The organism is Variovorax sp. MHTC-1 (assembly GCF_003984645.1).
Taxonomy (GTDB): Bacteria; Pseudomonadota; Gammaproteobacteria; order Burkholderiales; family Burkholderiaceae_C; genus Variovorax.
Genome location: NZ_RWKI01000002.1, coordinates 1 through 55252 on the forward strand (window position 1 = coordinate 1; position 55252 = coordinate 55252).

58 protein-coding genes (1 of these 58 cut by a window edge) are annotated in these 55252 nt (G+C 68.5%); 35 read left to right on the top strand and 23 right to left on the bottom strand.

Features of this window, described 5'->3' with window-relative positions; translation table 11 throughout:
- Positions 1 to 156: 156 nt before the first annotated feature.
- The 6 genes from EJI01_RS03305 to EJI01_RS03330 form a co-directional block, all read right to left on the bottom strand.
- Complete coding sequence (locus EJI01_RS03305; RefSeq protein ID WP_185878797.1) at positions 157 to 1362, bottom strand: OmpA family protein; 1206 nt, start codon at positions 1360 to 1362, stop codon at positions 157 to 159.
- On the bottom strand, positions 1359 to 2963 hold the full coding sequence (locus tag EJI01_RS03310) for a serine/threonine-protein kinase (protein ID WP_185878798.1): 1605 nt from the start codon (positions 2961 to 2963) through the stop codon (positions 1359 to 1361). The genes EJI01_RS03305 and EJI01_RS03310 overlap by 4 nt, the downstream gene beginning before the upstream one ends.
- Before the next feature lie 95 nt (positions 2964 to 3058).
- On the bottom strand, positions 3059 to 3526 hold the full coding sequence (locus tag EJI01_RS03315; protein ID WP_126835701.1) for a TerB family tellurite resistance protein: 468 nt from the start codon (positions 3524 to 3526) through the stop codon (positions 3059 to 3061).
- Positions 3527 to 3534: 8 nt separating this feature from the next.
- Positions 3535 to 4908 (bottom strand): sensor histidine kinase, encoded by a 1374-nt coding sequence (locus EJI01_RS03320; protein WP_126835702.1) that lies wholly within the window; start codon positions 4906 to 4908, stop codon positions 3535 to 3537.
- Positions 4905 to 5564, bottom strand: coding sequence for a response regulator transcription factor (locus EJI01_RS03325; RefSeq protein WP_126835703.1), 660 nt, complete (start codon positions 5562 to 5564; stop codon positions 4905 to 4907). The genes EJI01_RS03320 and EJI01_RS03325 overlap by 4 nt, the downstream gene beginning before the upstream one ends.
- Positions 5565 to 5798: 234 nt before the next feature.
- Positions 5799 to 6566: a pseudouridine synthase gene (locus tag EJI01_RS03330; protein WP_126835704.1), complete on the bottom strand. Its 768-nt coding sequence runs from the start codon at positions 6564 to 6566 to the stop codon at positions 5799 to 5801.
- 221 nt (positions 6567 to 6787) lie between these two features.
- Here EJI01_RS03330 and EJI01_RS03335 point away from each other — a divergent pair, with 221 nt between their 5' ends.
- From EJI01_RS03335 to EJI01_RS03350, 4 genes are all read left to right on the top strand, one after another.
- Complete coding sequence (locus EJI01_RS03335; RefSeq protein ID WP_126835705.1) at positions 6788 to 7000, top strand: hypothetical protein; 213 nt, start codon at positions 6788 to 6790, stop codon at positions 6998 to 7000.
- Positions 7001 to 7150: 150 nt separating this feature from the next.
- Positions 7151 to 8113, top strand: coding sequence for a Bug family tripartite tricarboxylate transporter substrate binding protein (locus tag EJI01_RS03340; protein ID WP_126835706.1), 963 nt, complete (start codon positions 7151 to 7153; stop codon positions 8111 to 8113).
- Between the two features lie 2 nt (positions 8114 to 8115).
- Positions 8116 to 8964, top strand: coding sequence for an AraC family transcriptional regulator (locus EJI01_RS03345; protein WP_126835707.1), 849 nt, complete (start codon positions 8116 to 8118; stop codon positions 8962 to 8964).
- A gap of 64 nt (positions 8965 to 9028) precedes the next feature.
- Positions 9029 to 9751, top strand: coding sequence for a B3/4 domain-containing protein (locus EJI01_RS03350; protein WP_126835708.1), 723 nt, complete (start codon positions 9029 to 9031; stop codon positions 9749 to 9751).
- Positions 9752 to 9767: 16 nt separating this feature from the next.
- Here the strand turns inward: EJI01_RS03350 and EJI01_RS03355 are convergent, their stop codons facing one another.
- Entirely contained in the window at positions 9768 to 10532 is a 765-nt protein-coding gene (locus tag EJI01_RS03355; RefSeq protein ID WP_126835709.1) for an SDR family NAD(P)-dependent oxidoreductase, read from the bottom strand.
- Positions 10533 to 10632: 100 nt separating this feature from the next.
- Here EJI01_RS03355 and EJI01_RS03360 point away from each other — a divergent pair, with 100 nt between their 5' ends.
- Positions 10633 to 11277, top strand: a complete 645-nt coding sequence (locus tag EJI01_RS03360) for an SOS response-associated peptidase family protein (protein WP_126835710.1) — start codon at positions 10633 to 10635, stop codon at positions 11275 to 11277.
- Positions 11278 to 11281: 4 nt separating this feature from the next.
- On the opposite strand, the gene EJI01_RS03365 is transcribed toward EJI01_RS03360, so the two are convergent.
- On the bottom strand, positions 11282 to 12022 hold the full coding sequence (locus EJI01_RS03365) for a Crp/Fnr family transcriptional regulator (RefSeq protein WP_126835711.1): 741 nt from the start codon (positions 12020 to 12022) through the stop codon (positions 11282 to 11284).
- 85 nt (positions 12023 to 12107) lie between these two features.
- On the opposite strand from EJI01_RS03365, the gene EJI01_RS03370 reads away from it, so the two are divergent.
- The 7 genes from EJI01_RS03370 to EJI01_RS03405 all read left to right on the top strand — a co-directional run bounded on the left by EJI01_RS03370 (position 12108) and on the right by EJI01_RS03405 (position 20758).
- Positions 12108 to 14060, top strand: coding sequence for an AMP-dependent synthetase/ligase (locus EJI01_RS03370; protein ID WP_126835712.1), 1953 nt, complete (start codon positions 12108 to 12110; stop codon positions 14058 to 14060).
- Between the two features lie 58 nt (positions 14061 to 14118).
- A complete protein-coding gene (locus EJI01_RS03375; RefSeq protein ID WP_126835713.1) occupies positions 14119 to 14907 on the top strand; it encodes an ABC transporter ATP-binding protein in 789 nt (262 codons plus the stop codon).
- A 135-nt stretch (positions 14908 to 15042) separates the two neighbouring features.
- The gene (locus EJI01_RS03380; RefSeq protein ID WP_126835714.1) at positions 15043 to 15972 is read left to right on the top strand and encodes a branched-chain amino acid ABC transporter permease; all 930 of its coding nucleotides are present in this window, start codon (positions 15043 to 15045) and stop codon (positions 15970 to 15972) included.
- 1 nt (position 15973) lies between these two features.
- On the top strand, positions 15974 to 17050 hold the full coding sequence (locus tag EJI01_RS03385) for a branched-chain amino acid ABC transporter permease (protein WP_126835715.1): 1077 nt from the start codon (positions 15974 to 15976) through the stop codon (positions 17048 to 17050).
- Between the two features lie 64 nt (positions 17051 to 17114).
- Positions 17115 to 18443 (top strand): ABC transporter substrate-binding protein, encoded by a 1329-nt coding sequence (locus tag EJI01_RS03390; protein WP_126835716.1) that lies wholly within the window; start codon positions 17115 to 17117, stop codon positions 18441 to 18443.
- A 124-nt stretch (positions 18444 to 18567) separates the two neighbouring features.
- Positions 18568 to 19383, top strand: a complete 816-nt coding sequence (locus EJI01_RS03395; protein WP_126835717.1) for an ABC transporter ATP-binding protein — start codon at positions 18568 to 18570, stop codon at positions 19381 to 19383.
- Positions 19384 to 19510: 127 nt separating this feature from the next.
- Positions 19511 to 20758: a phenylacetate--CoA ligase family protein gene (locus tag EJI01_RS03405; RefSeq protein ID WP_126835718.1), complete on the top strand. Its 1248-nt coding sequence runs from the start codon at positions 19511 to 19513 to the stop codon at positions 20756 to 20758.
- A 27-nt stretch (positions 20759 to 20785) separates the two neighbouring features.
- On the opposite strand, the gene EJI01_RS03410 is transcribed toward EJI01_RS03405, so the two are convergent.
- On the bottom strand, positions 20786 to 21343 hold the full coding sequence (locus EJI01_RS03410) for a type 1 glutamine amidotransferase domain-containing protein (RefSeq protein WP_126835719.1): 558 nt from the start codon (positions 21341 to 21343) through the stop codon (positions 20786 to 20788).
- Between the two features lie 327 nt (positions 21344 to 21670).
- Here EJI01_RS03410 and EJI01_RS03415 point away from each other — a divergent pair, with 327 nt between their 5' ends.
- From EJI01_RS03415 to EJI01_RS03430, 4 genes are all read left to right on the top strand, one after another.
- On the top strand, positions 21671 to 22144 hold the full coding sequence (locus EJI01_RS03415) for a ferritin-like domain-containing protein (protein ID WP_126835720.1): 474 nt from the start codon (positions 21671 to 21673) through the stop codon (positions 22142 to 22144).
- 149 nt (positions 22145 to 22293) lie between these two features.
- Positions 22294 to 22578 carry a hypothetical protein gene (locus tag EJI01_RS03420; RefSeq protein ID WP_126835721.1) on the top strand — a complete coding sequence of 95 codons (285 nt, stop codon included), beginning with the start codon at positions 22294 to 22296 and terminating at the stop codon, positions 22576 to 22578.
- Positions 22579 to 22605: 27 nt separating this feature from the next.
- Positions 22606 to 23481 (top strand): leishmanolysin-related zinc metalloendopeptidase, encoded by an 876-nt coding sequence (locus EJI01_RS03425; protein ID WP_126835722.1) that lies wholly within the window; start codon positions 22606 to 22608, stop codon positions 23479 to 23481.
- 19 nt (positions 23482 to 23500) lie between these two features.
- The gene (locus EJI01_RS03430) at positions 23501 to 23773 is read left to right on the top strand and encodes a hypothetical protein (protein ID WP_221885630.1); all 273 of its coding nucleotides are present in this window, start codon (positions 23501 to 23503) and stop codon (positions 23771 to 23773) included.
- 15 nt (positions 23774 to 23788) lie between these two features.
- On the opposite strand, the gene EJI01_RS03435 is transcribed toward EJI01_RS03430, so the two are convergent.
- A complete protein-coding gene (locus tag EJI01_RS03435) occupies positions 23789 to 24478 on the bottom strand; it encodes an alpha/beta family hydrolase (RefSeq protein ID WP_126835724.1) in 690 nt (229 codons plus the stop codon).
- Between the two features lie 172 nt (positions 24479 to 24650).
- Between EJI01_RS03435 and EJI01_RS03440 the strand changes: the two genes are divergently transcribed.
- The 11 genes from EJI01_RS03440 to EJI01_RS03490 all read left to right on the top strand — a co-directional run bounded on the left by EJI01_RS03440 (position 24651) and on the right by EJI01_RS03490 (position 34132).
- The gene (locus EJI01_RS03440) at positions 24651 to 25307 is read left to right on the top strand and encodes a cytochrome b/b6 domain-containing protein (RefSeq protein WP_126835725.1); all 657 of its coding nucleotides are present in this window, start codon (positions 24651 to 24653) and stop codon (positions 25305 to 25307) included.
- Positions 25308 to 25334: 27 nt separating this feature from the next.
- A complete protein-coding gene (locus EJI01_RS03445) occupies positions 25335 to 26006 on the top strand; it encodes a winged helix-turn-helix domain-containing protein (RefSeq protein ID WP_126835726.1) in 672 nt (223 codons plus the stop codon).
- Complete coding sequence (locus EJI01_RS03450; RefSeq protein WP_126835727.1) at positions 26003 to 27382, top strand: ATP-binding protein; 1380 nt, start codon at positions 26003 to 26005, stop codon at positions 27380 to 27382. Before EJI01_RS03445 ends, EJI01_RS03450 begins: the two co-directional genes overlap by 4 nt.
- A 41-nt stretch (positions 27383 to 27423) precedes the next feature.
- Positions 27424 to 28128: a glycosyltransferase gene (locus EJI01_RS03455; RefSeq protein WP_126835728.1), complete on the top strand. Its 705-nt coding sequence runs from the start codon at positions 27424 to 27426 to the stop codon at positions 28126 to 28128.
- A 42-nt stretch (positions 28129 to 28170) separates the two neighbouring features.
- Entirely contained in the window at positions 28171 to 29202 is a 1032-nt protein-coding gene (locus EJI01_RS03460) for a LacI family DNA-binding transcriptional regulator (protein WP_126835729.1), read from the top strand.
- 119 nt (positions 29203 to 29321) lie between these two features.
- Positions 29322 to 30284, top strand: coding sequence for a Bug family tripartite tricarboxylate transporter substrate binding protein (locus tag EJI01_RS03465; RefSeq protein ID WP_126835730.1), 963 nt, complete (start codon positions 29322 to 29324; stop codon positions 30282 to 30284).
- 153 nt (positions 30285 to 30437) lie between these two features.
- Entirely contained in the window at positions 30438 to 31766 is a 1329-nt protein-coding gene (gene gudD / locus EJI01_RS03470) for a glucarate dehydratase (protein ID WP_126835731.1), read from the top strand.
- A gap of 23 nt (positions 31767 to 31789) precedes the next feature.
- A complete protein-coding gene (locus tag EJI01_RS03475; RefSeq protein WP_126835732.1) occupies positions 31790 to 32581 on the top strand; it encodes an HpcH/HpaI aldolase family protein in 792 nt (263 codons plus the stop codon).
- 12 nt (positions 32582 to 32593) lie between these two features.
- Positions 32594 to 33481, top strand: coding sequence for a 2-hydroxy-3-oxopropionate reductase (locus EJI01_RS03480; protein WP_126835733.1), 888 nt, complete (start codon positions 32594 to 32596; stop codon positions 33479 to 33481).
- A 91-nt stretch (positions 33482 to 33572) separates the two neighbouring features.
- The gene (locus EJI01_RS03485; protein WP_126835734.1) at positions 33573 to 33875 is read left to right on the top strand and encodes a hypothetical protein; all 303 of its coding nucleotides are present in this window, start codon (positions 33573 to 33575) and stop codon (positions 33873 to 33875) included.
- Positions 33876 to 33883: 8 nt separating this feature from the next.
- Positions 33884 to 34132, top strand: coding sequence for a hypothetical protein (locus EJI01_RS03490; protein ID WP_126835735.1), 249 nt, complete (start codon positions 33884 to 33886; stop codon positions 34130 to 34132).
- A gap of 37 nt (positions 34133 to 34169) precedes the next feature.
- Here the strand turns inward: EJI01_RS03490 and katE are convergent, their stop codons facing one another.
- Both katE and EJI01_RS28625 read right to left on the bottom strand, forming a co-directional pair.
- A complete protein-coding gene (gene katE, locus EJI01_RS03495; RefSeq protein ID WP_126835736.1) occupies positions 34170 to 36350 on the bottom strand; it encodes a catalase HPII in 2181 nt (726 codons plus the stop codon).
- A 49-nt stretch (positions 36351 to 36399) separates the two neighbouring features.
- Complete coding sequence (locus EJI01_RS28625) at positions 36400 to 36546, bottom strand: hypothetical protein (RefSeq protein ID WP_185878800.1); 147 nt, start codon at positions 36544 to 36546, stop codon at positions 36400 to 36402.
- A 307-nt stretch (positions 36547 to 36853) separates the two neighbouring features.
- On the opposite strand from EJI01_RS28625, the gene EJI01_RS03500 reads away from it, so the two are divergent.
- The gene (locus EJI01_RS03500; protein ID WP_126835737.1) at positions 36854 to 37669 is read left to right on the top strand and encodes a transglutaminase-like domain-containing protein; all 816 of its coding nucleotides are present in this window, start codon (positions 36854 to 36856) and stop codon (positions 37667 to 37669) included.
- Positions 37670 to 37673: 4 nt separating this feature from the next.
- Here EJI01_RS03500 and ligD read toward each other — a convergent pair whose 3' ends face one another.
- The 9 genes from ligD to EJI01_RS03545 all read right to left on the bottom strand — a co-directional run bounded on the left by ligD (position 37674) and on the right by EJI01_RS03545 (position 48132).
- Positions 37674 to 40235: a DNA ligase D gene (gene ligD, locus EJI01_RS03505; protein ID WP_126835738.1), complete on the bottom strand. Its 2562-nt coding sequence runs from the start codon at positions 40233 to 40235 to the stop codon at positions 37674 to 37676.
- An 8-nt stretch (positions 40236 to 40243) separates the two neighbouring features.
- Positions 40244 to 41203: a Ku protein gene (locus EJI01_RS03510; protein ID WP_126835739.1), complete on the bottom strand. Its 960-nt coding sequence runs from the start codon at positions 41201 to 41203 to the stop codon at positions 40244 to 40246.
- 88 nt (positions 41204 to 41291) lie between these two features.
- Positions 41292 to 42290, bottom strand: coding sequence for a hydroxyacid dehydrogenase (locus EJI01_RS03515; RefSeq protein ID WP_126835740.1), 999 nt, complete (start codon positions 42288 to 42290; stop codon positions 41292 to 41294).
- 93 nt (positions 42291 to 42383) lie between these two features.
- Positions 42384 to 42668 (bottom strand): hypothetical protein, encoded by a 285-nt coding sequence (locus EJI01_RS03520; protein WP_126835741.1) that lies wholly within the window; start codon positions 42666 to 42668, stop codon positions 42384 to 42386.
- Between the two features lie 32 nt (positions 42669 to 42700).
- Positions 42701 to 43381 (bottom strand): response regulator, encoded by a 681-nt coding sequence (locus EJI01_RS03525; RefSeq protein ID WP_126835742.1) that lies wholly within the window; start codon positions 43379 to 43381, stop codon positions 42701 to 42703.
- Positions 43378 to 44925 (bottom strand): ATP-binding protein, encoded by a 1548-nt coding sequence (locus tag EJI01_RS03530; RefSeq protein ID WP_126835743.1) that lies wholly within the window; start codon positions 44923 to 44925, stop codon positions 43378 to 43380. Before EJI01_RS03530 ends, EJI01_RS03525 begins: the two co-directional genes overlap by 4 nt.
- A gap of 57 nt (positions 44926 to 44982) precedes the next feature.
- Positions 44983 to 46140 carry a porin gene (locus EJI01_RS03535; protein WP_126835744.1) on the bottom strand — a complete coding sequence of 386 codons (1158 nt, stop codon included), beginning with the start codon at positions 46138 to 46140 and terminating at the stop codon, positions 44983 to 44985.
- The gene (locus EJI01_RS03540) at positions 46137 to 47063 is read right to left on the bottom strand and encodes a sensor histidine kinase (protein ID WP_126835745.1); all 927 of its coding nucleotides are present in this window, start codon (positions 47061 to 47063) and stop codon (positions 46137 to 46139) included. Before EJI01_RS03540 ends, EJI01_RS03535 begins: the two co-directional genes overlap by 4 nt.
- A 79-nt stretch (positions 47064 to 47142) precedes the next feature.
- Positions 47143 to 48132, bottom strand: a complete 990-nt coding sequence (locus EJI01_RS03545) for a succinylglutamate desuccinylase/aspartoacylase family protein (protein ID WP_185878801.1) — start codon at positions 48130 to 48132, stop codon at positions 47143 to 47145.
- Between the two features lie 93 nt (positions 48133 to 48225).
- Between EJI01_RS03545 and EJI01_RS03550 the strand changes: the two genes are divergently transcribed.
- On the top strand, positions 48226 to 48489 hold the full coding sequence (locus EJI01_RS03550; protein WP_126835747.1) for a hypothetical protein: 264 nt from the start codon (positions 48226 to 48228) through the stop codon (positions 48487 to 48489).
- Here EJI01_RS03550 and rpe read toward each other — a convergent pair.
- Complete coding sequence (rpe, locus tag EJI01_RS03555) at positions 48479 to 49174, bottom strand: ribulose-phosphate 3-epimerase (RefSeq protein WP_126835748.1); 696 nt, start codon at positions 49172 to 49174, stop codon at positions 48479 to 48481. The two genes, EJI01_RS03550 and rpe, sit on opposite strands and share 11 nt — an antisense overlap.
- 39 nt (positions 49175 to 49213) lie before the next feature.
- Between rpe and apaG the strand changes: the two genes are divergently transcribed.
- From apaG to EJI01_RS03585, 6 genes are all read left to right on the top strand, one after another.
- Complete coding sequence (apaG, locus tag EJI01_RS03560) at positions 49214 to 49609, top strand: Co2+/Mg2+ efflux protein ApaG (protein WP_126835749.1); 396 nt, start codon at positions 49214 to 49216, stop codon at positions 49607 to 49609.
- A 95-nt stretch (positions 49610 to 49704) separates the two neighbouring features.
- The gene (locus EJI01_RS03565) at positions 49705 to 50973 is read left to right on the top strand and encodes a cation:proton antiporter (RefSeq protein ID WP_126835750.1); all 1269 of its coding nucleotides are present in this window, start codon (positions 49705 to 49707) and stop codon (positions 50971 to 50973) included.
- A 74-nt stretch (positions 50974 to 51047) separates the two neighbouring features.
- Positions 51048 to 52166, top strand: coding sequence for a YbdK family carboxylate-amine ligase (locus tag EJI01_RS03570; protein ID WP_126836125.1), 1119 nt, complete (start codon positions 51048 to 51050; stop codon positions 52164 to 52166).
- A gap of 117 nt (positions 52167 to 52283) precedes the next feature.
- Complete coding sequence (gene thiL, locus EJI01_RS03575; protein WP_126835751.1) at positions 52284 to 53255, top strand: thiamine-phosphate kinase; 972 nt, start codon at positions 52284 to 52286, stop codon at positions 53253 to 53255.
- Between the two features lie 106 nt (positions 53256 to 53361).
- Positions 53362 to 54279: an aspartyl/asparaginyl beta-hydroxylase domain-containing protein gene (locus tag EJI01_RS03580; protein ID WP_126835752.1), complete on the top strand. Its 918-nt coding sequence runs from the start codon at positions 53362 to 53364 to the stop codon at positions 54277 to 54279.
- Between the two features lie 109 nt (positions 54280 to 54388).
- Entirely contained in the window at positions 54389 to 55225 is an 837-nt protein-coding gene (locus tag EJI01_RS03585; RefSeq protein ID WP_126835753.1) for an HDOD domain-containing protein, read from the top strand.
- Positions 55226 to 55235: 10 nt separating this feature from the next.
- Here EJI01_RS03585 and EJI01_RS03590 read toward each other — a convergent pair whose 3' ends face one another.
- A protein-coding gene (locus EJI01_RS03590) for a hybrid sensor histidine kinase/response regulator (RefSeq protein ID WP_126835754.1) crosses the window boundary here: on the bottom strand, positions 55236 to 55252 show its 3' end. Its footprint extends 1798 nt past the window's final position; the window shows 17 of its 1815 coding nt (coding positions 1799-1815); its start codon lies off the right edge, out of view; the stop codon is at positions 55236 to 55238.

Below are 55252 nucleotides of genomic sequence, written 5' to 3' on the forward strand. Positions count from 1 at the left end.
GTTGCCCAGCCAAGGGGCCGTCTGCGGCGTTGCCCGCGCTTGCGAGGCGCAAGCCTTGCTGCGCGCGGGCGCCTTGCATCCAGCCCCTTGGCTGGGCAACGCGATCCCCGCAAATAGCGTTAACAGGCCCTAGCCGGCGGCCCGCCCCGGCCCGTATCAACCGCAGCCCACGATCCTGAACTCGACCCGGCGGTCCAGCGCATCGACCGCGTCGTCGGTGCCGCTGCCGATGATGTTCTCGCGGAAGCCCTTGCCGCTGGGCGTGGTGCGATCGCCCAGCACGGTGGATTCGCCGACCAGCCGCTGGCGGATGTAGCGCGCGCGCTGCATCGACAACGTGTCGTTGAAAGCCACCGAGCCGGTGCGGCTGGTATGGCCGACGATGTCCATGCAGACGCTGGCATCGGCACTCGCCTTGGCGATCTCGCGCAGCCACATGGCGTAGGGGCTGCTGATCTTGGCGTCCGACCAGAACACGGTGCCGCCGGGATTGAACAGGAACTTCACCCCGAGCTGCCGGTTGGCGATGCCGTAGGCGACGATTTTGCCGAAGGCCTGCTCGGCCTCGGACGTTCGGCCCAGCTTGGCCGAACTCAGGTAGATGCCGTTGAGCACGCGCAGCTGTTCGCCGTTGCTCGTTGCGCCGGCGGCGCTGTACCGGGCCAGCGCCTCCTCGTAGCGCTGGGCGTTGTAGTGCGTGGTGGCCTCCCCGATCAGCGGCGCCACCGCGAGGCGCTCGAGGTAGTAGGGGTCTGCACGCTGACCGGGCGGCGTGGCGGTGGTGCGCACGTAGCTCTCGACCACCAGGTCCTTGGTGGGCACGGGCGTATCGCGGTCGTAGGGCAGCGGCGTGTGGTCCAGGCCGTCGTCGCGCGCCACGGCCGAGGACTGCGCGGCCACTATGCCGGTCGCCAGCTCGGTCAGGGCCAGGTCGATGCGCAGCGGGCTGCGCGACTCGCTGACCGACAGCCGCGTCATGGTGCCGGTGAGCAGGTAGCGGGCCCTGCCCAGGTTCGCGCTCTGAAAGGGCAGTATCTCGATCGCGTCGTGCTTCGAGTCCATGCGCTCGCTGACCCGATCCTGCAGCAGCCGGGTGGCCACGGTCTGCTGGGCGCTGCCGGCATCGATCATCGGGTCGAGCACCACGCCGCGCTTGGCGCCCATCCTGGCGATGAAGGCCGGCTGTTTCTGCGTCTGCATGACGAGGCCGTCGGTGGCCTGCGCGACGGCCTCCTCGAAGGGCAGTTCGCCCTTGGGCGGTGCGGCGGGGGGCGCGGCGCAGCCGGCCAGCCCCCAGGCGAGCAGCATGGCGCCGGACCCGAACACGGCCGGCAGCCAACGAGCGAGAGTCGTGGTGATCATTCGCATCCTCTTCTCAGCAGGGCGGCCTCCCCGGGCAGCAGGGGTCCGAGCGAGGCCCGTTGAAGAATCTCGGCGCAGCGGTCGTCCTGCGGCACGGCGTCGGTCCGCGCGATCTGTGCCGGAGCCGGCGCCGCGGCTTGCTCGAGCGCCGGTTCCGGTGTCGCTGCCGGCGTCTCGCGCCGCGGGCTGCGCCGGGCTTCGCGGCGCATCTCGCGACGCATCTCGCGCGGCGCCGGAGGTGCGCGCTCGATCGACACGCTCGCCTCCGGGGTCGGCGTCGGGGTCGGCGCCGGCTGGATGCCCAGCGCACGCAGTGCGGCGTGCGCCGCATCGGACGGCTCTTCCGAAGCGTCGCGCGGGACCGGCGGCCATGCAGCGATCGCGCGCGCCGGCGCCTCGGGTGCCGCTGGCAGGGGACCGGTCCGCACGGGCTTTGCCGGCGCGGAGCTCGCTTGCGGCGGGCTCGCGGGCGCGGCCGCCAGCGAGGCCTGCGGTGCCGTGGGTGCCGGAGCGCCGAAGCGGTAGTAGCCGGCAGCGGCCAGGCCGACCAGCAGCACCGTCGCCGCCAGCGCAGGGACTTTGATCCTGCTGCCGCGGCGTGTCGCCGGCGGCGGCGCCGAGCGCGCAGACCTGGTCTTCGCGTCGCCCAGCTGCGCCCGGAACTCGGCCACGCTCTGCGGCCGGTTGTGCGGGTGCAGCGCCATCGCGGCATCGATGGCGGCCAGGAAGGTCACGCTGTAGCGGCCGCGCGCGAGCTCGGACAGCGGCTGCAGCGGCGTGCCCATCAGGCGCTCGATGGAGGGGACCGGTGGCCGGCCGCTGATCGCCATGTACACCACGCCGGCGAGCGCATACAGGTCGGTCCATGCGCCCTGCTTCATCGAGGCGCCGTCGCCGCACTGCTCGATGGGCGCGAAACCGGGCTTGAACACCACGGTCGGCGACGCGCCCATTCCGTCGACCACGCGCCGCGCGGCGCCGAAATCCAGCAGCACGGGGCCGTCGTCGGCGAGCAGGATGTTGTCCGGCGCGATGTCGCGATGGAAGCAGCTCAGCGCATGCATGGTTGCGAGGGCATCGAGCAACGGGTGCAGCCAGCCGAGGATTTCGTCCTCGTCGGGCGGACGGCCCAGCTCGGCCAGCGCGCGGGCGAGCGTCGGGCCCGCGTAGTACGGCATCACCATGTAGGCCGTGCCGTTGCCCTCCCAGAAGTGCAGCACCCTGACCAGCGCCGGATGATCGAAGCGCGCCAGGATCCGCGCCTCGTGGACGAAGCTGCGCATGCCGATGCGGAAGCTGTTGCCGTGGCGCTGCGACTTGAGCACCACGCCGGGCGAGGCGCTGGCGCGCGAAGCCAGGACCGCCGGCAGGTATTCCTTGATCGCGACATGCTGCTCGCGGACATGGTCCCAGGCCAGGTAGACGATGCCGAAGCCGCCCTCGCCGATGGGTCCGACGATCTCGTAATCGAGCAGCCGCGTGCCCTCGGGCAGGGTGTGCGCGGTGTCGCGGGCAGGTGCGTCCCAGTCCGGCGCGGGCGTGTCGTGTGCGCCGAAGCCCGCCGCCGGGCCGGGCATGGTGCGCATGTCGAGTGTGATCACGGAGGACCCCCAGTCGTGAGCGCCCACTCTACTTCGCACAGAGTACGAAAGCATTCACCGGAAGCACTAGCCGAAAGGAGGCCCGGCCTGTGCCCTCAGTCTTCGCCGGCTGCTTGCTGCGCCCTCATCTTGGCGTGCACATAGGCGCCGTGCGGGATGTAGAGCAGGTCGGCGACCTTGCGCATCACGTGGTTCTCATGCGCGCCAAGGGTGCCGTCGGCATAGGCGACACGCCACATGTGCTCGATCATGCGCAGCTTCTGCTCCATCTCGAAGGATTCGTTGATCCGCGAAGTGAAGCTGAAGAAGTCCGTGGCGCGCTGCGCGGTCTGCTCGGCGAGCTCCAGCAGGCGCTCGATCTCGTCGTCGGCCAGCGCGAACTTGTCGCGCAGCGCGGCGATGACGGCGCGGCGCTCGGCCGCCCCGAGTTCGGGATCGGCGCGCATCACCTCCACCAGCAGCACGGCCGTTGCCAGCTGCAGCAGGTGCTGCCGGTGCTGCGCCGAGTCGGCGGCCTCCGGCGGCCGGATGGCATCGAAAAGGTCTTTCAGGGTCTTCAACATGGCGAGGCTCAGCCGCTCAGGTACACGCGCGCCACCAGCCCGGTGCCGCCGCGCTCCCCGTCGCTGCGGTTGGAGAGCGCGATGCGCAGGCCGTTGCGCAGCGCCGCGGTGCGCGCGATCGCGAGGCCGAGGCCGCTGCCGCCGACGGAGGTGCCGGGCACGCGGAAGAAGCGATCGAAAACGCGCGCCATGAACTCCTCCGGGATGCCCGGCCCGTTGTCGACCACGTCGACCACCGGCTGGCCCTGCACCTCGTGCAGCCGCACGTCGACCACGCCGCCTTCGGGCGCGTGGCGCAGCGCGTTGTCGATCAGGTTGTCGAACACGCTGCGCAGCTCGGCGGCCGGGGCTGTGACCAGGGGCGCCACCTCGCCGTCGAAGCCGACGTCGATGCGGCGCCGGTCGGCCACCACCATCAGCTGGCCCAGGCTTTCGCGCAGGAGCGCCGCAACGTCGACCTGCTCGGGCGCCGCGGCCGGCGCCGCGCTCTCCTGGCGCGACAGGCGCAGCAGCTGCTCGATCAGGTGCTGGGCGCGCGTGACGCCGGCCTCGAGCTGCCGGAAGCGCTCGGCCGCATCGCCGGGCGGCACGTGCGCGCGCAGGTTCTCGAGCTGCAGCCCGATGGCGGCGACCGGCGTGCGCAGCTCGTGCGCGGAATCCTGCACGAAGCGCCGCTGCGTCGCGAAGGCGTCGCGCAATCTCGCGAGCAGGCTGTTGAAGGCGGCGACCAGCGGCGCGATCTCGTCCGGCACGCGCGCGAGCGAGAGCTCCGACAGGCTGCGCTCGTCCTGCGCCGCCACCTCGCGCGCGACCGCATGCAGCGAATACGAAGTGAGCCACACCACGAGCCACAGCACCGCCAGCGAGACCGGCAGCAAGAGCACGATCGGCAAGGCCGCGAACAGGGCGCGGTGCTTGACCTCGTGGTGCAGGAAGCTGCCGCTCTGCACGATCTGGACGCGGGATTGACCGGCCCGCGTGCCCGGCGCCGCGGTGTAGACGCGCCAGACATCGTCGTGGCGCGTACCGGTGCGCACGTCGCGCAGCCCGGGTTCGGCCTGCAGCGGCACCTCGAGCTTGGGCCACGAGCTCGCGAGCAGCCGGCCGTCGGCGCTCCAGATCTGCACGATGAAGGCGCCCCACTTGAAGATGCTCTGGTCGGCCAGCGGCTGCAGGGCCGGCGTGCTGTCGTTGGCTGCATAGGAATTGGCCAGCAGCTGCATTTGGTCGTCCATGAAGGTATGGACCATACGGCCGTAGCTCACGTAAGAGGTCCAGGCCGCCGCGCCGGCCGCGATCAGGTGCAGCGACACCAGCCACAGCAGCAGCTTGCCGCGCAGCGAGCAGGGCATGTACCACGGGCGCGGGTGAGCCTTCTTCATGCCGCCGCCACCCGCCATCCGAGCCCGCGCACATTGCGGATCGCCTCGGGCCCGAGCTTGCGCCGCATGCCGTGGATCAGCACGTCGACCGCATTGCTCGTGACTTCTTCGCCCCAGCCGTAGATGCGGTTCTCCAGTTGCTCGCGCGAGAGGATCGCGCCGGGCCGTTCCAGGAGCGCGTGCAGCAGCGCGAACTCGCGCGCCGTCAGCGCTTCGCGCGTGCCGTTCTGCAGCACTTCGCGCGTGGTCAGGTCGAGCTGCAGCCCGTTGCCGCCGATCACCGAGTGCGCGGCGCCGTCGCGGCGCCGGATCACGGCGCGCATGCGCGCCAGCAGCTCGCGGAACTCGAAGGGCTTGAGCAGGTAGTCGTCGGCGCCCAGGTCCAGGCCCTGGATGCGGTCTTCGAGACCGTCGCGCGCGGTGAGCACCACGACCGGCGTGGTGTCGCCGCGCTCGCGTGCGCGGCGCAGCACCTCGGTGCCGTCCTGCTTGGGCAGGCCGAGGTCGAGCAGCACGCAGGTGTAGCCGCCGTCGGCAAAGGCGCTCTGGGCCAGCGCGCCGTCGCGCACCCAGTCGACCGACCAGCCCGCTCCCTCGAGGGCATGCATCAAGCTGCTGCCGATCATCTCGTCATCTTCTACCAGCAGCGCGCGCACGGAACCTCCTCTTTCAGGAAAACGATGAAGGCTACACGCGGATTGTTAGCGTGTCATGAGGGGGGGTTGGGGTTGGGGCTGGGTGACGGTGAAGGCGCTTAGTTCGTACGTTTCGCCTGAGTTGAGGCCGGAGCCGGGAGTTCGCCCCGGCTCCGGCCTCAGCAAAGAACAGCAACGATTCAAAGGCCCAGTGCCCTCACCCCCACCCCTCTGCGCTCTGCCGCGCACCCTCCCTCAGAAGCGTTCGTGCGGCCCCAGGTAGCGCCATTGCCCCACGGGCAGATGCCCCAGCACCACGCGGCCGATGCGGATGCGCTTCAGGCCCACGACCTTGAGCCCGACCAGCTCGCACATGCGCCGGATCTGGCGCTTCTTGCCCTCGGTCAGCACGAAGCGCAGCTGCTCCGGGTTCTGCCATTCGACCTGCGCTGGCTTGAGCGGCTGGCCGTCCAGACTCAGGCCATGGCGCAGCAGCGCGAGCTGCTCGCGCGGGAAGGCGGCCTGCGAGTTCTGCGCCACCGGCCCATAGGAAACGCGCACCAGGTATTCCTTCTCCATCTCGGAGTCCTCGCCGATCAGCTGGCGTGCCACGCGGCCGTCCTGCGTGAGCACCAGCAGGCCCACCGAATCGATGTCGAGCCGGCCGGCCGGCGCCAGGCCGCGCAGCTGCGGCGGCGAGAAGCGGTTGCGGCTCGGGTCCTCGCGCCAGTGGGTGCGCGGGTTGATCAGCACCACCGCCGGCTCGTGCTCGTCCTCGGCCTGGCCGCTGACATAGCCCATCGGCTTGTTCAAGAGGATCGTGACCTGTTGCTGCTGCTGGTTCTGCGCCTTCCTGTCGACTTCGATGCGGTCGGCCGGGGCCACCTTCACGCCCATCTCGGCCACCTGGCCGTTGACCTTGACCCAGCCCTGCGCGATCCAGTCGTCGGCTTCGCGGCGCGAGCACAGGCCGAGCTCGGCCATGCGTTTGTTGAGGCGTGAGAGGGCGGGCGCGTCGGTCATGCGGCAATTGTCACGGCAAGGGCGTCAGTCTCGGCAGGCGTGCATAAAAACGGGGAACAGAGTCGGCGAGAGGCCGTAGAGAAAGCGTAAAACGCAGGTCGTGCGTATCGCACAAAAGCACTGCTTTTGTCGGCGGCGCGCGCGCTTTTGTGAATTCGTTGCTATCCGTTCGTCCTCTGCCTGCGTACAACCCGACGCATGGATGGAAAGACGAGGACACCATGGACACGGAAGCCATTGCACTGATCGTCGACGAGCCGATCGCCGGTCATTTCTACTGGGTGCTGCAGAAGCAGGACGGCTCGGACTGCCGCCCCGTCGATGCCGCCGAAGGGCCGATGCCGACCTACGGCGCGGCCATGATGGCCGGCATCGCCGCGCTGCAGCGCCGCAGCGATGCGCGCACCAACCCCGGCGCACAGACCCTGCACTGAGCCCCGGCTTCCCGCGCCCCAGCGCGCGGGAATTCGCGATTCGATACGGCAGCCATCTCGAATCGCGTACCCTTCATTGCTCCCGATCCGGCACACTCGCCGGCCTATCGCGCAGCATTCAGGCTGCGCCTGAAACGAAGAGACAACCCCATGATCCGAAAGCTGCTGACTTCCGCGGTCCTGGCACTGGCGTTCGCCGCCGTGCAGGCCCAGCCCTATCCCGCCAAGCCGGTGCGCCTGATCGTGCCCTTCCCGCCCGGCGGCGGCACCGACATCCTGTCGCGGCTGGTAGCGACCAAGCTCACCGAAGTCAGCAAGTGGACGGTGGTGCCCGACAACCGCGCCGGCGCCGGCGGCACCATCGGCATCGCCGAAGCGGTGCGTGCCGCGCCCACCGGCTACGAAATGGTGATGGGCCAGAAGGACAACCTGGTCGTGGCGCCCTGGCTCTACAAGAACCTCAGCTACGACCCGACCAAAGACCTGACGGCCGTGGCCCACGTGGCCTACACGCCGGTCGTGATCGTCACGCGCGCCGAGTCGAAGTTCAAGACGCTGGCCGACGTGGTGACCGCGGCACGCGCCGCGCCGGACAGCATCACCTACGGCTCGCCCGGCAACGGCACCACCATCCACCTGGCCGGCGAGATCTTCAAGACCGCGGCCAACATCAAGATGCGGCACGTGCCCTACAAGGGCTCCAACCCCGCGCTGATGGACGTGCTGGCCGGCAACGTCGACCTCATGGTGTCCTCGCTGCCCTCGGCCATGGGGCAGATCAAGTCCGGCAAGCTGCGCCCGCTGGCCGTGACATCGGCGCGCCGCAGCAGCTCGCTGCCCGAGGTTCCGACCGTCGCCGAGCTGGGCTACAAGGACTTCGACGTCAGCACCTGGTACGGGCTCTTCGTGCCGGCGGGCACCCCGAAGGAGATCATCGCCGCGGTGAACGCCGAGGTGAACAAGCTGCTGGCCACGCCCGAGATGAAGGCCGCGATCATCGCCCAGGGCGCCGAGCCGCAAGGCATGACGCCCGAGCAGTTCGGCACGCTGCTCCAGACCGACTACCTGAAGTGGCGCGACATCGTGAAGGCTTCGGGCGCGACGATCGAGTAGCGATGGCCTCCTCCGCGCCCCGCCACCGGTGCCGCGTGATGGCCTCGCCCTGGCCGGGCGTTCACAGCGTCCACACCGACAGCGCGCGCAGCTTCGCCAGGCACTCGCATGCGAGCTTCGGCATCGGCGTGCTGGCGCAGGGGGCGCACAAGTCCGCCAGCGGACGCGGGCAGGTGGAGGCCTGCGCGGGCGACCTGCTCGCGAGCTATCCCGGCGAAGTGCATGACGGGCGGCCCGTGCAGGGACAGACGCCCCGGCGCTGGCACATGGTGCACCTGGAGGCCGAGGTCCTGGCCTCGATGACCGGGCCGGAGCGTCCAGCCGGCGAGGTGGAATGGACGAACCCCGTGATCCGCGATGCGCGGCTGCGCGCCGTGCTGGTCCGCCTGCTGCAGCGGCTGGACCGCTGGGACGCGGGCCGGCGCACCGATGCGGATGCGCTGGCGTGCGAGGAGTCGCTGGTGGAGGCCTGCGGCCTGATGCTCGCGCATCACGCCAACGTCGCGCCCCTCTTGGAGGTCGATCGCGAGCTCTCGCAGGTGCGCGAGCGCATCGCCGACGAGCTGCTCGCACCGCCCTCGCTGGCCGAGCTCGCATCCATGGCAGGGCTCGGCAAGTACCAGTTGCTGCGCCGCTTCGCCGCCGCCTACGGCATGCCGCCGCACGCGTGGCTGCTGCAGCAGCGCGCGGAGCGTGCGCGCCACCGCATCCGCGCGGGCGACACGCTGGCCGCGGCCGCGCTGGCCAGCGGGTTCGCCGACCAGAGCCACATGACGCGCATCTTCGCCCGGCAGTTCGGCTTCACGCCGGGGGCCTGGCAGCGCGCCGCCGCCGCGCGGCGGCTGCAATAACGTTCAAGACGCGGGCGGCCTCGCGGTCGAGACTGGGTGCCTGTTCATCTCAGGACGTGAAGCCGTGGCTCATGCTTTTTTTCATAGCGACGAGATCTGGTCCGCGCATCCCGCGCTGGCGCCCTGCGCATGGGTGGTCGGCGGCGTGACGCCCCGGCTGGATGTGAGCGCGCAAGTAAAGGCACAGCAGTCGATCGCGCGTGCGCGTCTGGCCGAGAGTCCGGAAGGCGAGTTCCCGGAGATCCAGGCCTGGCGACGCGTGTTCTCGTCGATGGGCCAGAAGCCCACCCAGGTGCGCTGCGCTGCGGAATCGCTGCTGCGCCGTTTCCGCAAGGAGGATGCCTTGCCGCCGCTGCATCCGCTGGTGGATCTGTGCAACGCGCACTCGATAGCCTTCGCCACACCGATCGCGGTCTTCGACCTCGCGCACATCGCCGGGTCGCTGGAGGTGCGCTTCGCGGACGGCAGCGAAAGCCACGAGGACTTCGCCGGCGTGCACGAGCCGCCCGCTGCCGGCGAGATCGTCTTTGCGGATGCGCATTCGCACGCGCACGCGCGGCGCTGGTGCCACCGCCAGAGCGCGCGCTCGGCCGTGCGCGGCGAAACACAGCAGGTGCTGATCGTGGCGGAAGCCATCCACGCGTCGGCCGGCGCGGACATCGCACGCCTCGAGGACGTGCTCTCGCGCGCGCTCGGCGATGTCGGCTGCGCGGTCGAGGCGTGCAGCCTGCTGAGCCGCGCCGCGCCGCGCATCGCGCTGCCGGAACGGCCGGCGACGCCCGGCTGAAGCGGGATGCAGCAGGTCAGCCGGCGTCCCGGACGTCGGCCACCGGCTGGCTGCCGAAGTCCGTACGCGCCAGGTACTCGAGCACCTTCGCCGCCGCGGTGGCCGGCGTGTCGAGCTGGCCCTCGGCCTTCAGCCGCTCGAAGCGCGCACGGTCCGGGAACATCTCGGCCTCCGCCCCGCGCAGCTGCACCTGCATGTCGGTGTCGATGACGCCGGGCGCGAGCGAGACGATCTTCGCTCCGCCGCCCAGTGCCGCTTCCTCCAGCGCCACCGCGCGCGAGAAGTGGTCCATGCCGGCCTTGGCCGCGCAGTAAGGCGCCTGGCTGGCCATCGCATTGCGGCCGAGGCCCGAGGAGATGTTGAGCACGCGTCGTTCGGCACGCCAGCCCTGGGTGTCGGCGAGGAAAGCCGAGGTCAGCAGCATCGGCGCCTCCAACCCGACGCGCAATGCGTGCGCCAACTCCGCCGGCACCGCTTGCGACAAGGGGCGCGGGCGGCCGATGGTGCCGGCGTTGTTGATCAAGGTGACGCTGTCGAAAGCGTTCGCATCCAGCGCCTGCAGCCATGCCGAAAGCCGCGCCGCGGCCGCGACCGGCTCGGCCAGGTCCTGCTGCCATTGTTCGAGCTCGGCGCCGGCCTCGCGGGCGCGCGCGGCAAGCTGCTCGTCGGCCCGGCGCGAGATGCACAGCAGGCGCTGCCCGGGCTGCAGCAGTTGTTGGGCCATTGCGCGGCCGAGGCCGCGGGATGCACCGGTGATGACGGTGAGCTGGGATGAATTCATGCGCGATCTCGTGAAATGGTTCATTGACGGCGAACTGCCGTGCGATTTCGATGCTAATGGCGAGTTGACTAAACGCGACGCCGCTTTCTAAAGTCGGCCGATGCCGATCCAATACGAGCCCACGCGCGACCAGCGCCACTACAGCGACTTCGGTGTCGCTTGTCCCGTGCAGGCGCCGCTGGTTCGGCCCGGCGAGCAAGGGCTGTTCATCCGCCGGCCGCGCGCCGACCGCGAGGGCAGCGCCGCGGCGGCCCGCTTCGAGATCGCCCCGGGTCGTTGGGGCCTGATCCCCCTCTTCGCCAAGGCGCGCGAATACCCTTTCACCTTCGAAGCGCGCGGCGAGACCGCCGCCGGCGAGCGCAATTTCTACCAGCCGTGGAAGCGCGGGCATCGCTGCGTGGTTCTGGCCGACGCGCTGTTTCGCCGCGGCGAGCACCATGAGGCCGTGGTGCGCGTCTCGCGTGCCGACGGCCAGCCGCTGGCGATGGCGGGACTATGGAACGGATGGCGCTCGCCGGAGGGCGAGTGCGTGGAGAGCTTCGCCTTGCTGACGCTGCCCGCGCTCAATCCGCGCGAGCAGCGCTGGGTGGTCTTTCTTCGCGAGGCGTGGATCGACGACTGGCTGCACTGCCCGGTCGAGGAAACGGCCGCCTACCTTCGGCCCTATGCCCAGGACAAGCTGGTGCGCCGGACCATCCTGCACGACCCGAGCATTCCCCTGCCGGAGCGGGGGCCGGCCGCCTGAGGCCTCAAACGCCGCCCTTGCCTCCCACCGCCCCCACGCGCAGGGCCGTGAGGTCGAGCACCCGAAGCCCGCCGTATTCGACACGGATCGCGCCCTGCGCTTGCAGGGTTCTCAAAGCCTCGTTGACGCGTTGGCGCGAGAGCCCGATGAGGTAGGCCAGCTCCTGCTGCGTGATGCGCAGCAGCTCGCCCACGCCCGGGAACAGCACCGGGTTGAACAGTGCCGCGAGATTGCGCGCCACGCGCGCATCGGGGTTGTTGAGCCGGTCGGCCTCGCGCGCGGCGATGAACTGGCCGAGCCGCTCGTTGAGCTGGTTCATCACGAAGCGGTTGAAGCCGATCGAGTGGTCGAGGAGCCAGTGGAAGTCGTCGATCGGCAGGCCTGCCACGACGCTTCGGCGCAGCGCCTGGATGTTGTAGCGGTAGGGCTCGCGCTTGAGCGCCGTGCCTTCGCCGAACCAGCCGCCCGGCGGCAGGCCGCTGTAGGTCATCGAGGTGCCGTCTGCGTTGTCGTTGCTCATCTTGAGCAGCCCCTCGACCACGCCGAACCAGTAGGTCGGCGCACGGCCGATGCGGCACACCAGGTCGCCGGGCTCGGCGTCGCCGACCACCACGGCCGCTTCGGCGCGGCGCCGCTCGAGCGGCGTGAGGGTGCGCAGCCACGGGATGTTGGCCAGCTCTTCGAGCGTGGCCGGTCGCACGCGATCGCGTATCGACGAAGTGCCGCTTGAACTGCCAGGGGTCATCGGGAAACTCCGGGGAGGGGTGTCCCTAGGATTGTCGTTGAAACGACAAGCTGACGACAAGCTTGGTTCTACAGTCCGCCCCATCGTGCAGACCAAAGCCAACACTTTTCCCCGCCTGCTGCTGGACCATGCAAAGCAGCGACCCGACGCGCCGGCCGTGCGTGAGAAGGACCTCGGCATCTGGCAAACCTGGAGCTGGGCGATGGTGGCCCGCGAGGTGCGCGAGATCGCCTGCGGGCTCGCCAGCCTGGGCTTCAAGGCCGGCGACAACCTCGCGATCGTCGGCGCCAACCGGCCGCATCTCTATATGGCGGTGCTCGCGGCGCAAAGCCTGCGCGGCGTGCCGGTGCCGCTCTATCAGGACGCGGTGGCCGGCGAGATGGTCTTCATGCTGGAAGACGCATCGATCGAATTCGTGATCGCCGAGGACCAGGAGCAGGTCGACAAGCTGCTCGAATGCCGCGAGCTGAAGAAGCAGGGCGCCGGCATCGGCCACATCGTCTACGACGACCCGCGCGGACTGCGCCACTACGACCAGGCCGGCCTGCTCGGCTACGACAAGCTGCGCGAGCTGGGCAGCGCCTTCGATGCCGCGCACCCGCGCTTCTTCGACGAGAGCGTGGCGAGCGTGGAGCCCGGCGACGTGGCGGTGATCCTCTACACCTCGGGCACCACCGGCCGACCGAAGGGCGTGTGCCAGACGCATGCAAGCTTCATCGCGGCGGGCCGCGGCGGCGTCGAGACCGACCGTCTCGGCCCCGGCGACAACATCATGAGCTACCTGCCGATGGCCTGGGTCGGCGACCACCTGTTCTCGGTGGCGCAATGGCTGGTCGGCGGCTTCACGCTCAATTGTCCCGAGTCGAGCGAGACCGTGATGAACGACATGCGCGAGATCGGGCCGAGCTACTACTTCGGCCCGCCGCGCACCTTCGAGGGCCTGCTCACCGCGGTATCGATCCGCATGGAAGACGCGGCCGCGTCCAAGCGCTGGCTCTATGCGAAGTTCATGGCGCTGGCGCAGCGCGTGGGCGCGGACCTGCTGAACGGCGCGCCGGTCGGCTTCGGCGACCGGCTGCTCTATGGGCTCGGCAACCTGCTGGTCTACGGGCCATTGCGCAACGTACTCGGCATGAGCCGCATCCGAGTGGCCTACACCGCGGGCGCGGCGATCGGCCCCGACCTGTTCCGCTTCTACCGCTCGATCGGCGTCAACCTCAAGCAGTTCTACGGCCAGACCGAGACCTGCGCCTACGTGTGCCTGCAGCAGGACGGCAAGGTCAAGCTGCAGACCGTGGGCAGCGCGGCGCCGGGCATCGAGCTCAAGATCGCCGACGACGGCGAGGTGCTGGTGCGCGGCGTGTCGGTGCTCAAGGAGTACTACAAGCGGCCCGACGCGACGGCCGAGGTGCTCGATGCCGACGGCTACTTCCACACCGGCGACGCCGGCGTGATCGACGCCGAAGGCCACCTGCGCATCATCGACCGCGCCAAGGACGTGGGCCGGCTCGCCGGCGGCGCGATCTTCGCGCCCAACTACATCGAGAACAAGCTCAAGTTCTTTCCGCAGATCAAGGAAGCGGTGTGCTTCGGCAACGAGCGCGACGAGGTCTGCGCCGCGATCAACATCGACTACGAGGCGGTGGGCAACTGGGCCGAGCGGCGCGGCCTGGCCTACGGCGGCTACGTCGACCTCGCGGGCAAACCCGAGGTGCTGGCGCTCATCGGCGAATGCATCGCGAAGGTCAACGCCGATCTCGCCGGCGAGGACGGCATGGGCGAGACGCAGATCGCGCGCTTCCTGGTGCTGCACAAGGAGCTGGACCCCGACGACGACGAGCTTACGCGCACGCGCAAGGTGCGGCGCGGCTTCATCGCGGACAAGTACCGCGTGCTGGTCGATGCACTCTACGGCGGCAAGACCGAGCAGTACATCGAGACGCAGGTCAAGTTCGAGGACGGGCGCACGGGCGTGGTGAACGCGACGCTGAAGATCGTGGAAGCGAAGACCTACCCGATCCTGAAGGCCGCTGCATGAGACGCCGGGCCGCTCCCAAGTCGAATAGCACCGCAGCGCGCAGCGCGGAGGCTACCGAATGAGCAACCATCGCAAGATCGGCGAGGTCATCCTCGACGTCCAGAACATCTCCTTGAGCTTCGGCGGCGTCAAGGCGCTGGCCGACATCAGCTTCGACGTGCGCGAGCACGAGGTGCGCGCGATCATCGGCCCCAATGGCGCCGGCAAGAGCTCGATGCTGAACTGCATCAACGGCGTCTACCAGCCGCAGCAGGGCTCCATCACCTTCCGCGGCCAGACCTTCCACCACATGAACCCGCGCCAGGTGGCCGAGATGGGCGTGGCGCGCACCTTCCAGAACCTGGCGCTGTTCAAGGGCATGAGCGTGCTCGACAACATCATGACCGGGCGCAACCTCAAGATGAAGAGCGGCCTGCTCGCCCAGGCGCTGCGCTGGGGCCCGGCCGAGCGCGAGGAGATCGCGCAGCGCGAGTTCGTCGAGCGCATCATCGACTTCCTCGAGATCCAGCTGCACCGCAAGACGCCGGTAGGACGCCTGCCCTACGGGCTGCAGAAGCGCGTGGACCTCGGCCGCGCGCTCGCCATGGAGCCGCAGGTCCTGCTGCTCGACGAGCCGATGGCCGGCATGAACGTGGAGGAGAAGCAGGACATGAGCCGCTTCATCCTCGACGTGAACGACGAGTTCGGCACCACCATCGTGCTGATCGAGCACGACATGGGCGTGGTGATGGACATCTCCGACCGCGTGGTGGTGCTCGACTACGGCAAGAAGATCGGCGACGGCACGCCGCACGAGGTGCGCAACAACGAAGACGTGATCCGGGCGTATCTGGGAACGGAGCATTGACGATGGACGGATGCCGCTTTCCGCATTGCTCCTTCCCCCTCTGGGGGAAGGCTGGGATGGGGGCACGCACCGGCGCGCCCACCGCTTGCGCCCACCCCAACCCTCCCCCAAACGGGGAGGGAGAAAGACACTGACATGGGCTTTTTCCTCGAAACCCTGTTCGGCGGCCTGATGGTCGGCATGCTCTATGCGCTGATCGCGCTGGGCTTCGTGCTGATCTTCAAGGCCTCGGGCGTCTTCAACTTCGCGCAAGGCGCGATGGTGCTGTTCGCAGCGCTCGCGATGGCGCGCTTCGCGGAATGGGTGCCGGTCTGGAGCGGCATCGACAACCCCTGGTTCGCCAACATCGCGGCCTTCGTGCTTGCGGGCGCGCTGATGTTCGCGCTCGCCTGGGCGGTGGAGCGACTGGTGCTGCGCCACCTGGTCAACCAGGACGGCGCCACCTTGCTGATGGCCACGCTGGGCATCGCCTATTTCCTCGACGGGCTGGGCCAGACGATCTTCGGCAGCAACATCTACAAGATCGACATCGGCATGCCCAAGGATCCGATCTTCGCCTTCGACACGGTGTTCCAGGGCGGCATCCTGCTCAACAAGGAAGACCTGATCGCGGCGGTCATCGCGGCTGCGCTGGTCGTGCTGCTGTCGCTCTTCTTCCAGAAGACCGGCACCGGCCGCGCGCTGCGCGCCGTGGCCGACGACCATCAGGCGGCGCAGTCCGTCGGCATCCCGCTCGCGCGGATCTGGGTCACCGTGTGGTGCGTGGCGGGCCTGGTGGCGCTGGTGGCCGGAATGATCTGGGGCAGCAAGCTGGGCGTGCAGTTCTCGCTGGCGACGGTGGCGCTGCGCGCGCTGCCGGTGGTCATCCTCGGCGGACTGACCTCGGTGCCGGGCGCCATCCTCGGCGGGCTGATCATCGGCGTGGGCGAAAAGCTGTCCGAGGTCTACCTCGGCCCCTTCGTGGGCGGCGGCATCGAGATCTGGTTCGCCTACGTGCTGGCGCTGGTGTTCCTCCTGTTCCGGCCGCAGGGATTGTTCGGCGAGAAGATCATCGATCGGGTCTGACATGCTTTATCGAGAAAACGGCCAGTTCAAGACCACCTACCGCGCCGACCAGCAGGTCTTCCCGATCCTGCAGGACCGCGTCTTCATGGCCCTGGTGATGGCCATCGCCTTCGTGGGCGTGCCGCTGATGGCGAGCGACTACCTGTTCCGCGCCATTCTGATTCCCTTCCTGATCTTCTCGCTGGCGGCCGTCGGCGTGAACATCCTGGTCGGCTACTGCGGCCAGATCTCGCTCGGCTCGGGCGCCTTCATGGCGGTGGGTGCCTACGGCGCCTACAACTTCTTCGTGCGCGTGCCGGGCCTGCCGCTCATCCCCGCATTGATCCTGGGCGGTCTCTGCGCCACCGCCTTCGGCATCCTGTTCGGGCTGCCCAGCCTCAGGGTGCGCGGCCTGTACCTGGCGGTGGCGACTTTGGCAGCGCAGTTCTTCGCCGACTGGATGTTCCTGCGCATCAAGTGGTTCACACTCGACACGCCCTCGGGCTCGGTCGCGGTGTCGAACCTGCAGGTGTTCGGCCTGCCGCTGGAGAGCGCGCTCAGCAAGTACCTGTTCTGCCTGGTTGTGCTGGTGGTCATCGCGATCCTGGCCAAGAACCTGGTGCGCGGCGCCATCGGCCGCGAATGGATGGCGATCCGCGACATGGACGTGGCCGCAGCGGTGATCGGCATCCGGCCGATGTACGCCAAGCTCAGCGCCTTTGCGGTCAGTTCCTTCATCATCGGCGTGGCCGGCGCGTTGTGGGCCTTCGTCTACCTCGGCGCCTGGGAGCCCTCGGCCTTCTCCGTGGACTACTCGTTCCGCCTGCTCTTCATGGTGATCATCGGCGGGCTGGGCTCGATCATCGGCAGCTTCTTCGGCGCCGCCTTCATCGTCGTGCTGCCGATCGCGCTCAACCAGCTGCTGCCGATGCTGGCCGGCATATTCGGCATCGAGATTTCGACCGCCGGCATCGCCCACGCCGAGCTGATGATCTTCGGCGGCCTCATCGTCTGGTTCCTGATCGTGGAGCCGCACGGGCTGGCCAAGCTCTGGTCCACCGCCAAGCAGAAGCTGCGGTTGTGGCCGTTCCCGCATTGACGCCATGCATGTTTTTCTGTTGACCGGGTAGTGCTTCGTTCATTCTTTCGACTAGGAGACACACATGAAAAAACTTCGCAAACTGATGATCGCCCTGGCTGCCGGCGCCGCCTGCCTGACGGCGACGAGCGCATTCGCCCAGGACAAGGAGCAGTTCATTCCGGTGCTGTCCTACCGGACCGGCGCCTATGCACCCAACGGTGCGCCATGGGCCAACGGTTTTGTGGACTATCTCAAGCTGATCAACGCGCGCGGCGGCCTCAACGGCGTGAAGCTCACGTTCGAGGAGTGCGAAACCGGCTACGACACGGCGCGCGGCGTCGAGTGCTACGAGCGCCTGAAGGGCAAGGGCGGCGGCGCTTCGTTCGTGCAGCCGCTGTCTACCGGCGCGACCTTCGCCATCACCGAGAAGGCCCCGGCCGACAAGATCCCGGTGGTGACCATCGGCTACGGCCGCAGCGAGAGCGCCGACGGAACGGTGTTCAAGTGGAACTTCCCGATCGCGGGCACCTACTGGGTGGCTGCAGACGCCATCCTGCAGGCCATCGGCAAGAAGGAAGGCGGGCTCGACAAGCTCAAGGGCAAGAAGATCGCGCTGGTCTATCACGACAGCCCCTACGGCAAGGAGCCGATCCCGCTGCTGCAGGAGCGCGCGAAGATGCACGGCTTCGAAGTGCAGCTGCTGCCGGTGACGCACCCCGGCGTGGAACAGAAGGCGACCTGGCTGCAGGTGCGCCAGAACCGGCCCGACTATGTGCTGCTGTGGGGCTGGGGTGTGATGAACTCCACCGCACTGAAGGAAGCGCAAGCCACGGGCTACCCACGAGAGAAGATGTACGGCGTGTGGTGGTCGGGCGCGGAGCCGGACGTGAAGGATGTGGCCGAGGGTGCCAAGGGCTACAACGCGGTGACCATGCAGCACGGCGCGGAGCCGCAGTCCAAGGTGGTCAAGGACATCCTAATGCACGTGCATGACAAGGGCCAGGGGACGGGACCGAAGGCGGACGTCGGCCAGGTGCTCTACATGCGCGGCGCCATGAGCGCGATGCTCGGCGTGGAAGGCATCCGCGCGGCGCAGGAGCGTTTCGGCAAGGGCAAGGTCATGACGGGCGAACAGGTGCGCTGGGGCCTGGAGAACCTGAACCTGACGCAGGCCAAGCTCGACGCACTGGGCTTCGCGGGCGTGATGCGGCCGATCAGCACCTCGTGTGTCGACCACATGGGCGCATCGTGGGCGCGCATCCACACCTGGGACGGCAAGGAGTGGAAGTTCACCTCCGACTGGCTGCAGGCCGACGAGCAGGTGATCAAGCCGCTGGTCAGGAGCACGGCCAGCAAGTACGCGGCCGACAAGAAGCTCACCCCGCGTACCCCTGCCGAATGCCAAAGCTGAGGCTTTGGCATTCCTTGGGGCGCGGCGTGCCGCCGTCCATGCGGCACCCTCCCCAACCCCTCCCGCCAGGCGGGAGGGGCGGCGGCTCTGACGAGCCGCGGCTTCGCCAGTCTTTGGAAACACCATGAATGCATCGACGAACATCGTTCTCAACGTCAACGGCATCGAGGTCATCTACAACCACGTGATCCTGGTGCTCAAGGGCGTTTCGCTCCAGGTGCCCGAGGGCGGCATCGTGGCGCTGCTCGGCGGCAACGGCGCGGGCAAGACGACCACCCTGCGCGCGGTCTCCAACCTGCTGGCCGGCGAGCGCGGAGCGGTGACCAAGGGAACGATCGAGCTGCGCGGCGAGCGCATCGAGGCGCTCTCGCCGGCCGAGCTGGTCAGGCGCGGCCTGATCCAGGTGATGGAGGGGCGCCACTGCTTCGCCCACCTGACGATCGAGGACAACCTGATGACCGGCGCCTATACGCGCGCCGACGGCAAGGCCGCCATCGCCGAGACGCTGGAGAAGGTCTACGCCTACTTCCCGCGCCTGAAGACGCGGCGCACCTCACAGGCCGCCTACACCTCGGGCGGCGAGCAGCAGATGTGCGCCATCGGCCGGGCGCTGATGGCCAACCCGACCATGGTGCTCCTCGACGAGCCCTCGATGGGGCTGGCGCCGCAGATCGTGGAGGAGGTGTTCGGCATCGTGAAGGACTTGAACGAGAAGGAGCGCGTGACCTTCCTCCTTGCCGAGCAGAACACCAACATGGCGCTGCGCTATGCCGACTACGGCTACATCCTCGAGAACGGCCGCATCGTGATGGACGGCGAGGCGCAGAGCCTGCGCGAGAACGAGGACGTCAAGGAGTTCTATCTCGGCGTCGGCGGCGCGGACCGCAAGAGCTTTCGCGACGTGAAGAGCTACAAGCGTAGAAAGCGTTGGCTGGCATGACGGCTCTCCCCCAGGCTTCGCGCACTTCGTGTCGCTTCGCCAACCCCCTCGCCGGGGGCGACACCTGCGGCCCGGCGAAGCCGGTTCCGCGGTGTCTCCCGAATGAGGCTGCACCAGGACAACGGTCATGACCGATTTTTACGACAAGCTGGAAGTGCGCGACCCCGCGGAGCGCGAGCGGGACCTGCTGGCCGCGCTGCCCAAGCAGATCGCCCAGGCCCAGACCGCGGCGCCGGCGTTCGCGAAGATCCTCGACGGCGTGAAGCCAGCCGGCATCATGAACCGCGACGCGCTGGCGAAGCTGCCCGTCACGCGCAAATCGGAGCTGCTCGGCCTGCAGCAGCAAAAGCGCGCGAGCGATCCGTTCGGCGGCTTCTCCGCGATCCGCTTCGGGCCGCGCATGACGCGCGTGTTCGCCAGCCCCGGTACCATCTACGAGCCCGAGGGCGAGGCGCGCGACTACTGGCGCACCGCGCGCGCGCTGCATGCCGCGGGCTTTCGCGGCGGCGAGCTGGTGCACAACTGCTTCAGCTACCACATGACGCCGGCCGGCGCGATCATGGAAAGCGGCGCCCACGCGCTCGGCTGCACAGTGTTCGCGGGCGGCACCGGACAGACCGAGCAGCAGGTGGAAGCCATCGCCGACCTCAAGCCCGCCGGCTATGCGGGCACGCCGAGCTTCCTCAAGATCATTCTCGAGAAGGCCGCAGAGAAGAACATCGCATTGCCCTCGCTGACCAAAGCGCTGGTCTCCGGCGAGGCCTTTCCGCCCAGCCTGCGCGACTGGATCGCCGAGCGCGGCGTGGCCGGCACGCAGTGCTACGCGACGGCCGACCTGGGCCTCGTGGCCTACGAGACCTCGGCCCGCGAAGGGCTGGTGCTCGACGAGGGCGTGATCGTGGAGATCGTGCGTCCGGGCACCGGCGACCCGGTGCCCGAGGGCGAGGTCGGCGAGATCGTCGTCACCACGCTGAACCCCGACTACCCGCTGATCCGCTTCGGCACCGGCGATCTCTCGGCCGTCCTGCCGGGGCACTGCCCCACCGGCCGCACCAACACGCGCATCAAGGGTTGGCTCGGCCGCGCCGACCAGACCGCCAAGGTGCGCGGCATGTTCGTGCACCCCGGCCAGGTCGCCGAGATCGCACGGCGCTTTCCGGAAGTGCAGCGCGCGCGGCTGGTGGTCGAAGGCGAGATGGGCGACGACCGCATGACATTCAGGCTCGAATGCGCCGCGGCCGCCGAAGGCCTGGCCGAGCGCATTGCCGAGACGATTCGCGACGTCACCAAGCTGCGCGGCGCGGTCGAGTTCGTGGCGCCGGGCAGCCTGCCGAACGACGGCAAGGTGATCGAGGACGCGCGCAGCTACCGGTAGGAATCCGAGAGGCAGGCGCGCGGCCGTTCAGGCGTGCGCCCGCGCCCCGGCGAACAGCTTGACCATCTCGCGGTCGAAGGCCGGCAGATCCTGCGGCTTGCGGCTCGTGATCAAGCTGCCATCGACCACGACCTCGCGGTCTACCCACTTGGCGCCGGCATTCGTGAGGTCGGTGCGCAAGGAGGGCCAGGACGTCAGCGTGCGGCCCTGGACCGCATCGGCCTCGATCAACGTCCAGGGTCCATGGCAGATCGCGGCCACCGGCTTGCCGGCCTTGACGAAATCACGGACGAACGCGACGGCCTCCTCGTTGATGCGCAGCGCATCGGGATTCATCACGCCGCCGGGCAGCAGCAGCGCATCGAACTCGTGCGCGGCCGCCTGCGCAAGCGGCACGTCGACCTCGAACACATCGGCCGGGTCATGGTGCTTCCAGCCGCGCACGCCGCCGTTCTTCGGCGAAACGATCTGGGTGTCGGCGCCGGCGGCATCGAGCGCCTTGCGGGGTTCCGTCATCTCGGATTGCTCGAATCCGTCGGCGACGAGGATGGCGACTTTCATTCCATTGAGTTTCGTGTGGGGCATGGGAGATCCTTCCTTGGATGGGTGCGGCTCTCCAAGCTAGCGCTGCGACGCGCCCGCCGCATCGGTACGCATCGGCTCTGCCTGTCGGACAGTTCGACGGCGCGGCACCGCGGCATGCTCCTTGCAGCGGCGAGAGATCGTTTCGACACCGCTTGCCGGACTACAGGCTGCTCGACGAACTCATGCGCGCCTGAGCGGCGGCCCGCCGCAGGGCGACGAAACCCTACACGCGCCGTCAGGCGGCACTGACGCTCCCGGTCCGGTGCGGCGCAATCATGAACGCTCCAGCAACCCTCCTCGCGGAGGCAACCAAGGAGTATTTTCATCATGGCAATGGACACCGAAATTCTGGCCGGCGACGACGTGGTCGACGTGCTGAACGATCTACTGGAGAACTCGCGCGACGGCGAATACGGCTTTCGCACCTGCGCCGAAGAGGTGAAATCGGCCAGCCTGAAGCAGCTGTTCACCGATCGCGCCGCATCGTGCGGGCAAGCGGCCAGCGAACTGGCGCAGCTGATTCTGGCGTATGGCGGCAAGCCGGCCGAAGGCGGCAGCGCCAGCGGCGCGGTGCACCGCGGCTGGGTGCATGTGAAGGGCATGGTGGGCGCCAACAGCGAGCTTTCGATGCTCGAGGAATGCGAGCGCGGCGAAGACGCAGCCGTGGCGCGCTACCGCAAGGCCCTGAAGCAGAACCTGCCGGTCGACGTGCGCGCGGTGGTCGAGCGCCAGGCCGAGGGCGCCCAGCGCAACCACGACCAGATCAAGCTGATGCGCGACGAAGCGCGCACGCGCGGTTGACGGACGTGCCGCCGGGCCGGCGCCGTACCCGCGTCAATAGCGCGAATACGCGTCGGCCTGACTACGGGCCGCCGGGTAGTACCAATGGCCACTACCGGCGGCAGGCGAGCCTGAACACAATCGCCCCCAGCGAACTCTGGGAGAAAGCGATGCAGCCTGCCGTAGAAATCACCAAGCGCGGCGAACGGAACTTCAACTCGTACGTCGGCATCGGCGACGGCACCAGGCGCTACGAGCGCGAAGGCCTGCCCTCGGTGGCCGAATGCCTGCAGGACGCGGCGGCCGCGCTGGGCGCCGAATTCAGCTACGCCACAATCACCTTCGACAACGTCATGATCGGCAGCTATCCGGTCGCGGTCATGGGCCACCGCGCCGTCGAGGTCGCCGACGAACTGCTGGTGAAGCGTTCCAACCGGCACGCCCGCTACGCCTGAGCGAGCAGGCCATCCACGAGGAGAACGATGGCAACCCCCAGGAAGAAGGCGGGCGCGATCGAGACCTACGTTGCACACGCCAGCTTGAAGGCGAATGCCAGCGCGGCGGCGATCAAGTCGGCTTACGAGATCGAGGTGCGCTTCGTCGGCGGCTTGACGGCGATTCAGAAGAATGCGTTCAAAACTGCTGCGAAGCGATGGTCGAAGGTCATCGTCGGCGACCTGCCGAGCGTGATCGTGAGCGGCGAGGTGATCGACGACCTGCTGATCATGGCGCAGGGCGTTCCGATCGACGGCCCGGGCAAGATCCTCGGCCAGGCGGGCCCGACACATCTGCGCCCGGCCTCGGCCGGCGCGAATGCCTTTCTGCCGGCGAAGGGGCTGATGTCCTTCGATACCGCGGATCTCGCCAAGATGCAGGCCGACGGCACCCTGGTCGACGTAATCACCCACGAGATGGGCCATGTGATCGGCATCGGCACGATCTGGGCGGTCAAAAACCTGCTGACCGGCGCCAACACCATCAACCCGCATTTCACCGGCACGGCCGCGAAGAAGGAATACGGCGCGCTCAAGGGCACCGGGCCGACGCCGGTGCCGGTCGAGAACACCGGCGGCCCCGGCACGGTGGACAGCCACTGGCGCGAGACGGTGTTCAAGAACGAATTGATGTCCGGCTTCATCGCCGCGACGAACAATCCGCTGAGCCGGCTCACGGTGGCGAGCCTGCAGGACCTGGGCTACGTGGTCGACCTGAGCGCCGCCGAGCCCTATTCGCTGCCCGACCTCCAGGCCATGGCCGAAGCAGGATTGATGGCCGTGCATGCCCATGAAGAGCATCCGCATGCGCTGCCGATCTTCGCGCCCAAGGTCTTGCCGGAAGGCAGCCTGATAGACCATTGAAAGGCCGACGATGCCGCGAATGCTGCGTCCGAAGGCGGCGGTGCTGCCGGATTCCGCGCTGGTGCCGGACGCCAACCTGAAGCCGCCGCCGAAGCGCTTCACGCACCAGGTGGTGGCCGAGCAACCGTTCTATTACGCCTCGGGGCACGCCGATGCGGCTCCCGACGGCCGCTTCGCGCCGGGCACCAAGCTGCTGTTGCTGGAGCACGGCGACGGGCCGCTGTGCTGGGTGCAGGACCGGCAAGGCCTCTGCGCGGCCACCCCCTTCGCCGGGCTGCGCGCCCTGCGCTGAGCGCATCCTGCAGGGCTATGGCCCTGCCACCTGCCCCGCGTGCATCCAGATCGCCATCCCGTCGAGCAGTTCTTCCATGGCCTCGTCGTCGCTGCGCCCGGAGCGCCGCGGCACGTGAAAAGAGTGGTCCGCATGGGCGATCTCCATCAGCGACCCGCGGTCACCCAGCGCCTCGACCACCGAGCGGATCCGGGCCAGCTCCGCGAGCTTGTCCTCGGTGCCTTGAATGAACAGCATGGGCACCTGCACGTCGAGCAGATGCGCGGCACGCTCGGTCGAAGGCGAGCCGGCCGGATGCAGCGGAAAACCGACAAAGACGAGCCCGGCCACGCCGGGCAGCGGCGCCAGCGCTTGCGCCTGCGAGCTCATCCGGCCGCCGAAGGACTTGCCGCCGGCAAACAGGCGAAGCGATCCGAACATGCCGGCGGCTTGGGCGACGGCAGCACGAACCGCGGCATGCGCAACGCGAGGTGAATCGGGGCGTTTGCTGCCGAGCTCCATGTACGGGAACTGGTAGCGCAAGGTCGCGATCTTCCGTGCAGCCAAGCCCTCCGATACCGCGCTCATGAACGGATGTGCCATCCCCGCACCCGCGCCGTGGGCGAACACGTAGCAGGCCGTCGGATCGGCCGGCGCGTGGACGAGCGCGGAGACGCTCACGCTGCCGTCGACGGGAATGGTGATCTTCTGCGTTCCAGGCGTCATGCAGGGGGCGGGTTGAGGAGTTGAGGCGCAAGTATGCAGCGCAGCGCCGCCGGCGCGCTCACGGGCAGCAGGCGGTGCACGCTCGAGGCCAACGGCGCACGTTAAGGATTCGATAAGGTCGGGGACGCATCATGATGGCCATGAAGCACACGAGCATGAACGCCTGCCTGCGATGACGCGGCCCCTTGCATCCCGGCCCGGCCCGCAGAACGCCACTTCCGAGTTTCAGAGGGTGCTCGTCTGGGACGCGCCAACGCGTGTCTGCCATTGGCTCATGGCCGCATGCTTCATTGGCGCCTACTTGACGGCCGCGCAAGACGGGTGGCGCACGGTTCATATGACACTTGGCTACACGATGGGCGGACTCGTGCTGTTTCGCGTCGTCTGGGGCTTCGTAGGCACGCGCCATGCACGGTTCGCGAGCTTCGTCGGTGGTCCCGCAGCCGTCATGGAGTACCTGCGAAAAATGCGCCACGAATGGGGCAGGCGACATATCGGACACAGTCCCGCAGGCGCACTGCTCCTTGTCGCGCTGTTGCTGTTGACGCTGCTCGTCGGCGCATCCGGCTGGGCGATCGCCGGCACCTCTGCGGCGGACCGGCTGGACGAGCTTCACGAAGGCGCGGCGCATGCGATGCTCGCGCTCGCCGGGTTGCACCTGGCGGGTGTTGCATTCGGCAGCTGGCGATCGGGCGAAAATCTGCTGCTCTCGATGATCAACGGAACCAAGCTGGGCTCGTCCAGCGAGGCCATTCGAAGCGCGTGGCACGGCGTGGCCTTGCTCCTGGTGGCGGCGGTTCTCGGCTTCTGGTGGTATCAATGGGATTGAACAGTCCCTGACCGCCCGTCCTTTCTCATGCGCATTCTTCTCGCGGAAGACGATACCTTGCTTGGCGACGGACTTCGCGCCGGGCTCCAGCAACTCGCCTTCCAGGTCGATTGGGTGCGCGACGGCGAAGCCGCCGAGCATGAGTTGCGGTCGAACCCTTACGCGGCCGCGGTGCTGGACCTGAGCCTGCCGGCAAAGGATGGACTGTCGGTTCTCGCAGCCATTCGCAAAGCCCAGGTGATGCTGCCCGTGCTCGTGCTGACCGCACGGGACGCAGTGCGCGATCGCGTGCGCGGCCTCGATGCGGGAGCGGATGACTATGTCGTCAAGCCGGTGGACATGCACGAGCTGGCGGCACGCCTGCGGGCGCTGGTGCGGCGCTCGCATGGCCAAGCGCAGGAACGCCTGTCAGCCCAGGATGTCGTGCTCGATCCGGCCGCGCGCTCGGTCCACAAGGCCGGAGAGCAGGTGACGCTCTCCATCAGGGAATTCGATTTGCTGCAGACGCTGATGCTCAACGCTGGCCGTGTGCTGTCGCGTGAGCAGTTGGAGCAGCAGCTCTACAGCTGGGGGCAGGAAGTGGAGAGCAACGCCATCGAGGTGCACGTCCATCGCCTGCGTCGCAAGTTGGGCAATGCGCTGATCCAGACCGTGCGGGGTGTCGGTTACGTGCTGATGCGGTCGACTTCGCCGTCATGACCCGGCCCGCCTACTCGCTGCAGGGCCGGCTGGCATGGCTGGTGCTCGGCCTTCTCGTCGCGGTATGGGGCGTGACCGCCGCCGTCGTCTGGTTCGACGCGCGCCACGAAGTGGAAGAGATTCTCGACAGCCATCTTGCGCAAGCGGCAGCCTTGATCCTTGCCCAGGATCCGTCCGGGAACGAACACCAGATCGACGCGCCCGCGCTGCACCGCTACGCCTTCAAGACCACGATCCAGGTCTTCCGCGACGAACGCCTGGTGCTGCGGTCCGCCAACGCGCCGATCAAGCCGCTCGTGGATGGCGGCCGCGGCCAGGCGAAGGGATTCAGGACGGTCCGAATCGACGGCTCGGAGTGGCGCGTTTTCGCAGTCCACGACCCGCAGGCCAGCTTGCAGGTCTATGTGGGCGAGGAAGGCAAATCCCGAGACGCGATTCTTTGGGCGGTTCTTCGAAGCACGCTGTGGCCCTTGGTCGCCGCCTTGCCGCTGCTGGTGCTGGCGGTATGGTGGGCGATGCATAAAGGGCTGGGCCCGATGCGCCGGCTCGGCCGTTCGCTTGTCGAGCGCCGGCCGGATGCATTGGACCGCGTGCGGGTCGATGATGCTCCCGCGGAGATGGTGCCGATGATCGACGCGCTCAACGCCCTGTTCCAGCGTATCGAGATGCTGCTGGAATCCGAACGGCGCTTCACGGCCGATGCTGCCCATGAACTGCGAACGCCCATCGCAGCAATCCGCGCGCATGCGCAGGTGGCGATGAGCGAGGCAGACGCCGAACTGCGCTGCCATGCGTTGCGGAGCACGCTGGACGGCTGCGACCGCGCCACGCGCCTGGTCGAACAGCTGCTGACGCTTTCGCGCCTGGAGGCCGACGCAATGCCCGAGGAAAGGGCAGTCGACCTGCACGCCGTGGCGCGCGGCGTACTGGCCGACATCGCGCCCAGGGCAATCGCCAAGCAGCAATCCCTGGAACTGGACGAAGGCCCGCCGTGCATGATCCGCGGCGACGAAACGCTGCTGGCGGTTCTGATGCGCAACCTCGTCGACAACGCCGTCCGGTACAGCCCACCGTCGGCCCGCATCCAGGTGCGCGTCGAGTGCGACTCCACGGGAGTGAGGTTCAGCGTGGAGGACGGCGGCCCCGGATTGGGAGCGGCAGACATGGAACGGCTCGGCGAGCGCTTCTTCAGGGCGCTGGGCACCTTGGAAAGCGGCAGCGGCCTGGGACTGTCGATCGCGCGCCGCGTCGCTGCGGCCCACCGGATGACGATCGACATAGCCCGTTCCCAGGCTCTCGGCGGACTCGCAGTCCACGTCCACGGCCTGCCGACGAGGCCGAACGATCCAGCTCCCGGTCAAGGGGACAAGTTTTGAGCAATGCGAAATCTGCGGGCGCAGAGCGCCACATCCTGTGCATGAAGTGGGGCACGAAGTACGGCCCCGAATACGTCAACCGGCTCCATGCCATGGTGCGCCGCCACTTGCGCGGCGATTTCCGCTTTGTCTGCCTGACGGACGACCCGCGGGGAATCCGCCCCGAGGTGCAGTGCCTGCCCATACCGCCGCTCGATCTGCCCGCGGGCATTCCGGAGCGCGGATGGACCAAGCTGGCCACGTTCTCCGCCGATCTCCACGGCCTGCGTGGCACAGCGCTCTTCCTCGACCTCGACGTGGTGATCGTTGCCGGCCTGGATGCGTTCTTCGAGCATCCCGGCGAGTTCCTGATCATCCACGACTACAAGCGCCCGTGGCGCGTGACAGGCAACTCGTCGGTCTACCGTTTCGAGCTTGGCGCCCATCCGGAAGTGCTCGAGCACTTCCGGGCGCATTTCGCCGAAGTGCGCTCTGCGTTCCGAAACGAGCAGTCGTACCTCTCGGACTTCATGCACGGCAAGGGCCGCCTCGCTTATTGGCCGCCCGGCTGGTGCCGAAGCTTCAAGTACCACAGCATCCCGGCGTGGCCGAGCAACTACTGGCGGGCGCCCTGTGTGCCGCAGGAGGCCCGCATCATGATCTTCCACGGCGAGTGCAATCCGCCGGACGCACTCGCGGGGCGACGCAATCGGCGCTTTCGCTTCATCCGTCCCGCGGGTTGGGTGGCCGAGCACTGGCGGGAGTGAGCCCTGAACTGGTAGCGCTATCTCGCCGCTAGAATCCGGCCCATGAACCCAGAGGCCCCTTCCGCACGCCGCAGCCGCCGCGGCAGCGGTGCCGTCACGCTGCACGACGTCGCCAAGCTCGCAGGCGTGGCGCCCATTACCGCCTCGCGCGCGCTCAATACGCCTGCGCAGGTGTCGGCCGAGGTGCTGAAGAAGGTCGCCGACGCGGTGGCCCGCACCGGCTACGTGCGCAACGGCCTGGCCGGCGGGCTGGCCTCGACGCGCAGCCGGCTCGTGGCCGCGGTGGTGCCGACGATCGCGGGGCCGGTGTTCCTGCAGACCGTGCAGGCTCTGACAGAGGCTTTGGCAGAGAGTGGGTACCAACTCATGCTGGGCCAGAGCGGCTATGCCGAGTCGCGCGAGGATGCGCTGCTCGAGGCCATCATCGGCCGCCGGCCGGACGGCATCGTGCTCACCGGCATCATGCATTCGGCCGAGGGACGCAAGCGCCTGCTGGCCGCGGGCATCCCGGTGGTCGAAACCTGGGACCTCACGCCCACGCCGCTGGACATGCTGGTCGGCTTCTCGCACGTCGAGGTGGGCCGTGCGGTGGTCGACTTCCTGCGCAGCAAGGGGCGCAGCCGGCTCGCGGTGGTGGCCGGCGACGACGAGCGCTCGCGGCGGCGCCATCAGGCTTTCCAGCAGGCGGCGCGCGCTGCCGGCCTGCAAGAAGTGCGGCTGATCTACGTGCCGGCGCCGACCACGCTGAAGAGCGGCCGCCGCGCGCTGTCCGATCTGCTTTCGGCCGCACCCGACATCGATGCCGTGTTCTGCAGCTCCGACCTGCTCGCGCTCGGCGTGATGACCGAGGCGCAGGCGCGCGGCATCGCAGTGCCGGCGCAGCTGGCGGTGGTCGGCTTCGGCGACCTCGAGTTCGCAGCCGACCTGAATCCGGCGCTGACGACGGTGCGCATCGATGGCACCGCCATCGGCCGGCAGGCCGCGCGCTTCATCGTGGACCGTGCCGAAGGTCGATCGGTCGATCCTCGCGTGGTCGACATCGGCTTCTCGATCGTCGACCGCGACAGCGCGTGATCCGTACAAACCCCTAGATGCGGCTGCTTGACGTCGAATTTGGTAGCGCTATCATTTGGATGCATTCGATGGTAGCGCTACCCAAGCTATCGCCCCTTTCATCTCTAGGAGACAACCCCATGAAGAAGCTACTCGGCGCCCTCGCCATCGGCCTGGCCGCCACTGCCGCCGCCCACGCCCAGGACTGGCCCCAGAAGCCCGTGACGCTGGTCGTGCCCTTTCCGCCCGGCGGATCCACCGACATGGTGGCGCGCGCCATCGGCCCCAAGCTCACCGAGAAGCTGGGCCAACCCTTCCCGGTCGACAACAAGGCCGGCGCCACCGGCACCATCGGCGCGACGCTGGTCACGCGCGCGGCGCCCGATGGCTACACCTTCCTCGTCACCTCGCTCGGTCCGCTGGTGATCGCGCCGCACCTCATCAAGGGCATGCAGTACGACGCGCTGAAGGATTTCGACCTGATCACGGTGGCCGTGCAGGCGCCCAACGTGCTGGTGGTGCCGGCTGCCTCGCCGCACAAGACGGTGGCCGACGTGATCGCGCACGAGAAGAAGAACCCCGGCAAGATGAGCTTCGCCTCCTCGGGCAACGGCTCCAGCGACCACCTCACGGCCGAGCTGTTCTGGCAGCAGACCGGCACCACCGGCCTGCATGTGCCCTACAAGGGCGGCGCGCCGGCCATGACCGACCTGCTCGGCGGCCAGGTCGATGCCTCGTTCCAGAACGTCAACGCGGTGGTGCCGCACATCAAGTCCGGCAAGCTCAGGGCGCTCGCGGTCACCGGCGACAAGCGTGCGCCGGTGCTGCCCGAGGTGCCGACGATGAGCGAAGCCGGCGTGAAGAACGTCGAGGTCTATTCCTGGCAAGCCGTCGTCGCGCCCAAGGGCCTGCCGCCGGCGGTGCGTACCAAGGCCGCCGAATCGGTGGTGGCCGCGCTCAACGACCCGGCCGTCAAGCAGCAGTTCACTTCCATCGGCCTCGAGGTGGTCGGCAACACGCCGGCGCAGTTCGCGACTTTCCAGCAGCAGGAATATGCACGCTGGAAGAAGGTCATCGAAACCGGCAAGATCAGCATAGATTGACTCTCCCCCCAGGCTTGCTCACTTCGTGTAGCCGCCAACCCCCTCGCCGGGGGCGACACCAGCGGCCCGGCGAAGCCGGTTCCGCGGTGTCCCCCGAACGGGGCTGGCTTCGCCGCCCGCGACTGCGATAGCAACCGACAGATCAACACACATATGAATCAGACACCCCTGATCACCGAACTGCGAGTGATCCCCGTCGCTGGCCGCGACAGCATGCTCCTGAACCTGAGCGGCGCGCACGGCCCCTTCTTCACGCGCAATCTGCTGATCCTGACCGACAACGCCGGCCGCACCGGCGTCGGCGAAGTGCCCGGCGGCGAGAAGATTCGCCAGACGCTCGAAGATGCGCGGCCCTTGGTCGTCGGCCAGCCGATCGGCGCGCACCAGCGCGTGCTGCAGCAGATGCAGAAGACCTTCGCCGACCGCGACGCCGGCGGCCGCGGGCTGCAGACCTTCGACCTGCGCACCACGATCCACGCCGTGACGGCGGTGGAATCGGCACTGCTCGACCTCCTGGGCCAGCATCTCGAAGTGCCGGTCGCCGCGCTGCTCGGCGAAGGCCAGCAGCGCGAGGCGGTCGAGATGCTGGGCTACCTGTTCTACGTCGGCGACCGCGACAAGAGCGATCTGCCCTACGCGCGCGAAGCCGATGCCGGCAACGACTGGTTCCGTCTGCGCCACGAGAAGGCGATGACGCCCGAGGCCATCGTGCGCCTGGCCGAGGCGGCGCGCGAGCGCTACGGCTTCAACGATTTCAAGCTCAAGGGCGGCGTGCTGCGCGGCGAGGAAGAGATCGAGGCTGTCACCGCGCTGCACGCGCGCTTTCCGACCGCGCGCGTCACGCTCGACCCCAACGGCGGCTGGCTGCTGAAGGACGCCATCCGCCTCATGCGCGACATGCGCGGCGTGGTCGCTTATGCCGAAGATCCCTGCGGCGCCGAAGAAGGTTTTTCCGGCCGCGAGGTGATGGCCGAGTTCCGGCGCGCCACCGGCCTGCCGACCGCGACCAACATGATCGCCACCGACTGGCGCCAGCTGAGCCACGCGCTCGCGCTGCAGTCGATCGACATCCCGCTGGCCGACCCGCATTTCTGGACCATGGCCGGCTCGGTGCGCGTGGCGCAGACCTGCCGCGACTGGGGCCTCACCTGGGGTTCGCATTCGAACAACCACTTCGACGTCTCGCTCGCGATGTTCACGCACGTCGGCGCCGCGGCCCCGGGCCGCGTGACCGCGATCGACACGCACTGGATCTGGCAGGACGGCCAGCGCCTGACCAAGGAGCCGCTGCAGATCCAGGGCGGCCTGGTGCAGGTGCCGAAGAAGCCGGGCCTGGGCATCGAGCTCGACATGGCCGAGGTTGAGAAGGCGCACCAGTTGTACCGACAGCACGGGCTGGGTTCGCGCGACGATGCGGTCGCGATGCAGGCATTGATCCCCGGCTGGAAATTCGACCCCAAGCGGCCGGCCTTCGACCGCTAAGCAAAACCAACCAAGGAAGCCTCATGAGAGAAAACCGCCTGCGCACGCTGTGGAAATCCGGTGGGGCTGCCGTCAACGGCTGGCTCGCGATACCGAACAGCTTCTCCGCCGAGACCATGGCCCACCAGGGCTGGGATTCGCTGACCATCGACCTGCAGCACGGCGTGGTCGACTACCAGGCCATGCTCCCGATGCTGCAGGCGATCTCGACCACGAACACGGTGCCGGTGGTGCGCGTGCCGTGGCTGGAGCCCGGCATCCTCATGAAGGCGCTGGACGCCGGCGCCTACGGCGTGATCTGCCCGATGGTCAACACGCGCGAAGACGCGCAGCGGCTGGTGGCATACACGCACTACGCGCCGCGCGGCACGCGCAGCTTCGGCCCGGTGCGCGCGCTGCTCTACGGCGGCGCCGACTATCCGCAGCATGCCAACGACACCATCGTCACCTTCGCCATGATCGAGACCGCGCAGGCGCTCGACAACCTCGACGACATCCTCTCGGTCGAAGGCCTGGACGCGGTGTACATCGGCCCGTCGGACCTCTCGCTCGCGCTCGGCTGCCGCCCGGTCTTCGACGACGTCGATCCGCCGGTCGCAGAGGCCATCGACCACATCCTCGAGCGCGCCAAGGCGCACGGCCTGGTCGCCGGCATCCACAACGGCCGGCCCGACGTGGCGCTCGCGCGCATTGCCAAAGGCTTCCAGTTCGTCACCGTCAGCTCCGACGCGCGGCTCATGGCCGCCGGCGCCCAGCAGATGCTCGCGGCGATGCGCGCCGCGCCGGCGCCGGCGACGTCTCCCTCTACCTACTGAAAGGATATTCAAATGAAAGTCGGATTCATCGGCCTGGGCATCATGGGCGCGCCGATGGCGCAGAACCTCCTGGCCGCCGGCCACGAGATGTTCGTGCGCACGCGCAGCAAAGTACCCGAGGCGCTGGCCAAGGCCACGCAGTGCAAGACCAACGCCGACGTCGCGCGCGCAGCCGATGTCATCGTGCTCATGCTGCCGGACACGCCCGACGTGGAGTCGGTGCTGTTCGGCAAGGACGGCGTCGTCGACGGCCTCAGCACCGGCAAGACGGTGATGGACATGAGCAGCATCTCGCCCATCGAAACCAAGATCTTCGCGGCCAAGGTCAACGCGCTCGGCTGCCAGTACCTCGACGCGCCGGTCTCCGGAGGCGAAGTCGGCGCCAAGGCCGCCAGCCTGACCATCATGTGCGGCGGCTCCGAAGCCACCTTCGACAAGGTGAAGCCCCTGCTCGAGGCCATGGGCAAGAACATCACGCTGGTCGGGGGCAACGGCGACGGCCAGACCACCAAGGTGGCCAACCAGATCATCGTCGCGCTCAACATCGCCGCGGTGGGCGAGGCGCTGCTGTTCGCAAGCAAGGCCGGCGCCGACCCGGCCAAGGTGCGGCAGGCGCTGATGGGCGGCTTCGCGGCCAGCCGCATCCTCGAAGTGCATGGCGAACGCATGATCAAGCGCACCTTCAATCCGGGCTTCCGCATCGCGCTGCACCAGAAGGACCTGAGCCTCGCGCTCGCCGGTGCCAAGTCGATGGGCGTCGCGCTGCCGCAGACGGCCTCGGCCGCCCAGCTGATGCAGTCCTGCGCCGCCCACGGCTGGGACCAGCTCGACCACTCGGCGCTGGTCAAGGCGCTGGAGCAGATGGCGGCGCACGACGTGGCGACCCCGCCGGCCACCTGATCGGCAGCCACGGCGGGTCTTCGTTAAAAAGTAAGTAAAAAGGTTGGTTTGCGACTTGTTACGTTGTGCAATGCTAGGCACAATGTATTACATGGAACGTCGAACCCCCTCCCAGCCGCGGTGGTCCCCCGAGGGACTGCTCAGTCTCTTGCGCGCCAGCCTGCCGCCTGCGGGACCCGGTGCCGCCGCACTTCCTCTACCCCCGCCGCGCCTCGACAGCCGCCAGCTTTCCGAGGCGGCCAGCGCGTGGCGCAAGCGTTCTGCACAGGGCGACGAAGGGGCAGAATCCGTGGCGGCCGCGCTCGAGTACATCGCCACGCGCCGCGCGCGGGAAAAAGGCGCGCGGATCCAGGCGATGGGCAAGCGGCTTTCGCAATTGATGCAATTGAGTTGAGGCGCGCCATGAAGACCCAGACCGAAGCCATTCGCGAAGGCTACGAAGTCGACTTGTCCGGACCCGGCCGGCCGCTGGGCGCGCGAGGCAGATACCCCAACTACGAGATGATTCCCCTGCTGACCGACATGGAGGCGGAACTGCTCAACACGCTGAGCCTGGTGCGCAAGATGCTCGCCGAAGGTCCGCCGAGCCAGGACGCGCAGCGCGGCGTGGTGCTCGCGATCGACGGGCTGCTTTCCGTCGCGCGCGCCTGAGCCAGCTGGCAGCGCCGCGCCGCAGGTAGGCGCGCGCTCAAGCCGGCACGGCGTCCACGTTCGCCCGGTCCCAGTGCCGGTGCTTCGCGATCGCCGCGATGAAGTCCTGCGCGATCTGCGTGGCGGCGCTGGTGTCGCCGAGGTTGGTGGTGGGCGTCGGGGCCACCACCACGCCGGCCGGGGCCTTGGACGGATCGGCGCCGATGCCCAGCGTCGCGAGCAGCTTCACGCCCTCGCCCACCGTGCAGATGGCCTTGCAGTGCTTGTAGGCCTCGAGCACGAAATGCAGCGCGTCGCCACTGAGCGCCAGCGCCTCGGCGCCCTGGGCGCCGGCGGGCACGAGCACGGCATCGAACATCACCGAAGGCATGTTGACGAAGGTGGCATCGACATCGAGCTGGCGCCTCGATGCGCTCGCGACGGTGCCGAGCCGCGGCCCGACCACCCTGCATTGCGCGCCGGCCTGTTCGAGCGCCTCGCGAATCGGCTTCAGCGATGCCGAATCGATGCCGTCCGCCACCAGGATCGCGACCTTGCGCGTCTTGATCGAGCCGTCGCCGGTGTCGACCATGCTGAGCGCGCGCGACTCCTCGATCGGCAGCGACATGCGGTGTTCGCGATAGCCGGCCCGTCCCGCCGCCGCCTTCGCATCGGGCGCATTGATGCCCAGCGGCTCGGCGACGCGGCGCGCGAGCTTCTCGTCGACGTGCGCGAGGTTGTCCACCATGCGCTGGCGGATCGCAGGCGCCTCGACCTTCGAGAGCTCGAAGCGGAAGGCCGCGATGATGTGCTCCTTCTCGGTCGCGCTCTGGCTGTTGAAGAACAGCCGCGCCTGCGTGAAGTGGTCGTCGAAGGAGGGGCTGCGGCGCCGCAGCTTGGGCGGCTCGAGCTCCTCGGGAAAGGACTGGAAGCCGCCGCTCGCGCCGTCGATGCGGAACTCCTTGCCGTCGATGAGCGAGTGCGGTTCGTAAGCCACCTGACCGCGCGCGATGGTCTGGCGGTGCATGCCGTCGCGCTGGAAGTTGTGGAAGGGACAGACGCTCCTGTTGATCGGCAGCTCGTGGAAGTTGGCACCGCCCAGGCGCGAGATCTGCGTGTCGGTATAGGAGAACAGGCGGCCCTGGAGCAGCGGATCGTTCGTGAAATCGATGCCCGGCACCACGTGGCCCGGGTGGAAGGCGACCTGCTCGGTCTCGGCGAAGAAGTTGTCGGGGTTGCGGTTGAGCACCATGCGGCCGACGCGCTGCACCGGCACCATCTCCTCGGGCACGAGCTTGGTCGGGTCGAGCAGATCGAAGCCGAAGGCATGCTCCTTGTCCTGCGGAATCAACTGCACGCCCAGTTCCCATTCGGGGAAATCGCCGCGCTCGATGGCCTCCCACAGGTCGCGCCGGTGGAAGTCGGCATCCTTGCCGGCGATCTTCTGCGCCTCGTCCCAGGCCAGGCCGTGGATGCCCAGCTTGGGTTTCCAGTGGAACTTGACGAAATGGCTCTCGCCGCGCGCATTGACGAAGCGGAAGGTGTGGACGCCGAAGCCTTCCATCATGCGCAGGCTGCGCGGGATCGCGCGGTCCGACATGATCCACATCAGCATGTGGGTGGTCTCGGGCATCAGCGAAGCGAAGTCCCAGAAGGTGTCGTGCGCGCTGGCCGCCTGCGGCATCTCGTGATGCGGCTCGGGCTTGACGGCATGGATCAGGTCGGGAAACTTGATCGCATCCTGGATGAAGAACACCGGGATGTTGTTGCCCACCAGGTCGTAGTTGCCCTCGCGCGTATAGAACTTGACTGCGAAGCCCCGCACGTCGCGCACCGTGTCGGCCGAGCCGCGCGATCCGGCAACGGTCGAGAAGCGCACGAAAACGGGTGTGCGGAGCGCCGGGTCCTGCAGGAAATCGGCCGAGGTGAACTGCGACATCGACTTGTAGACCTCGAAGTAGCCGTGCGCCGCCTCGCCGCGCGCATGCACCACGCGCTCGGGAATGCGCTCGTGGTCGAAGTGCGTGATCTTCTCGCGCAGGATGAAGTCTTCGAGCAGCGACGGCCCGCGCACGCCGGCTTTCAGCGAGTTGTGGTTGTCCGGGATCTGCAGGCCCTGATTGGTGCTGAGCTGCGGTGTGTTGTCGCTCGTGAAGGCGGCCAGTTGTTCCTGCTTGGCATTGCTGCCGGCGCCCGGCTTCGGGCGACGGGCGGCGGCCGCCTTGTTCTGTGGCGTCATCGAGAATCCTTCGTTCTTTTAAGAATGCGGCGCCTCGAAGCGCCGCGGATCAGCCGGTCTCCGCGTCGAAGAACACGTCCAATGCGCTGACCACCGCCACGAGTCCGACGATGCCGGCTGCAGCCGCTATGGCCCAGAACAGGACATCGTCGATCCAGGCATCTCCGAGCACGCCGAACAGTGAGGAAAGCTCCATGATTCGCTCCAGATCATCGGTATGGGACGGTTCGACAGGCGCTGGATGCCGGCTGCGAGCAAGCCATGAGCTTAGATTTGGCCCCGCCCAAAACCCGTAGTGGCCGCGCGCTCCGGCGTGTGGGAGCGACGAGGAGTACACAGTAGGACCGCACTGACGGCTTTGCGGCCTTGCCTACGCCGCTTCGCGTCCACGTCCACGTCCGCCGGCCGCGGCGATCTATAGGATGAAGCGGCTGCGCTCGGCACCAAACCTGCTTGTGCGGCATCACGCCCTCTGATCTCCTCCTCAACCGGCCCGCGCCACCATGCTCATCAAAATCGGCTTCGACATCGAACTCGGCGTCACAGCGCCCACGGCGCTGATCTACATGCTGCAGGTGCACCCCTCGCGCGCTGCCGACATCGCGGACGGCGAGCACATCACGATCACTCCGCCGCTGCACACCGACCACTACCGGGACGCCTTCGACAACCATTGCGCGCGGGTACAGGTGCCCGTCGGCGTGAGCAGCGTGCGCCTTCGCAACGAGGCCGTGGTCTTCGACACCGGCTGGGCCGACCCGGTCGACCTGGGCGCCATGGAGCACATGCCGGCCGACCTGCCGGTGGAAACGCTGCCCTTCCTGCTGCCCAGCCGCTACTGCGAGGTCGACAGCGAGCTGCTGCAGTTCGCCTGGAACACCTTCGGCCAGGTGCCCAAGGGCTGGCCGCTGGCGCAGGCCATCTGCGACTACGTGCACCAGCAACTGCGCTTCGACTACCAGCGCGCCCGCGCCACGCGCACCGCGCTGGAGGCATGGCGCGAGCGCGTGGGCGTGTGCCGCGACTTCACCCACCTGGCGATCACGCTGTGCCGCTGCATGAACATCCCGGCGCGCTACGTGACCGGCTACCTCGGCGACATCGGCATTCCGCCCGTGCCCTACCCGATGGACTTCAGCGCCTGGTTCGAGGTCTACCTCGGCGAGCGCTGGTACACCTTCGATGCGCGCCACAACACGCCGCGCATCGGCCGCATCACGATCGCGCGCGGACGCGACGCGGCGGACGTGCCGATCACGATGATCTTCGGCGAGAACACGCTGCAGCGCTTCGAGGTGACCACCGACGAGGTGGTCTGAGGCTTCAGTCCGGCGGCGGCGCGTAGCCCAGCGTCTTCATCGCCGCGCCCAGCCCTTTGCGGCTCTTCTCCATCGCGGCCCAGGGCTTGTTGCCGATGGCGATGCGCTCGCCGATGTTGCCGACCGCCCATTGCGATGCGCTCTTCAGCTCGGGCAGCTCGTCCCATTCGAGCGGCACCGACACGCCCAGCCCCGGCCGCGAACGCGCCGACCAGGCGCTGACCGTGGTGGCGCCGAAGCCGTTGCGCAGGTAGTCGACGAAGATCTTGCCGACCCGGTTGCGCGGCCCGCTCTTGGCGACGAAGCGATCGGGGATGGTCTGCGCCAGGTGCTGCACCACCGCCTGCGAGAAGCCCTTAACCGCATCCCAGCCGTAGTGGCGCCGGATCGGCACCACCACATGCAGGCCCTTGCCGCCGCTGGTCTTCAGAAAGGCCGGCAGGCCGAGCTCGGTAAGCAGCGTGCGCACCAGCAGGGTGGCGTCCAGCATCTTCGTCCATTCGACGCCCTCGCCCGGGTCCAGGTCGAAGGTCATGCGGTCGGGCTTTCCTATCACATTCGAGACTGCGTTCCAGGTGTGCAGCTCGATCACGTTCATCTGCGCGGCCGAGAGCACGCCGCGAGCGGCGTCGATCTGCAGCAGCGGCTCGTGGTCGGGGTCGAGCGCAGGGTCCAGCAGCTTCACGCCCGGCATTTCGCTCTGTCCGGCATGCTTCTGGAAGAACAGTTCGCCGCCCACGCCCTCCGGCGCGCGCACCAGTGCCACCGGCCGGCCCTTCAGATGCGGCAGCAGGAGCTCCGACACCTCGTGATAGAAGGCGACGAGTTCGCCCTTGGTGGTTCCGCTCTTCTCGTCGATCACGCGTTCGGCGTTGGTGATGCGCAGGTCCATGGTGCGGCTCGCTCCCTTGCTGCTGTTGCTGCTACTGCTGCCGCCAGCGCGCGCGGCCGCCGTCGGCTTGGGCGGGGCCTGCGCTTTCTCGCGGCGGATCTCGGCAGCAGGCTTGTCGGTGCGCAAGCCCTGAAAGACCGCCTGGCGCACGCGGTGGTCGCGCGTCCACTCGCCGAAGGCGACCTCGGCCACCAGCTTCGGCCTGATCCACTGCGCCTTGACGCCGACGGGGCGTTTGTCGAAGGGGCAGTCGTCGGTGGCCAGCTTGTCGAGCCGGGCCTTGATGTCCGCCAGGCGATCGGCGTCGAAGCCGGTGCCGACGTTGCCGCAGTACCGCAGCGCGCCCTGCTCGTCGTACACGCCGAGCAGCAGCGAGCCGAAGCCCGTGCGCGCGCCCTTGGGCGCGGTGTAGCCGCCGATCACGAACTCCTGCCGCTGCTGGTTCTTGAGCTTGATCCAGGCCGGCGAGCGGCCCGAGACATAGCGCGAACCCTTGAGCTTGCCGATGATTCCCTCGAAGCCGAGTTCCGCGGAAGACGCCAGCAGATCGCGCGGCGCGGCCTCGACGGCCTCCGAGAGCCGCAGCGGGGCCGGCGGCTTCTTGCCCAGCAGCTTGGCCAGCGATGCGCGGCGTTCTTCCACCGGCGTCTCGCGCAGATCGCGGCCGTCGAGGAAAGGCGCATCGAAGAGCCAATAGACGATCGACGAGGTCGCATGGCGGTCGAAGGCGTTCTGCAGCGCCTGGAAGTCGGGCGCGCCGTTCGCGCCGTGAACCACGATCTCGCCGTCCAGCCAGGCCGAGCGCGTGGGCAGCTTGGCGAGCGCCTTCACGAGGCCGGGAAGCTTCGCGCTCCAGTCGTGGCCGTTGCGCGTGATGCATTGCACCTTGTCGCCGTCGATGCGCGCCAGCAGGCGGTAGCCGTCGAACTTGAGTTCGTAGAGCCAATCCTCGGCCGCGGCGGGCGGTGTCGCGACCAGCGTGGCGAGCTGGGGCTCGAAGCTGTGCGGCAATGCGGCCTTGGGCGCGGCCGGCCCCTTCTTCGCCGCGGGCGACGCCTTCTTCTTCGCGGCCGGCGGCTGCGGCGGCTGCGGCGGGTCGTCGACGCCGCGGCCGCTCAGCACGCTGTCCGGCAATTCTTCCACCACGTCGAAGTCGGCGAGCGGGCGCGCCTCCTCGTCGTTTTCCTTGATCAGCAGCCAGGGCTCCTGCTTCTCGCCGCCCTTCCCGCGCATGCGCACCAGCGTCCAGTGGCCGCGCAGCTTGTCGCCATGCAGCTCGAACTTGAGCTTGCCCTCGGCCAGCCCGCGGCGCGCGTCGCCCTCGGCCTCCCATTCGCCGCGGTCCCAGACGATCACCGTGCCGGCGCCGTACTGCCTGGGCGGGATGGTGCCTTCGAAGTCGGCATAGGAGACCGGATGGTCTTCCACGTGCACCGCCATGCGCTTGACGCTCGGATCGAGGCAGGGGCCCTTGGGCACGGCCCAGCTCTTCAGCGTGCCGTCGAGCTCGAGCCGGAAGTCGTAGTGCAGGTGGCTCGCATGGTGCTTCTGGACCACGAAGGAATGCGCGCCTCGGCCGGCGCGGCCGGCCGTGCGCGGCTCCGGCGTCTTCTTGAAGTCGCGCTTGCCGTGGTAGGGCGCCAGCGCTTCGCGCGCACTCGGCTTGTTCGCCACGCGCTGCCTCAGGCGGCCTTGCGGCGCGATGCGGATTTGCGGGTCGGCGCGCGCTTGCGTGCCGCGGCCTTGGCGGCCGGCTTGCGGGTCGTCCTGGCCGGCTTTTCTTCCGGCTCTTCCTCCTCGTCCTCAGCCGCCGCCTTGCCGCCCTTGCGCAGGCTGCGCTGCAGCAGCTCGGTGAGGTCGACGATCTTCGCGCTCGAGCGCCCCTCGTGCTCTTCCACCGGCTCGCGCTTGGTCACCTCCTCGGTCTGGCCCGCTTCGACCTTCTGGTCGACCAGCCGCATGATCTCGTCCTTGAACGAATCCTTGAACTCGTCCGGGTCCCACTCGGAGCTCATGTCCTTGACCAGCTCGCCGGCCATCTTGAGTTCGCGCTCCGAAAGACCAGCCTGCTTGATGCTTTCGGAAGGCAGCGGCAGGTCTTTCCATGGCCGGATGTCGGCACCCCAGCGCAGCAGGTTGAGCACCAGCCCCGGCCCGACCGGCACCAGTGCCGCGAGATGCTGCTTGGTCTGGATCACGACGCGCGCCACGCCGATGCGGCCGGCGCGCTTGAGCGTTTCGCGCAACAACGCGTAGACCTTGCCGCCACGGTTGATCGGCGCGACGTAGTAGGGCCGCTCGAGGTAGACGAAGGGGATGCTGTCGGCCGGCACGAAGGTCTCGATCTCGATGGTCTGCGTGGTCTTGGGATAGGCGTCGGCGATTTCCTTGTCGCTCAGCACCACGTACTCGCCGTCTTCGTGCTCGATGCCCTTCACGATCTGCTCGCGCGCGATCTCCTTGCCGGTCTTCTTGTTGACGCGTTTGTAGCCCACCGGGTCCATGGTGCGCTTGTCGAGCCAGTCGAAGTCGATGCTGTGGTCGACGGTGGCCGAGTACAGCGCCACCGGGATGTGGACCAGGCCGAAACTGATGGCACCCTTCCACAGGACGCGCGGCGCAGGGGCTTTGGATGTGGGCATGACGACGATCCTCCGGACGGCCACCGTAGGCCGGCCGGCCGGCGCCGCATGTAGGAACGCGGCGTTGCGCGTCGTAAGGGCGGCGCCTCTAGAGCGCAGTCGTCCATTTCGCCAGCCGCGTCGCGTGCGCCGCGTTCACCGCGCCGGGCGGCATCTCGCCGCGCATCAGCGCGGCGATCTGGGACACGGTCTCGAGCGCCTGGTGCTCCACCGCCGGCAGCGTGAGCCCGCCGATGTGCGGCGTGGCAACGACGCGCGGATGGCGCGCCAGGGCCGGCGCGGGCATCTGGTCGGGCGCGCGCCCGACGTCTAGCGCGGCGCCTTCCAGGTGGCCGGATTCGAGCGCGGCGAGCAGGGCCTCGTCGTCGACCAGCTCGCCGCGCGCCGCATTGACGAAGAAGGCGCCCGGCTTCATGGCCGCGAAGGCTTCGGCGTTCATGAGCTTCTCGGTCTGCGCGTTGGCCGGCGCCAGGCAGACGACGAAGTCGGACTGCGCCAACAGCGCCGGCAGCGCGACCTGCTCCCGCATCGGCTCGCTCTCGATCGGCTGCGGATCGTTGACCAGCACGCGCATGCCGAAGGCCTGCGCCAGGTCGCCGAGATAACGGCCGATCGCGCCGAAGCCGATGATGCCCAGTGTCGAGGCGCACAACTGCCGCCCCATGAAGGGCACCGGCGGCTCGCCGCGGTGGTAGGCATGGGTGTAGCGCCCGATGCCGCGGGCGAGATCGACCATTGCGGCGACGATCCACTCGGCCACCGCCGGCACGAAGCCCGGGCTGGCCTGCGTCACCAGCACGCCGTGCCGGCTCGCGGCCTCGACATCGACGGTGCGGATGTCGACCGCGCAGCGCACGAAGGCGGCCAGCTGCGGCAGGTCGCGGAACAGCGATTCGGGGCCAGGCGTCTGCCGGTATGCAATCAGCGCGTCGCAGCCCTGCGCCGCGGCCACCAGCTCCGGCGTCGAGAGCTCGCGCACCTCGGGATTGAAGCGCACTTCGGCGATCGCCTCCAGCGCCTGCGTGGCCTTGGGGCCGAAGTACTGCGCCAGCTTGTCCTGCGGATGCGTCACGAAAACGGTCGTCATGCGGTTGCCATTTCGGGCTTGGTTTCACCGCCGGGCATTTCATCATGGGTTGTGCCACGCCCTCGACGTGGGCACCCTCACTGCGAGAGAAGGTCAGCGCGCGCCGTCCGGCCGGAGGCGCAGCTTGCCGTCGGACGAGCGCTCGCAGGTGCCCGAGAGAGTGTCGCCGCGCCGCCCCGGCATCTCGAAGCGCGCGCCTTCGGCTTGGCCTGCGCAGGCGTCCGACACTTCAGGAGGCGATCCGCGATGGGCGAAAGGCGGCATCGCAGCGCCCGGCCGGGGCGGCGGCGCGAACGGTGGAGGCGGGGGCGGCAGCACGATGCAACCGGTCAAGCTCGCGGCCAGCAGAAGGGCCGCACAGGCGTGTGTCGTTTTCATTCGCGCAGTGTGCGAATCGACTTGGGAGAAATTTAGTCGAGCGGCGCCTCGAACGCGAAGCCGACGCCGTAGACGGAGCGGATCCAGTCGTGCGAGGGCGCGGCGGACGAGAGCTTGCGGCGCAGGTTCTTGACGTGGCTGTCCACCGCCCGTTCGGACACGTCGGCGTCGTCGTCGTAGGCCAGTTCGAGGAGCCTGGCGCGCGAGAAGATGCGGCCGGGGTGCCGCGACATCGCCAGCAGCAGCCGGAACTCGCGCCGCGTCAGGTTGAGCGCGGTGCCGTGGAGCGATGCGCGCCAGTGCACGTCGTCCAGCTGCAGCGACGACGTCGTCGTCTCTTTAGCCTCTTCGGTTTGAACGCGCCGCAAAACAGCCTTCACGCGCGCGACGACTTCGCGCGGCGAGAAGGGCTTGCACACATAGTCGTCGGCCCCCAGTTCGAGGCCGAGCAGGCGGTCGACCTCTTCGATGCGCGCGGTGAGCATGATGATCGGGTGCCGGGTGTGCGCGCGGGCCTGCCGCAGCACGCTCAGGCCGTCGAGACCCGGCAGCATGATGTCCAGCAGGCTGAGGTCGGGCGGCGCCTCGAGCATGCGGGCCAGCGCGCTGCGGCCGTCGGCCACGTGCTCGGTCTCGTGGCCGGCATGGCGCAGGTAATCCTGCAGCACCGAGGCGATGTCGGCTTCGTCTTCGACGATGAGGATCCGACTCACTGGTTGAGCTCCAGCGGAAGCCACATCGTGATCCGCACGCCGCCGAGGGGAGACGCCGAGGCGTCGATCTCGCCGCCGTGCGCCTCGATCGTGGCGCGGCAAATGGACAGCCCGAGCCCGGAGCCGCCCAGCGCGCGGCTGCGCGAGCCTTCGGCGCGGAACAGCCGCTCGAACAGCCGCGGCAGTTCCTCGGCCGCGACGCCCGGCGCGCTGTCGTCGAAGTGCATGACCAGCCGCTGCGCACCGTTGCTGCCTTCGACGGCGGCACCGATGCGCAGGGCGCCGCCCGCGTCGGTGTAGGAGAGCGTGTTTTCGAGCAGGTTCATGAAGACCTGGTGCAGGCGATGCGCATCGCCGTCGAGCACCGGTTGCGATTGTGCCGCCAGGGCTTCGATCGCCCGCGCATCCACCGCGATGCGGTGCTGGGCAAAGCGATTGCGCGTCATGGCCAGTGCTTCATTCAGCAGCGTGAGCGGGAAAACGGGCGCCTTCGTGAGCGATTCGGCCGGCGGATCGCGCATGCTGCTGCGCAGGTCGTCGACCAGCTGGGAGAGCCGCATGACCTGCCGGTGCAGCCGCAAGGCGGTGCGATCGTCGAAGCTGCGCACGCCGTCCTGCAGGGCCTCGATCTCGGCGCGCATGGCGGCCAGCGGCGTGCGCAGCTCGTGCGCCACATCCGCCAGCCAGGCGCGCCGCGAGGTCTCGACCGTGTCCAGTCTTTCGGCCATGTTGTTGAAGGTGCGGCCCAGCAAGGCGAGTTCGTCCGAACCGCGCACCTGCACGCGCGTGCCGAGCCGTCCGCGCGCCACGTCCTGCGCGCCCTGCGTAAGCGCATCGATCGGGCTGAGCCACCGCCGCGCCAGCTGCCAGGACAGCACCAGCGCGAACACCAGTCCGGCCAGGCCGGTCAGCACGATGACGCCCGACTGGCGCGCGAAGAACGCCCGGTCGGCCTCGCTCTCGAGGCCTTCGACGGGCGCCAGAACCAAATGGCCGATGACCACGTGGCCGCTGCGTATCGGCAGCTGGGCGGCCGACGCCAGGTCGACGCTTGTGCCGGCCACGCGCATGCCGGACGCGTCCACCACGCCGAGGCGCTGGTAGATCGAATCGGCCGCTTCCCGCGGATCGGAGAAGAAGCCGGGCGGCGGCGGCGGCATGTAGCGCCGGGGCAAGAGCTCCAGCTGCGGCGGGAAGCCGGGCGGCGGACGGTCGTCGAAGCGCGGCGGCCGTGCGTACCAGGGCGGCAGCCGGGCATCGTCCTTGTCGCGCGCCTCGACCTGCGCCGTGCCCGGATCGCCCATCTGCAGCCGGTGCCAGGCGCCCTCGTCCTTGCGCAGCTTGTCCCAGCTGCCGTTGGCGGCATAGTGCTTCTGCAGCAGCTGCGCCAGCCAGTCCATGCGGCGGATCTCGATCTCCGCGACGTAGGGGCCCAGGCCGCGCTGCAGCGCAAAGATGGAAAAGGCCGCGGACATCAGCAGCAGGACGACCAGCAGCGTGGCCAGGGCGAAGAAGATTTTTCTGCTGAGCGTCAGGCGTGGCATCGGAGGGGGGATCGGCGCATGGCCGCATTCTGCGGCACGCGCACGGCTGCACTTCCGTCAGAAGGCGTGGCGGATGCCGAAGTCGTAGCCGGTCGAGGAGCGCGGTAGGCCGGTGTAGCTCACCCCGCTGCTGCCGTAGCCCGTGGTGATCGCCGAACTCAGGCTGCCGGCGTAGGCGGCATCGTTGCGGTTGTTCACGCGCGCCACGGTGGCGTAGAGCGCCGTGCGCTTCGACAGGTTGTGCACGTAGCCCAGCGCCAGCTTGCGCACGCGCGGATCCTCACCCACGAGGCCTTGGGCGCCCTCGTTGTAGCGAACCTCGGAGTAGGAGGCGCGGATCAGCCCCGGCCCGACGGGCACGGTCGCGCCCAGCAGGTAGCCGTTGTAGCTGTCGTGCGTCGCGGCGAGCGCGCTCTCGAAGCCGTTGCGCACGCTCGACAGCTCGCCGAACAGCTTGACGGAGCCGAAGTCGTAGGACGCGCCGAGGTTGGCCGTGCGCACCTTGCGCGTGAGCTCGGTGGTGTCGATCGCGATGTTCTCGCCCAGCGACACCGCGACGTCCCACGGCCCGTTCGCCCAGCCGAAACGCCCGCCGACGTAGCGCCCGGCGTTGCTGTTGGTGGAAGCGGTGTCGACGGCGGTGCTGCTGTCGGCATTCTCGTGCAGGCTGTACTGGATCTGGCCGTAGAAGCCACCCAGGTTCGGCGGCAGGAAGTAGCCGATCGAATTGCTGGCCCGCGTGTAGTTCGCGTTTGCGAGGCCGCTGCTGGCGCTCACGGAGCTGATCACGTTGGTGCCCGATCCGTTGGTGCCGAAGGGGTCGAACACGGTGTCGTTCCAGAAGGTGGGCGTGTAGTCCCGGCCCAGGCGCAGCTCGCCGAAGCCGCCGGACAGGCTCACTGTCGAGCGGCGGTTGAAGGTGGCGATGCCGGTCGCGCCGTCGTCGTTGGTGATGGGCGATTCGAGCCAGAAGCTCGCGGCCAGGCCGCCGCCGAGGTCTTCGGTGCCGCGGAAGCCGATGCGGCTCGAGTTGTAGCCCGAGTTGGCCAGGCTCCACTTGCTTTGCTTCGAACTCAGGCCGGTGGTGACGTCGCGCGAGGTGGCCGACTGGTAGCTGACGCCGGCGTCCACCACGCCGAACAGCGTGACGGACGATTGCGCAGCGGCCCACCCGGCGGTGGCGAGAGCGGCGATGGCCGCGAGGATTTTCTTCATTCAGATTGCTCCGGTTTCGATGAGCCGCTGCAATTCGCAGCGGCGGGCGGATGTTCGAAGCCGAATGGGGAGGAATTAGGGAGGCGAGTGTCGCGGGTCGACGCGCCGCCGGCCGACATCACCGGCGCCAAGGTGCCGACGGACTCGTCCGCGGCGTCCTCGCAGCGGCGTTCGTCCAGCGCCGCGGCGAGCAGCGCCAGGAAGAAGAACAGCGCAGCCGCATAGGGCAGCACCGCCTCGAGGATTCGGCGTGCATCGAGTCCCTCCGAGAGGACGGGCTGCCGGGTGTCGCTGGCCATCATGACAGCGCCCCATGCCGCCGGTGCCGCATCGAGCGACGCCAAGGGCATGCGCAAGGTGAGCCCGAGGCCGCCGAGCGACGAGGGTGCGGCGTACAGGCGGCCGCCGTGGCGATCGGCGATGCGCCGTGACGCCAGCGCGCTCTCTCGGATCTCGCGGTCGGCAGGATCTGTCTTCTGGCGCGCGGCAGAGAGGCGATCGAACATCGAAGCGAGCCGGGGCTGCTCCGACGCAAGGCTCGAATCCATGAAGCTCACCGCGGCCTGCGCCCCCTCGAAGCGCGCAAGTATTTTCAGCACGCCGCCGCGCGGCATCGCATCGCAGGCGAGGCGGACGATGTGCGTCAGCATGCGCCGCAGCTCTCCGGCATCGGCCCAGACCCAGAGCGCGGCATCCGGCAAACGCCGATCGAGCTCGATGCCGGCGGTGCGCAGCGCCGCGCTGCTTGCGCGGGGCATCTCTTCGAGCAGCTGCCGCAGATCGATGCGCTGCCGCTCGAGGGGCTGCGAGCGCACGGGAACAGGACGCGCGGCACGCGCCTCGCGCCTGGCAATGACGCGCGGCAGCGCAACGAACAGACAGCTCAGGCCGAGGGCAACGCCGACGGCGGGCGAGAGTGCCATGGGAATAGCTCCGAATGGGTGACAGGCACCCGATGCTCGCCGGCAAAAACGGAGGAAATTGGGAGGCGCCGCTTGCGCCTCAGGCGCGGGGCAAGGGCCGGCTCAGGTCGCGCTCGCTCTCGACCGCGAAATAGAACCACTCGGTGCCGGGCAGCGCGGCCGAATTCGGGAACACGATGAAGCCGTCGCGATCGGCCTGCAGCAGGCTGCCGTCGGCGCGCACGCCGATGGGCTCGCCGCGCGCCACCGGATCGAAGGTGGCCCATTCGCGCACGAACTGGTCTTCCTCGTCCAGCCGATCGGTCACGCTGACCAGCCGCAGCAGCGAGGGTGCCGTCGGCGGCAGCGCCCGCGGATCGGGCGCGATCATGCCCAGCAGGCGCAGCGCCGAAAGGATCGCCCGGTAGGCCACCTCGGGTGCGGCCGGGTCCGTGTGCTGCCCGCATTCGAGCGTCACGCCGTAGCCGCCGCGGCTGCGCATGTACTCGTTGGTGCCCCAGCCGAAGGCCAGCGCCGCATCGTCGGCCGGCTGCCCGCCGGCGCGCTGCGCGAGCCCCGCTGCATAAATGTCGAGCCAGCCTTCGACCACGCGCGGGGTGCCCAGGTGCAGCGCGAGCTGGCCCTCTTCGAAAGCGCGCGCGAAGGGTTCGAGCGTGCCCGTGTTGTCGCGCGGGCCGATCATCGCGAAGGCCTCGCCCGCGCTCTGGAAGGAGTGCAGGTCGAGCAGCACCTCGTGCCGGTCGAGCAGCGGGCACAGCAGGTCGGTGATGCGGCCTTCGTAGTCTGCCGGCTCGACGCCCGGCGGGCTCGGACGAAACAGCCGGTTGAGGTTGCGCTCGCCTTCGCGCCGACTCAGGCGGCGCGCGAGCGGATTGGCGACCGGCACCATCGTGAGCTGGCCGCGCAGCAGTTGCAGCGAACCGGCATCGAGTTCGGCCACCGTGCGTTCGATGCCGGCCGTACCGCAGGTCTCGTCGCCATGCACGCCGCCCAGCACCATGAGCCGCGGGCCCGGCTGCAAGGCGGCGTAACCGTGAATGCGAAGAGTGTCTATGGGGTGCTCGCTCATCTCGTCGGCCATCCTACAACGCGGCGCATGGCGGTCCTACCGGGCTCGGTGCTGCGCCATGCCACAACCGGGCCGATGACAAAGGAACACACCATGGCCAGAAAGTCCAAAGCCCCCGCGAAGACCGATCCGGCGAAGGATGCCGGCGGCGGAAAGACCAAGGTCGAACAGGGCGGCGAATCGGCGCCGCGCCTGCCGCACGAGCGCGATCAGTCCTCGGACAGCCAGCAGAACCAGGACGGCACCGGCGCACCGCGCGTCGGCCGCCAGGCGCTGGAGGACGTGGAACGCGGCGTGGTCGACACCGACCGCGGTCCGGTGACGGACCGCGTCTACAACGACAAGCTCAAGCCGTGAGCGGGGTCTGGAGTTGAGCGCGCATGGCCGAGATCACGCTCGCATAGTCCTTGGCATTGAAGATCGCGCTGCCGGCTACGAAGGTGTCGGCGCCCGCGCTCGCGACCCGGGCGATGTTGTCGACCTTGATGCCGCCGTCGACTTCGAGCCGGATGTCGCGCCCGGTCTCCTCGATGCGCTTGCGCGCGAGTTCGATCTTGCGCAGCGCCGAATCGATGAAGCTCTGGCCCCCGAAGCCGGGGTTCACGCTCATGATCAGGATCAGGTCGATCTCGTCGATCGCCCAGTCCAGCGGCTCCAGCCCCGCGCCCGGGTTGAACACCAGCCCGGCCTTGCAGCCGGTCGCCTTGATGGCCTGGATGCTGCGATGCACGTGCGGCGAGGCATCGGGATGGAAGCTGATGTAGTCGGCGCCGGCTTCGGCGAAGGCGGCGGCCAGCGCATCGACCGGCTCGATCATCAGGTGCACGTCGATCGGCACCGGCGTGCCGCCGGCGGTCTTCGCGTGCGGCCGCAGCGCCTGGCAGACCATGGGGCCGAAAGTCAGGTTCGGCACGTAATGGTTGTCCATCACGTCGAAGTGGATCCAGTCGGCGCCGGCGGCGATCACGTCGCTCACTTCGGCGCCGAGGCGCGCGAAATCGGCCGAGAGAATGGAGGGGGCGATGCGGAACGGGCTGCTCATGGCCTGGATTGTCGCAGGGAGCTTGTTACCATTCCCGCGATGTCCAGCAACCCGATGAACGTTCAGGTGGAGCCTCGCTACCTGCCAGACCAGTCTTCGCCCGAAGACCGGGTCTACACCTTTGCCTACACGGTGACCGTCACCAACACCGGCAAGGTGGCCGCGCAGCTGATCTCGCGCCACTGGCTCATCAACGATGCGTCCGGACACTCGCAGGAGGTCAAGGGCCTCGGCGTGATCGGCCAGCAGCCGCTCCTGGCGCCGGGACAGTCCTTCCGCTACACGAGCGGATGCCGGCTGCAGGGGCCGAGCGGTACCATGCACGGGAGCTATTTCTTCGTGACCGAGCGCGGCGAACGCTTCGACGTCCCGATTCCCATGTTCGTGCTGGAAGCCGATGCGGGCGGCGTGCCCGTTTCGCGCGTGCTGCACTGACGCCCAGTTCTTCCTTGGAACCATGAACGCCCCGTGCGCTCTGGTTGCCTGGCGGCGGCGCGACCGGCGTCCCGTCCCCTGAATTTGCCTGCCTGATGACGTCTTTCCTTTCCAACGACTTGCTGGGTTTCTGGGCCGAATGGGTTCGCCCTTCGGCCGGCCTGCCCACCGTCCTGTGGTCGCTGCTGCTGGCCGCGGCCGCCGCAGCGGGCCACCTGGTGCAGCGCTACATGGGCATGCCCAAGGTGGTCGGCTACTCGGTGGTCGGCACCGTGGTCGGCTTCGCCGGCTTCGAGGGTGCGATCTGGCCGCTGCAGGGAATCAGCCTGTTCCTGCTCGAGCTCGGCGTGGCGATCGTGCTGTTCGAGGCCGGCGGCCGCCTGCCGCTGCGCTGGTTCCGCCACAACCCGATGGTGCTGGTGCAGAGCCTGCTCGAAGCAACGCTGACCTATTTCTGCGTGTTCTGGGTGCTGCACTGGCTCGACGTGCCCGATCCGGTGGCCAATCCGATCGCGCTGATGGCGATCGTCGCCTCGCCGGCCGTGCTGAGCCGGGTGGTGATGGACACCCGCGCCTCGGGCCCGGTGACCGAGCGCGCCATGACGCTGGCCACCCTCAACACCTTCTATGCGCTCGCCCTCGGCTACGCGCAGGCCGGATTGATCGAGCATGCGCCGCTGGGCCTGCTGCAGAAGCTCTACCCGGTGGCGGTGGTGCTGGGCCTCTCCTTCGTGGTGGGCGCGCTGATGGCGCTGTCGCTGCGCTCGGCGCTGCGCGTGATGAGCCCGGCCAGCGAGAACACCTCCATCCTGCTGCTCGCGATCATTGCCGCCGGCGCTGCGCTGGCGGCGCACTTCGGCGGCTCGGCGCCGCTGGCGGCGCTGATCGGCGGCGTGCTGCTGAAGGCGCTGCATCCCAAGCCCTGGGCCTGGCCGCGCCAGCTGGGCACCGCCGCCTCGCTGCTCACCATGCTGATGTTCGTGCTGGTATCGATCGTGGCCGCGCAGGCCGACTGGAGCCTGCCGGTCGCCAGCGTGGTGCTGGCGGTGATCGGCGTGCGCACCTTCGCCAAGATCGCCGGCGTCGCGATCGCCAACCCGGGCAGCGGCGCGAGCTGGAAGCAGGCCTTCTGGGTCGGCTGCGCGATGTCGCCGCTGTCCTCGATCGCGCTGCTGATCACCTCCGCCTTCGTGTCGGCATCGCCGCTCCTGGGTGCGATGATCACGCAGATCGCATTGCCGGCGATCCTGTTGATGGAAGTGCTCGGTGCCGTGCTCGCCACCATCGCCATCCACGGCGCCGGCGAGAGTTCCCACCCCTGGACGCCCGAGGCGTTCAGCACGACGGAGGACACGCAACGATGAGCGACGTGACCGCCACCACCGATCTGCGCGTCGACGGCAGCCCCGCCCTGCCCGCAACGCCCTCGAGCCGCGTGGTGCCGCTCGAGCCCTTCAACAAGTCGGTTGCGCTCTCGCTCGGCGTCGAGCTCGAGCTGCAGCTGGTCAACACCCACGACTACGACCTCGCGCCCTATGCCGAGGACATGCTGCGCCTGATGGCCCAGACCCCGCTGCCCGGCAGCGTGGTGCCCGAGATGACCTCGAGCATGATCGAGATCTCGACCGACATCTGCCATTCGGCGAAGGACGTGATCGCGCAGCTCACGCCGATCCGCGATGCGCTGGTGAAAAACGCCGACAAGCTCAACATCGCGGTAGTCGGCGGCGGCACCCATGCCTTCCAGCAGTGGCACGAGCGGCGCATCTACGACAAGCCGCGCTTTCGCGAGTTGTCGGAGCTCTACGGCTACCTGTCGAAGCAGTTCACCATCTTCGGCCAGCACGTGCACATCGGCTGCCCCGATGCCGACGGCGCCCTGCTGATGCTGCACCGCATGTCGCGCTACATCCCGCACTTCATCGCGCTGTCGGCCTCCTCGCCCTTCGTGCAGGGGCAGGACACGCAGTTCGACTCGGCGCGGCTCAACTCGGTATTCGCGTTTCCGCTCTCGGGCCGCGCGCCCTTCACCTTGTCGTGGAAAGAGTTCGGCAACTACTTCGAGCGCATGACCCGCACCGGCGTCGTGCGCAGCATGAAGGACTTCTACTGGGACATCCGGCCCAAGCCCGAGTTCGGCACCATCGAGATCCGCGTGTTCGACACGCCGCTCACGGTCGAGCGCGCCGCGGCGCTGGCCGGCTACGTGCAGTCGCTGGCCGCCTGGTTCCTGCAGGAGCAGCCCTTCACGCCGACCGAGGACGACTACCTGGTCTACACCTACAACCGCTTCCAGGCCTGCCGCTTCGGGCTCGATGCGCTCTACGTCGACCCCGCGAGCGGCGAGCACATGCCGCTGCGCGACCACATCCTCATGACCATGACGCAGCTCGAATGGCACAGCGAGGCGCTCGACGCCACGCAGGCCCTCGGCGCGCTGCGCACCAGCGTCGAGGCCAACCGCAACGATGCGCGCTGGCTGCGCGAACGGCAGGGCAAGGAGCGCCTGCTGGCCGAGGTCGTGCGCCAGGCCGCGCTGCGTTTCCGCCACGGATGATGCCCCCCGGCTTGCCACTTCGTGTGCTTCGCCACCCCCCGAGGGGGAGGCGCGGCCCGCCTTGGGGCGGCCCGGCGGCGGCCGCCGTGTACCGGTGGCTGTAACGAGGAAAGAGCCATGGGCGAATTCGACCTCATCGCGCGCTACTTCAAGCGCCCCGCGAAGCGCTCCCCGCTCGGCGTGGGCGACGACTGCGCGCTGCTCGCGCCGGCCGCGGGCATGCAGCTCGCGGTGTCTTCCGACATGCTGGTGGAAGGCCGCCATTTCCTGTCCACCGTCGACCCGGCGCGGCTCGGCCACAAGGCGCTGGCGGTCAACCTGAGCGACCTTGCCGCCTGCGGCGCGAAGCCGCTGGCCTTCACGCTGGCGCTCTCGCTGCCGGCGGTCGACGAGGCCTGGCTCGAAGCCTTCTCGCGCGGCCTGTACGCGCTGGCCGATGCGCACGATTGCGAGTTGGTCGGCGGCGACACCACGCGCGGCCCGCTCAATCTCTGCATCACCGCCTTCGGCGAGATCCCGGCCGGCGCCGCGCTGCTGCGCTCGGGCGCCCGGCCCGGCGACGAACTCTGGGCCAGCGGCACGCTCGGCGACGCGCGGCTCGCGCTCGAGGTCTTTCGCGGCACGCTCGCGCTGCCGGCCGGGCTCTTCGAGCTGGCACGCGCGCGCATGGAACAACCCGAGCCGCGCGTGGCGCTCGGGCAGGCGCTGCGCGGCATTGCGACGGCGGCCGTCGACCTCAGCGACGGGCTGGTCGGCGACCTCGGCCACATCCTGGCGGCCAGCGGCGTGGGCGCAACGCTCGACGCCGATGCCGCGGCCGCGTTGATCGCCGCCTGCGCCGATCCGGCGAATGCGGCGGTGCTCAGCCCGGAATTGCGGCGCGCCTGCGCGCTGGCCGGAGGCGACGACTACGAGCTGCTCTTCAGCGCGCCGCCCGACGCAAGCGCCGCGGTGCTCGAAGCCGCCCGCCGAAGCGCGACCCCGGTCGCGCGCATCGGCCGCATCGAGGCCGCCCCGGGCCTGCGCATCGTCGATGCGCAGGGCACGCCGATCGCGCAGCGCTTCAGCGCCTTCGACCACTTCACCTGATCGCCCCCCGCGCGGCGGCCGCTCGCGTGCGAGATTCGGGCGCAGCAGGTATGCTGGCCGGCCTCCCGGCCGCCGACTTTCGACGCATCTTCTTGCGTCCACTCCCATGCCCAGTTTCCTCTCCTTCAAGCTTCTGATTCCCCTGGCCTTCCTGAGTGCAGGCCTGTACGTGCACTTCCGCGGCCAGGTGCGGCACCGCATCGGCCGCCAGCTGAGCGACCACTCCACCTTCCTGGCCCCTCTCAACGTGCTGATGTACTGGTTCTCTTCGGTGCCGTCGAAGCCCTACATCGACGTCCGGCAGTTCCCCGAACTGGACGTCCTGGAGAACAACTGGCAGACCATCCGCGACGAGGGCCTGAGCCTGTTCGACGAAGGCCATATCCGTGCCGCAGCCGGCTACACCGACATCGGCTTCAACTCCTTCTTCCGCACCGGCTGGAAGCGCTTCTATCTCAACTGGTACGGCGACTTCCTGCCCTCGGCCCGTGGCCTGTGCCCGAAGACCACCGAGCTCCTGGCCGGCATTCCCTCGGTGCGCGCGGCGATGTTCGCCATCCTGCCGCCGGGCAGCAAGCTGGTGCGGCACCGCGACCCCTTCGCGGGCTCGCTGCGCTACCACCTGGGCCTCAAGGTGCCGCAGGATGCGCCGAACTGCCGCATCTTCGTCGACGGCCAGTCCTACCACTGGAAGGAGGGCGAGGCCGTGATGTTCGACGAGACCTACATCCACTACGCGGAGAACCTCACCGACGAGACGCGGCTGATCCTGTTCTGCGACATCGAGCGGCCGCTCAACAACCCGGTCGCGCGGTGGATCAATCGCGAGATCGGCTGGCGCATGATCAAGGCAGCGGCCACACAGAACGTGGACGGCGAGCCGATCGGCGGCCTGAACAAGGCCTTCGCCCAGATCTACAGGATCCGCGTGCTGGGCAAGCGCCTGAAGGCCTGGAACAAGCCCAGCTACTACGCCGTCAAGTGGTTGATCTTCGGCGGCCTGTTCTACCTGCTCTTCTTCTGAGCGCCGGCGCGGCGTGCCGAAGTGTGCGTTGTTGCTCGTGCGCGATCGGGCCGGGGCCTGAAATCATCGGAAAATAGGGGCCCACGAAATCATCCAGGTGCCGCCGAGCATGCACGCGACAACCCTTGACGAGCTGTTTGCCCAGAACCACTCGCTGCCCACGGTGCCGAAGGTAGTGCGTGATTTGATCGAGGTTCTGCAGAACGACAACGCCACGCTGGCGCAGGTGGCTCGCAAGATCGACGTCGACCAGGTGCTCACGGCCAAGATGCTGCGTCTGGCCAACTCGCCGTACTACGGCGTCCGCAAGAAGATCTCGACCATCGAGGAGGCCATTCGCATGCTCGGCCTGTCCTCGATCCGGACGCTGGTGGTCAGCTCGAACCTCGCAGGCGCTTTCAAGCGGATCCCCAACGTCGACCTGCCGATGTTCTGGCGCCACAGCCTGCGCGTCGCTTCCGTCGCGCGCCACCTGGCCGGCACGACGCGCGCCGTCGACCCGAACCTCGCTTTCACGGTGGGCAGCATGCACGCGATCGGCCACCTGATCATGTCCATCGCCATGCCCGCGCAGATGGCGCCGCTCGACGCCTCCTCTCCGATCGATGCCATGAACCGGCTTCAGGTCGAGGAGCAGGCTTTCGGCTTCCACTTCGGCGACGTCAGCGCCAAGCTGGCATCGCGCTGGAATTTCTCCGACGAGTTCATCACGGCCCTCGCCGGCTTCGCGCGGCCCATAGGCGTGCAGGCCTTCGATCCGCTCGCCGGCATCGTGCACCTGGCCGTTTGGCGAGTGGCCCTGGATCGCGAAGGCGCGTCGGCCATCGAGGCCCTCGAAGGCTGGCCCTCGGACGTCGCGCAGGCCGCGGGCGCCTCGCGCGAAATGCTGCAGGAGATGCCTACGCCGGCGGAACTCGCAGCCGATCTCGAGGTCATGATCGGCTGACCGCCGAGGCTCAGCGCGTCGAGAGCG

Coding starts and splice junctions, on each gene's coding strand:
- EJI01_RS03565 (WP_126835750.1), top strand. CDS start 49,705: ATGACGTCTTTCCTTTCCAACGACTTGCTGGGTTTCTGGGCCGAATGG.
- EJI01_RS03485 (WP_126835734.1), top strand. CDS start 33,573: ATGGAACGTCGAACCCCCTCCCAGCCGCGGTGGTCCCCCGAGGGACTG.
- EJI01_RS03385 (WP_126835715.1), top strand. CDS start 15,974: ATGCTTTATCGAGAAAACGGCCAGTTCAAGACCACCTACCGCGCCGAC.
- EJI01_RS28625 (WP_185878800.1), bottom strand. CDS start 36,546: ATGGAGCTTTCCTCACTGTTCGGCGTGCTCGGAGATGCCTGGATCGAC.
- EJI01_RS03440 (WP_126835725.1), top strand. CDS start 24,651: ATGACGCGGCCCCTTGCATCCCGGCCCGGCCCGCAGAACGCCACTTCC.
- EJI01_RS03420 (WP_126835721.1), top strand. CDS start 22,294: ATGCAGCCTGCCGTAGAAATCACCAAGCGCGGCGAACGGAACTTCAAC.
- EJI01_RS03490 (WP_126835735.1), top strand. CDS start 33,884: ATGAAGACCCAGACCGAAGCCATTCGCGAAGGCTACGAAGTCGACTTG.
- EJI01_RS03380 (WP_126835714.1), top strand. CDS start 15,043: ATGGGCTTTTTCCTCGAAACCCTGTTCGGCGGCCTGATGGTCGGCATG.
- EJI01_RS03430 (WP_221885630.1), top strand. CDS start 23,501: ATGCTGCGTCCGAAGGCGGCGGTGCTGCCGGATTCCGCGCTGGTGCCG.
- EJI01_RS03375 (WP_126835713.1), top strand. CDS start 14,119: ATGAGCAACCATCGCAAGATCGGCGAGGTCATCCTCGACGTCCAGAAC.
- EJI01_RS03520 (WP_126835741.1), bottom strand. CDS start 42,668: ATGAAAACGACACACGCCTGTGCGGCCCTTCTGCTGGCCGCGAGCTTG.
- EJI01_RS03425 (WP_126835722.1), top strand. CDS start 22,606: ATGGCAACCCCCAGGAAGAAGGCGGGCGCGATCGAGACCTACGTTGCA.
- EJI01_RS03330 (WP_126835704.1), bottom strand. CDS start 6,566: ATGACCGACGCGCCCGCCCTCTCACGCCTCAACAAACGCATGGCCGAG.
- EJI01_RS03435 (WP_126835724.1), bottom strand. CDS start 24,478: ATGACGCCTGGAACGCAGAAGATCACCATTCCCGTCGACGGCAGCGTG.
- EJI01_RS03460 (WP_126835729.1), top strand. CDS start 28,171: ATGAACCCAGAGGCCCCTTCCGCACGCCGCAGCCGCCGCGGCAGCGGT.
- EJI01_RS03550 (WP_126835747.1), top strand. CDS start 48,226: ATGGCCAGAAAGTCCAAAGCCCCCGCGAAGACCGATCCGGCGAAGGAT.
- EJI01_RS03360 (WP_126835710.1), top strand. CDS start 10,633: ATGCCGATCCAATACGAGCCCACGCGCGACCAGCGCCACTACAGCGAC.
- EJI01_RS03320 (WP_126835702.1), bottom strand. CDS start 4,908: ATGAAGAAGGCTCACCCGCGCCCGTGGTACATGCCCTGCTCGCTGCGC.
- EJI01_RS03365 (WP_126835711.1), bottom strand. CDS start 12,022: ATGACCCCTGGCAGTTCAAGCGGCACTTCGTCGATACGCGATCGCGTG.
- EJI01_RS03455 (WP_126835728.1), top strand. CDS start 27,424: ATGAAGTGGGGCACGAAGTACGGCCCCGAATACGTCAACCGGCTCCAT.
- EJI01_RS03580 (WP_126835752.1), top strand. CDS start 53,362: ATGCCCAGTTTCCTCTCCTTCAAGCTTCTGATTCCCCTGGCCTTCCTG.
- EJI01_RS03530 (WP_126835743.1), bottom strand. CDS start 44,925: ATGCCACGCCTGACGCTCAGCAGAAAAATCTTCTTCGCCCTGGCCACG.
- EJI01_RS03510 (WP_126835739.1), bottom strand. CDS start 41,203: ATGCCCACATCCAAAGCCCCTGCGCCGCGCGTCCTGTGGAAGGGTGCC.
- EJI01_RS03445 (WP_126835726.1), top strand. CDS start 25,335: ATGCGCATTCTTCTCGCGGAAGACGATACCTTGCTTGGCGACGGACTT.
- EJI01_RS03540 (WP_126835745.1), bottom strand. CDS start 47,063: ATGGCACTCTCGCCCGCCGTCGGCGTTGCCCTCGGCCTGAGCTGTCTG.
- EJI01_RS03395 (WP_126835717.1), top strand. CDS start 18,568: ATGAATGCATCGACGAACATCGTTCTCAACGTCAACGGCATCGAGGTC.
- EJI01_RS03340 (WP_126835706.1), top strand. CDS start 7,151: ATGATCCGAAAGCTGCTGACTTCCGCGGTCCTGGCACTGGCGTTCGCC.
- katE (WP_126835736.1), bottom strand. CDS start 36,350: ATGACGCCACAGAACAAGGCGGCCGCCGCCCGTCGCCCGAAGCCGGGC.
- EJI01_RS03500 (WP_126835737.1), top strand. CDS start 36,854: ATGCTCATCAAAATCGGCTTCGACATCGAACTCGGCGTCACAGCGCCC.
- EJI01_RS03355 (WP_126835709.1), bottom strand. CDS start 10,532: ATGAATTCATCCCAGCTCACCGTCATCACCGGTGCATCCCGCGGCCTC.
- EJI01_RS03335 (WP_126835705.1), top strand. CDS start 6,788: ATGGACACGGAAGCCATTGCACTGATCGTCGACGAGCCGATCGCCGGT.
- EJI01_RS03450 (WP_126835727.1), top strand. CDS start 26,003: ATGACCCGGCCCGCCTACTCGCTGCAGGGCCGGCTGGCATGGCTGGTG.
- EJI01_RS03305 (WP_185878797.1), bottom strand. CDS start 1,362: ATGATCACCACGACTCTCGCTCGTTGGCTGCCGGCCGTGTTCGGGTCC.
- EJI01_RS03535 (WP_126835744.1), bottom strand. CDS start 46,140: ATGAAGAAAATCCTCGCGGCCATCGCCGCTCTCGCCACCGCCGGGTGG.
- EJI01_RS03415 (WP_126835720.1), top strand. CDS start 21,671: ATGGCAATGGACACCGAAATTCTGGCCGGCGACGACGTGGTCGACGTG.
- EJI01_RS03315 (WP_126835701.1), bottom strand. CDS start 3,526: ATGTTGAAGACCCTGAAAGACCTTTTCGATGCCATCCGGCCGCCGGAG.
- EJI01_RS03545 (WP_185878801.1), bottom strand. CDS start 48,132: ATGAGCGAGCACCCCATAGACACTCTTCGCATTCACGGTTACGCCGCC.
- EJI01_RS03405 (WP_126835718.1), top strand. CDS start 19,511: ATGACCGATTTTTACGACAAGCTGGAAGTGCGCGACCCCGCGGAGCGC.
- EJI01_RS03515 (WP_126835740.1), bottom strand. CDS start 42,290: ATGACGACCGTTTTCGTGACGCATCCGCAGGACAAGCTGGCGCAGTAC.
- EJI01_RS03475 (WP_126835732.1), top strand. CDS start 31,790: ATGAGAGAAAACCGCCTGCGCACGCTGTGGAAATCCGGTGGGGCTGCC.
- EJI01_RS03410 (WP_126835719.1), bottom strand. CDS start 21,343: ATGCCCCACACGAAACTCAATGGAATGAAAGTCGCCATCCTCGTCGCC.
- EJI01_RS03480 (WP_126835733.1), top strand. CDS start 32,594: ATGAAAGTCGGATTCATCGGCCTGGGCATCATGGGCGCGCCGATGGCG.
- apaG (WP_126835749.1), top strand. CDS start 49,214: ATGTCCAGCAACCCGATGAACGTTCAGGTGGAGCCTCGCTACCTGCCA.
- rpe (WP_126835748.1), bottom strand. CDS start 49,174: ATGAGCAGCCCGTTCCGCATCGCCCCCTCCATTCTCTCGGCCGATTTC.
- EJI01_RS03585 (WP_126835753.1), top strand. CDS start 54,389: ATGCACGCGACAACCCTTGACGAGCTGTTTGCCCAGAACCACTCGCTG.
- EJI01_RS03465 (WP_126835730.1), top strand. CDS start 29,322: ATGAAGAAGCTACTCGGCGCCCTCGCCATCGGCCTGGCCGCCACTGCC.
- thiL (WP_126835751.1), top strand. CDS start 52,284: ATGGGCGAATTCGACCTCATCGCGCGCTACTTCAAGCGCCCCGCGAAG.
- gudD (WP_126835731.1), top strand. CDS start 30,438: ATGAATCAGACACCCCTGATCACCGAACTGCGAGTGATCCCCGTCGCT.
- EJI01_RS03390 (WP_126835716.1), top strand. CDS start 17,115: ATGAAAAAACTTCGCAAACTGATGATCGCCCTGGCTGCCGGCGCCGCC.
- EJI01_RS03345 (WP_126835707.1), top strand. CDS start 8,116: ATGGCCTCCTCCGCGCCCCGCCACCGGTGCCGCGTGATGGCCTCGCCC.